Annotated in this window: 51 protein-coding genes (2 of these 51 only partly in view); 31 read left to right on the plus strand and 20 right to left on the minus strand. The window is 64.9% G+C overall.

The genetic code is table 11. The features are described 5' to 3' along the window. The 3 genes from SA190iCDA_RS06390 to SA190iCDA_RS06400 all read right to left on the minus strand — a co-directional run. Positions 1-888: the 5' portion of an ABC transporter substrate-binding protein gene (locus SA190iCDA_RS06390; RefSeq protein WP_070884373.1), read on the minus strand. Its footprint begins 708 nt before the window's first position; 888 of the gene's 1,596 nt are visible here — the first part of the coding sequence; the start codon lies at positions 886-888; the stop codon falls past the left edge of the window. 232 nt (positions 889-1,120) lie between these two features. After that, complete coding sequence (locus SA190iCDA_RS06395) at positions 1,121-2,710, minus strand: ABC transporter substrate-binding protein (RefSeq protein WP_419203899.1); 1,590 nt, start codon at positions 2,708-2,710, stop codon at positions 1,121-1,123. Between the two features lie 176 nt (positions 2,711-2,886). After that, a complete protein-coding gene (locus tag SA190iCDA_RS06400) occupies positions 2,887-3,453 on the minus strand; it encodes a cupin domain-containing protein (RefSeq protein WP_070884371.1) in 567 nt (188 codons plus the stop codon). A gap of 187 nt (positions 3,454-3,640) precedes the next feature. Between SA190iCDA_RS06400 and SA190iCDA_RS06405 the strand changes: the two genes are divergently transcribed. After that, positions 3,641-4,870, plus strand: a complete 1,230-nt coding sequence (locus SA190iCDA_RS06405; protein WP_070884370.1) for a M24 family metallopeptidase — start codon at positions 3,641-3,643, stop codon at positions 4,868-4,870. A 274-nt stretch (positions 4,871-5,144) separates the two neighbouring features. Here the strand turns inward: SA190iCDA_RS06405 and SA190iCDA_RS06410 are convergent, their stop codons facing one another. Beyond that, positions 5,145-6,743: an ABC transporter substrate-binding protein gene (locus tag SA190iCDA_RS06410; RefSeq protein ID WP_070884369.1), complete on the minus strand. Its 1,599-nt coding sequence runs from the start codon at positions 6,741-6,743 to the stop codon at positions 5,145-5,147. Positions 6,744-7,578: 835 nt separating this feature from the next. Continuing rightward, a complete protein-coding gene (locus SA190iCDA_RS06415; protein WP_070884368.1) occupies positions 7,579-8,283 on the minus strand; it encodes an SIMPL domain-containing protein in 705 nt (234 codons plus the stop codon). Between the two features lie 438 nt (positions 8,284-8,721). Between SA190iCDA_RS06415 and SA190iCDA_RS06420 the strand changes: the two genes are divergently transcribed. From SA190iCDA_RS06420 to SA190iCDA_RS06490, 15 genes are all read left to right on the plus strand, one after another. Further along, positions 8,722-9,981 carry an ATP-binding protein gene (locus SA190iCDA_RS06420; protein WP_070884367.1) on the plus strand — a complete coding sequence of 420 codons (1,260 nt, stop codon included), beginning with the start codon at positions 8,722-8,724 and terminating at the stop codon, positions 9,979-9,981. A gap of 72 nt (positions 9,982-10,053) precedes the next feature. Further along, positions 10,054-10,614 carry a response regulator transcription factor gene (locus SA190iCDA_RS06425; protein ID WP_070884366.1) on the plus strand — a complete coding sequence of 187 codons (561 nt, stop codon included), beginning with the start codon at positions 10,054-10,056 and terminating at the stop codon, positions 10,612-10,614. Positions 10,615-10,734: 120 nt separating this feature from the next. Then, positions 10,735-11,676 (plus strand): AEC family transporter, encoded by a 942-nt coding sequence (locus SA190iCDA_RS06430; protein ID WP_070884365.1) that lies wholly within the window; start codon positions 10,735-10,737, stop codon positions 11,674-11,676. A gap of 113 nt (positions 11,677-11,789) precedes the next feature. Next, entirely contained in the window at positions 11,790-12,746 is a 957-nt protein-coding gene (phnD, locus tag SA190iCDA_RS06435; RefSeq protein WP_070884364.1) for a phosphate/phosphite/phosphonate ABC transporter substrate-binding protein, read from the plus strand. A 25-nt stretch (positions 12,747-12,771) separates the two neighbouring features. Beyond that, positions 12,772-13,614: a phosphonate ABC transporter ATP-binding protein gene (gene phnC / locus SA190iCDA_RS06440; RefSeq protein ID WP_205881586.1), complete on the plus strand. Its 843-nt coding sequence runs from the start codon at positions 12,772-12,774 to the stop codon at positions 13,612-13,614. Then, positions 13,614-14,444, plus strand: a complete 831-nt coding sequence (gene phnE / locus SA190iCDA_RS06445; RefSeq protein WP_205881585.1) for a phosphonate ABC transporter, permease protein PhnE — start codon at positions 13,614-13,616, stop codon at positions 14,442-14,444. The genes phnC and phnE (SA190iCDA_RS06445) overlap by 1 nt, the downstream gene beginning before the upstream one ends. A gap of 12 nt (positions 14,445-14,456) precedes the next feature. After that, on the plus strand, positions 14,457-15,272 hold the full coding sequence (phnE, locus tag SA190iCDA_RS06450) for a phosphonate ABC transporter, permease protein PhnE (protein WP_070884363.1): 816 nt from the start codon (positions 14,457-14,459) through the stop codon (positions 15,270-15,272). Between the two features lie 351 nt (positions 15,273-15,623). Next, a complete protein-coding gene (locus tag SA190iCDA_RS06455; RefSeq protein WP_070884673.1) occupies positions 15,624-16,391 on the plus strand; it encodes a YfaP family protein in 768 nt (255 codons plus the stop codon). 15 nt (positions 16,392-16,406) lie between these two features. Then, positions 16,407-18,050, plus strand: coding sequence for a DUF2138 domain-containing protein (locus SA190iCDA_RS06460; protein WP_070884362.1), 1,644 nt, complete (start codon positions 16,407-16,409; stop codon positions 18,048-18,050). 8 nt (positions 18,051-18,058) lie between these two features. After that, positions 18,059-18,697: a DUF1175 domain-containing protein gene (locus SA190iCDA_RS06465; protein WP_139159449.1), complete on the plus strand. Its 639-nt coding sequence runs from the start codon at positions 18,059-18,061 to the stop codon at positions 18,695-18,697. Further along, positions 18,694-23,223: an alpha-2-macroglobulin family protein gene (locus tag SA190iCDA_RS06470; protein WP_083329710.1), complete on the plus strand. Its 4,530-nt coding sequence runs from the start codon at positions 18,694-18,696 to the stop codon at positions 23,221-23,223. Before SA190iCDA_RS06465 ends, SA190iCDA_RS06470 begins: the two co-directional genes overlap by 4 nt. Before the next feature lie 7 nt (positions 23,224-23,230). Continuing rightward, positions 23,231-24,871 (plus strand): DUF2300 domain-containing protein, encoded by a 1,641-nt coding sequence (locus tag SA190iCDA_RS06475; RefSeq protein ID WP_170833916.1) that lies wholly within the window; start codon positions 23,231-23,233, stop codon positions 24,869-24,871. Between the two features lie 4 nt (positions 24,872-24,875). Further along, positions 24,876-25,676, plus strand: a complete 801-nt coding sequence (locus SA190iCDA_RS06480) for a YfaP family protein (RefSeq protein ID WP_070884359.1) — start codon at positions 24,876-24,878, stop codon at positions 25,674-25,676. A 339-nt stretch (positions 25,677-26,015) separates the two neighbouring features. Next, complete coding sequence (locus SA190iCDA_RS06485) at positions 26,016-27,146, plus strand: HPP family protein (protein WP_070884358.1); 1,131 nt, start codon at positions 26,016-26,018, stop codon at positions 27,144-27,146. Positions 27,147-27,233: 87 nt separating this feature from the next. Continuing rightward, positions 27,234-28,094: a LysR family transcriptional regulator gene (locus SA190iCDA_RS06490; RefSeq protein WP_070884357.1), complete on the plus strand. Its 861-nt coding sequence runs from the start codon at positions 27,234-27,236 to the stop codon at positions 28,092-28,094. Between the two features lie 223 nt (positions 28,095-28,317). Here the strand turns inward: SA190iCDA_RS06490 and SA190iCDA_RS06495 are convergent, their stop codons facing one another. From SA190iCDA_RS06495 to gatC, 4 genes are all read right to left on the minus strand, one after another. Next, positions 28,318-28,692: a septal ring lytic transglycosylase RlpA family protein gene (locus SA190iCDA_RS06495; RefSeq protein ID WP_070884356.1), complete on the minus strand. Its 375-nt coding sequence runs from the start codon at positions 28,690-28,692 to the stop codon at positions 28,318-28,320. A gap of 63 nt (positions 28,693-28,755) precedes the next feature. Then, the gene (gene gatB, locus SA190iCDA_RS06500) at positions 28,756-30,204 is read right to left on the minus strand and encodes an Asp-tRNA(Asn)/Glu-tRNA(Gln) amidotransferase subunit GatB (protein ID WP_070884355.1); all 1,449 of its coding nucleotides are present in this window, start codon (positions 30,202-30,204) and stop codon (positions 28,756-28,758) included. 11 nt (positions 30,205-30,215) lie between these two features. Beyond that, positions 30,216-31,667 carry an Asp-tRNA(Asn)/Glu-tRNA(Gln) amidotransferase subunit GatA gene (gene gatA, locus SA190iCDA_RS06505; RefSeq protein WP_070884354.1) on the minus strand — a complete coding sequence of 484 codons (1,452 nt, stop codon included), beginning with the start codon at positions 31,665-31,667 and terminating at the stop codon, positions 30,216-30,218. Positions 31,668-31,682: 15 nt separating this feature from the next. Then, a complete protein-coding gene (gene gatC / locus SA190iCDA_RS06510) occupies positions 31,683-31,970 on the minus strand; it encodes an Asp-tRNA(Asn)/Glu-tRNA(Gln) amidotransferase subunit GatC (protein WP_070884353.1) in 288 nt (95 codons plus the stop codon). Positions 31,971-32,298: 328 nt separating this feature from the next. On the opposite strand from gatC, the gene mreB reads away from it, so the two are divergent. The 8 genes from mreB (at position 32,299) to tldD (ending at position 43,232) form a co-directional block, all read left to right on the plus strand. Then, positions 32,299-33,336 (plus strand): rod shape-determining protein MreB, encoded by a 1,038-nt coding sequence (mreB, locus tag SA190iCDA_RS06515; RefSeq protein WP_070884352.1) that lies wholly within the window; start codon positions 32,299-32,301, stop codon positions 33,334-33,336. Between the two features lie 129 nt (positions 33,337-33,465). Continuing rightward, positions 33,466-34,410 carry a rod shape-determining protein MreC gene (gene mreC, locus SA190iCDA_RS06520; RefSeq protein ID WP_236101074.1) on the plus strand — a complete coding sequence of 315 codons (945 nt, stop codon included), beginning with the start codon at positions 33,466-33,468 and terminating at the stop codon, positions 34,408-34,410. Then, positions 34,407-34,895 carry a rod shape-determining protein MreD gene (gene mreD / locus SA190iCDA_RS06525; RefSeq protein WP_070884351.1) on the plus strand — a complete coding sequence of 163 codons (489 nt, stop codon included), beginning with the start codon at positions 34,407-34,409 and terminating at the stop codon, positions 34,893-34,895. The genes mreC and mreD overlap by 4 nt, the downstream gene beginning before the upstream one ends. 34 nt (positions 34,896-34,929) lie before the next feature. Further along, complete coding sequence (locus SA190iCDA_RS06530; RefSeq protein ID WP_070884350.1) at positions 34,930-35,526, plus strand: Maf family protein; 597 nt, start codon at positions 34,930-34,932, stop codon at positions 35,524-35,526. Positions 35,527-35,608: 82 nt separating this feature from the next. Next, positions 35,609-37,066 carry a ribonuclease G gene (gene rng, locus SA190iCDA_RS06535; protein WP_070884349.1) on the plus strand — a complete coding sequence of 486 codons (1,458 nt, stop codon included), beginning with the start codon at positions 35,609-35,611 and terminating at the stop codon, positions 37,064-37,066. 31 nt (positions 37,067-37,097) lie between these two features. Then, complete coding sequence (locus SA190iCDA_RS06540) at positions 37,098-40,925, plus strand: YhdP family protein (RefSeq protein ID WP_070884348.1); 3,828 nt, start codon at positions 37,098-37,100, stop codon at positions 40,923-40,925. Positions 40,926-40,938: 13 nt separating this feature from the next. Continuing rightward, entirely contained in the window at positions 40,939-41,793 is an 855-nt protein-coding gene (locus SA190iCDA_RS06545; RefSeq protein ID WP_070884347.1) for a carbon-nitrogen hydrolase family protein, read from the plus strand. Then, on the plus strand, positions 41,790-43,232 hold the full coding sequence (gene tldD, locus SA190iCDA_RS06550; RefSeq protein WP_070884346.1) for a metalloprotease TldD: 1,443 nt from the start codon (positions 41,790-41,792) through the stop codon (positions 43,230-43,232). The genes SA190iCDA_RS06545 and tldD overlap by 4 nt, the downstream gene beginning before the upstream one ends. A gap of 38 nt (positions 43,233-43,270) precedes the next feature. Here the strand turns inward: tldD and yjgA are convergent, their stop codons facing one another. Beyond that, positions 43,271-43,789 carry a ribosome biogenesis factor YjgA gene (yjgA, locus tag SA190iCDA_RS06555; protein WP_027903686.1) on the minus strand — a complete coding sequence of 173 codons (519 nt, stop codon included), beginning with the start codon at positions 43,787-43,789 and terminating at the stop codon, positions 43,271-43,273. A 130-nt stretch (positions 43,790-43,919) separates the two neighbouring features. Between yjgA and pmbA the strand changes: the two genes are divergently transcribed. From pmbA to SA190iCDA_RS23140, 6 genes are all read left to right on the plus strand, one after another. Next, entirely contained in the window at positions 43,920-45,266 is a 1,347-nt protein-coding gene (gene pmbA / locus SA190iCDA_RS06560) for a metalloprotease PmbA (RefSeq protein ID WP_070884345.1), read from the plus strand. Between the two features lie 260 nt (positions 45,267-45,526). Then, a complete protein-coding gene (locus tag SA190iCDA_RS06565) occupies positions 45,527-45,922 on the plus strand; it encodes a FagA protein (RefSeq protein WP_170833906.1) in 396 nt (131 codons plus the stop codon). Then, positions 45,915-47,303: a class II fumarate hydratase gene (locus SA190iCDA_RS06570; protein ID WP_070884344.1), complete on the plus strand. Its 1,389-nt coding sequence runs from the start codon at positions 45,915-45,917 to the stop codon at positions 47,301-47,303. Before SA190iCDA_RS06565 ends, SA190iCDA_RS06570 begins: the two co-directional genes overlap by 8 nt. 52 nt (positions 47,304-47,355) lie before the next feature. Further along, positions 47,356-47,805: a hypothetical protein gene (locus SA190iCDA_RS06575; RefSeq protein WP_070884343.1), complete on the plus strand. Its 450-nt coding sequence runs from the start codon at positions 47,356-47,358 to the stop codon at positions 47,803-47,805. A gap of 12 nt (positions 47,806-47,817) precedes the next feature. Then, positions 47,818-48,429 carry a superoxide dismutase gene (locus SA190iCDA_RS06580; protein ID WP_070884342.1) on the plus strand — a complete coding sequence of 204 codons (612 nt, stop codon included), beginning with the start codon at positions 47,818-47,820 and terminating at the stop codon, positions 48,427-48,429. A gap of 21 nt (positions 48,430-48,450) precedes the next feature. Beyond that, complete coding sequence (locus tag SA190iCDA_RS23140) at positions 48,451-48,582, plus strand: hypothetical protein (RefSeq protein ID WP_268963882.1); 132 nt, start codon at positions 48,451-48,453, stop codon at positions 48,580-48,582. A 264-nt stretch (positions 48,583-48,846) separates the two neighbouring features. Here the strand turns inward: SA190iCDA_RS23140 and SA190iCDA_RS06585 are convergent, their stop codons facing one another. The 10 genes from SA190iCDA_RS06585 to SA190iCDA_RS06630 all read right to left on the minus strand — a co-directional run bounded on the left by SA190iCDA_RS06585 (position 48,847) and on the right by SA190iCDA_RS06630 (position 55,900). Then, complete coding sequence (locus SA190iCDA_RS06585; protein ID WP_070884341.1) at positions 48,847-49,119, minus strand: HPr family phosphocarrier protein; 273 nt, start codon at positions 49,117-49,119, stop codon at positions 48,847-48,849. A 12-nt stretch (positions 49,120-49,131) separates the two neighbouring features. Next, entirely contained in the window at positions 49,132-49,989 is an 858-nt protein-coding gene (rapZ, locus tag SA190iCDA_RS06590; RefSeq protein ID WP_070884340.1) for an RNase adapter RapZ, read from the minus strand. Between the two features lie 16 nt (positions 49,990-50,005). Continuing rightward, entirely contained in the window at positions 50,006-50,470 is a 465-nt protein-coding gene (gene ptsN / locus SA190iCDA_RS06595; protein ID WP_070884339.1) for a PTS IIA-like nitrogen regulatory protein PtsN, read from the minus strand. A gap of 15 nt (positions 50,471-50,485) precedes the next feature. Next, complete coding sequence (hpf, locus tag SA190iCDA_RS06600; protein WP_013792760.1) at positions 50,486-50,794, minus strand: ribosome hibernation-promoting factor, HPF/YfiA family; 309 nt, start codon at positions 50,792-50,794, stop codon at positions 50,486-50,488. An 87-nt stretch (positions 50,795-50,881) separates the two neighbouring features. After that, positions 50,882-52,390: an RNA polymerase factor sigma-54 gene (locus SA190iCDA_RS06605; RefSeq protein ID WP_070884338.1), complete on the minus strand. Its 1,509-nt coding sequence runs from the start codon at positions 52,388-52,390 to the stop codon at positions 50,882-50,884. Positions 52,391-52,562: 172 nt separating this feature from the next. Continuing rightward, positions 52,563-53,288: an LPS export ABC transporter ATP-binding protein gene (gene lptB, locus SA190iCDA_RS06610; RefSeq protein ID WP_070884337.1), complete on the minus strand. Its 726-nt coding sequence runs from the start codon at positions 53,286-53,288 to the stop codon at positions 52,563-52,565. Between the two features lie 2 nt (positions 53,289-53,290). Continuing rightward, on the minus strand, positions 53,291-53,839 hold the full coding sequence (lptA, locus tag SA190iCDA_RS06615) for a lipopolysaccharide transport periplasmic protein LptA (RefSeq protein WP_070884336.1): 549 nt from the start codon (positions 53,837-53,839) through the stop codon (positions 53,291-53,293). Further along, positions 53,826-54,395, minus strand: a complete 570-nt coding sequence (gene lptC, locus SA190iCDA_RS06620) for an LPS export ABC transporter periplasmic protein LptC (RefSeq protein ID WP_070884335.1) — start codon at positions 54,393-54,395, stop codon at positions 53,826-53,828. The genes lptA and lptC overlap by 14 nt, the downstream gene beginning before the upstream one ends. Before the next feature lie 9 nt (positions 54,396-54,404). Next, positions 54,405-54,926: a KdsC family phosphatase gene (locus tag SA190iCDA_RS06625; protein ID WP_070884334.1), complete on the minus strand. Its 522-nt coding sequence runs from the start codon at positions 54,924-54,926 to the stop codon at positions 54,405-54,407. Further along, positions 54,926-55,900 (minus strand): KpsF/GutQ family sugar-phosphate isomerase, encoded by a 975-nt coding sequence (locus tag SA190iCDA_RS06630; RefSeq protein ID WP_070884333.1) that lies wholly within the window; start codon positions 55,898-55,900, stop codon positions 54,926-54,928. The genes SA190iCDA_RS06625 and SA190iCDA_RS06630 overlap by 1 nt, the downstream gene beginning before the upstream one ends. A gap of 243 nt (positions 55,901-56,143) precedes the next feature. Here SA190iCDA_RS06630 and SA190iCDA_RS06635 point away from each other — a divergent pair, with 243 nt between their 5' ends. Then, positions 56,144-56,783: the 5' portion of an ABC transporter ATP-binding protein gene (locus SA190iCDA_RS06635; protein ID WP_070884332.1), read on the plus strand. 170 nt of this gene lie beyond the right edge of the window; the window shows 640 of its 810 coding nt (coding positions 1-640); the start codon lies at positions 56,144-56,146; the stop codon falls past the right edge of the window.

The following is a 56,783-nucleotide window of genomic DNA, read 5'->3' on the forward strand; positions in this document are numbered from 1 at the left end:
GTGCTCGGTGTTCATGGCAATGTAGCCGGTGACGATGGCCTCGATCTCGTCGACCTTGAGGGTGGCGTCCGCCTTGATTGCCGACACGTCGTCGGGCTTGGGATACAGCGCCACCTGACACTCGTTGGCGCGCAGTTTCTGCAGGCGCACGTTGTTGTCGGTGGTGATGGCGAAGATCAGCGGGTCGGCCGGTGGCTTGCCACGGAAGTAATCGGGGTTGGCCCTGTAGCGAACCTGGGCGTCCTTGTTGTAGCGCTGGAAGATGAACGGCCCGGTGCCGATCGGCTTGCTGTTGAGCTCGGCGGTCTTGCCGGCCGCGAGCAATTGATCGCCGTATTCGGCGGAGTAGATCGAGGTGAAGGCCATGGCCATGTCACGCAGAAACGGCGCTTCCGGGTGGTTCAGGGTGATGACCACGGTGTGCTCGTCGCTCTTGGTCACCGACTTGAGCAGTTGCCGGAACGCCATGCTCTCGAAGTAGGGGTAGCCGACGTTGACCTTGTCGTGCCACGGGTGCTTGGGGTCGAGCTGGCGATTCAGGCTCCACAGCACGTCATCGGCGTTGAAGTCGCGGGTGGGTGTGAAGTAATCGGTGGTGTGGAATTTCACACCCTGGCGCAGGTGGAAGCTGTAGGTCAGCCCATCGGCGCTGACGTCCCAGCGCTCGGCCAGCGCCGGCTGGATCTCGGTGGTGCCGGGCTTGAAGTCGACCAAACGGTTGAACACCGTCTCGGCCGAGGCGTCGGCGGTCACCGCGGTGGTGTACTGGACGATATCGAAGCCTTCGGGGCTCGCTTCGGTGCAAACCACCAGCGGCTTGGCAGCGAGGTGGCCCGCGGCGCTGAAGATGATGGCGGCCAGGGCGGCGCGCAGCGCTAGTGTTTTCATGGAATGTCCCTGCGGATGACGTCAGCATGGACGCCGGGGCCTGCAAAAAACAGGCCATGAGCCAATGCTCGGAGAATGTCGGGTGCATTGTCGATTACGCGGCGCAGTGCCCACTGAACTGTGCGCGGTGATCGAGGCGAACGGCTTGGCGCCAGTGCCCTTTTGCCCGCTTCGCCTTTACCGACCGGCTGGCCGCCTCGCGGTTTTATCCACGAAACGGCCGGTGCGCCAATCAGTCGTTGCTGACACCGATAAAGCTGTTACGCCCGAACGGGCTGATCTGGAAGCCCTTCACGCTGGCGCGCATCGGCTGGTAGACGGTGGAGTGGGCGATCGGGGTGATCGGTACTTCACGCTTGAGCACCGCCTGGGCCTGCTTGTACAGCTCGCTGCGCTCGTTCTGGTCGGTCACGCGCTTGGCGGCCACCACCAGCTTGTCGTACTCGGCGTTGCACCACTTGGAGAAGTTGTTGCCGTCCACCGAGGCGCAGCCGTACAGGGTGCCGAGCCAGTTGTCGGGGTCACCGTTGTCGCCGGTCCAGCCGATCAGCATGGCGTCGTGCTCGCCGGCGTGGGCACGCTTGATGTACTCGCCCCACTCGTAGCTGACGATGCGTGCCTTGACGCCGACCTTGGCCCAGTCGGCCTGGAGCATCTCGGCCATCAGGCGGGCGTTGGGGTTGTACGGGCGCTGCACGGGCATGGCCCACAGGGTGATCTCGGTGCCTTCCTTGACGCCGGCAGCCTTGAGTAGCTCCTTGGCCTTCTCCGGGTTGTAGGCGGCGTCCTTGATCGACTCGTCGTAGGACCACTGGGTCGGCGGCATGCCGTTGACGGCCAACTGGCCGGCGCCCTGGTACACGGCGTCGATGATCGCCTGCTTGTTCACCGCCATGTCCAGCGCCTGGCGCACTTCGAGCTTGTCGAACGGTGCGCGGGTCACGTTGTAGGCGATGTAGCCCAGGTTGTAGCCCGGGGCGGTCGGCACGTTGAGGTTGTTGTCCGCCTGCAGGCCCTTGAGGTCGGCCGGGCGTGGGTTGAGGGTGATCTGGCACTCGCCGGCGCGCAGCTTCTGGGCACGTACCGAAGCGTCGGTGTTGATCGAGAAGATCAGGTTGTCGATCTTCACGTCACCCGGCTTCCAGTATTCCTTGTTGCCCTTGTAGCGAATCGCCGCGTCCTTCTGGTAGCGGCTGAACACGAACGGGCCGGTACCGATGGGCTGCTGGTTGATCTGCGCGGCCTTGCCGGCCTTGAGCAACTGGTCGGCGTACTCGGCCGAGTGCACGGCGGCGAAGTTCATCGCCAGGTTCTGCACGAACGCCGCGTCGACTTCCTTGAGGGTGAAGACCACGGTGTGGTCGCCGGTCTTCTCGACCTTGGCGATGTTCTTGTCCAGGCCCATGTCGGTGAAGTACGGGAACTCGCTGGGGTAGGCCTTGCGGAACGGATGGTTGCGATCGAGCATGCGCTGGAAGGTGAACAGCACGTCGTCGGCGTTGAATTCGCGGCTCGGCTTGAAGTAGTCGGTGGTGTGGAACTTGACCCCTTCGCGCAGATGGAAGGTGTAGGTCAGGCCGTCTTCGCTGATGTCCCAGGAGGTGGCCAGACCCGGCTGGGCCTTGGTGCCGCCGCGCTCGAATTCGGCCAGGCGGTTGAAGATGGTTTCCGAAGCCGCATCGAAGTCGGTGCCGGTGGTGTACTGGCCCGGATCGAAGCCACCCGGGCTGCCTTCGGAGCAATACACCAGATTGCTGGCCTGGGTGAGCGAAACACTGGAGAGCAGACCTGCAGCGAGCAGAGCCTTGCACAGGAGAGACATGCGCATGCGAACCTCTTTTTCTTTTTGTTCGCGCCTGGGGTTCAGCGCGAGCTCGGAATGCGGTGAAAGCGGATAGCTCACCGGGTCGGGTTCGAAATTAAGTCATGCTGAAATTTCGGTCAACAAAAATTAAGCAGCACTAACATTGCGCATATTTGCCCCGAACTGGGCAGAAATCACTCGGTAGCGGGTTGATCGTCAAACAGCGCCATGGTGGTCATGGTCAGCACCTCGGCTGGTTCAGCGGCAGCGTTGACCAGCCGGTGCAGCTTGCCGGCATCGAAATGCACCGAGTCGCCGGGCCCCAGTGGATAGTCGCGGCCCTCGATGGTGTAGACGATCTGCCCGGCCAGCACATAGGAGAACTCCACGCCTTCGTGGGCGATCAGCTCCGATTCGTAGCCCACCGGAATGTTCATCTTCACGGCGTTGATCGAGTTGCCGGGAAACGAACTGGACAGCCGCTCGTAGGCCAACAACTGGCCACCGACGGTATAGCGCACCCGCTGATCGACATGGGAGTCGGGCTGGGCCTGGGCGGGCTGATCGAACAGGGCGTTGAGCGGCACGTTCAGCGACTTGGCGATGCTCGCCAGGGAGGAGATCGACACGCCGGTGAGGTTGCGCTCGGCCTGGGACAGGAAGCTGGCGGTCAGGCCGGCGTCGGCGGCCACCTGGTTGAGGGTCTTGCCGGCAGCCCGCCGGTAGCGGCGCAGGCGTTCGCCGATGCGATCTGCGGTCATGGGAAAGGTTCGCTGTTCGAGTCGGCAGAGTATACCCAGGCGTTGCAGGGACTTCAGCTGTGATAGCAACGCTTTTTTAAGTCCCACTGAAAAATGCTTTGACCGTAATTTAAGTTGCACTTAAATTTTGCCGCAATCAACGACCCGGCAACGATCTCCGTTGCCGTTGCCAGACGAGGATGTGCAGATGACACTGGGAGTGGGCGGTAGCACGCCGGAGCAGGCCTTGGCGCGCCTGCAGGACATGACGGCCGGCGCGCAGCCGATCGGCGAAGCGGAGTATCTGGCGCGCATCGAGCGAGCCCAGGCACTGATGCGCGAACAGGGCATCGAGGCGCTGTTCGTCGCCGCGGGCAGCAACCTGCAGTATTTCACGGGGGTCAAGTGGAACCCCAGCGAGCGCATGGTCGGCGCCATTCTGCCGGCCAGCGGCGCGCTGGAATACCTGGCGCCGGCCTTCGAGGAAGGCACGGTGCGCGACTTCCAGGTGGTGCCGGGCGCCATCAATACCTGGGAAGAGCACGAGAGCCCCTATGCGCTGCTGCTGCGCTGCCTGCGCCGACTCGGTGTAGTGCCCAATGATGGTCCGCCGCCTCAGGTAGGTCTTTGTTCTTCCTTGCCTTTTTTCATGTTCGAAAGCCTTCGCAAGCTGACCAGCGATTACCGTTTCGTCGATGCCGGAGTGATCACCACGGTCTGCCGGCAGCGTAAATCGGCGGCCGAAATCGCCCTGATGCAACGCGCCAAGGACATGACCCTGGAAGTGCACAAGGCAGCGGCGAGCATTCTCCATGAAGGCATCACCACTTCCGAGGTGGCCGAATTCATCCGCCAGGCGCACCGCAAGGTCGGCGCGCCGGGTTCGATCTTCTGCATCGTGCTGTTCGGCCCGGCCAGCGCCTTCCCCCATGGCGTCAAGCATGCGCAGACCTTGAAGGACGGCGACATGGTGCTGATCGACACCGGCTGCCAGGTGCACAGCTACCTGTCGGACATCACCCGCAGCTACGTCTTCGGCACGCCGAGCGAGCGCCAGCGCGAGTTCTGGAACAGGGAAAAGGCCGCCCAGCAGGCGGCTTTCGAAGCCGCCGTACTCGGCGCGCCATGCGCCAGCGTGGACGCCGCCGCGCGGCGCAGTCTGGAAGCCGCGGGCCTGGGGCCTGCCTACCGATTGCCGGGCCTGCCGCACCGCACCGGCCATGGCATCGGCCTGGACATCCACGAAGGCCCGTACCTGGTCGGCGGCGACGACACGCCGCTGGCCGAGGGCATGTGCTTCAGCAACGAGCCGATGATTTGCGTGCCGGGCGAGTTCGGCATCCGCCTGGAAGATCACTTCTACATGACGGCCGAAGGCCCGCGCTGGTTCACCCAGCCCAGCCACTCGGTGGACGACCCGTTCGGGCTGAACGCCTGAGCCGTCCTTGCCGTCTGCTGACGATTTTTCAGGCGACATAAAAAGACTGCTACAAGGCAAGAGCAGACGCTCCCCGCGTAGGGTGGACAACGCTCTTTTTGTCCACCATTGCGCTCGTAGAGCGGTGGACGGATGAAGCGTCGTCCACCCTACGAAAGGCCGCTCCCGCCTTTTCGCAGGTAAAGCGCTGAGGTCGATCCTGAAGATCGTGAGCAGGCTCTTGAAACGAAAACGCCCGGCCAATTGGCCGGGCGTTTTCATTCAGACTACTACGTTATTCGATACTGACACCGTAGAAGGAGTTGATCCCGAACGGGCTGATCTTGAAGTCCTTCACCCGGGTGCTCATCGGCTGGTACACCGTGGAGTGAGCGATCGGCGTGTTCTGCACGTCGGCCTTGAGCAGCTGCTGGGCCTGCTTGTAGAGCACGGTGCGCTCTTCGCGGTCGTTGATCGCCTTGGCCTTCTTCAGCAGCGCGTCGAACTCCTTGTTGCACAGGCGGCTGTAGTTGTTGCCGCCAATGGCGTCGCAGCCGTACAGCACGCTCAGCCAGTTGTCAGGGTCACCGTTGTCGCCGGTCCAGCCGATCAGCAGGGCATCGTGCTCGCCGGCCTTGGCGCGCTTGTTGTACTCGCCCCATTCGTAGCTGACGATGCGCGCCTTGATGCCGATCTTCGCCCAGTCGGCCTGCAGCATCTCGGCCATCAGCTTGGCATTGGGGTTGTAGGGGCGCTGCACCGGCATGGCCCACAGGGTGATCTCGGTGCCCTCCTTCACCCCGGCGGCCTTGAGCAATTCCTTGGCCTTTTCCGGGTTGTAGGGGGTGTCCTTGATGGTGTCGTCATAGGACCACTGGGTCGGTGGCATGCCGTTCACGGCCACCTGGCCGGCACCCTGATACACGGCGTTGATGATCGCCTGCTTGTTGACCGCCATGTCCATGGCCTGGCGCACCTCGAGCTGGTCGAACGGCTTGTGCTCGGTGTTGTAGGCCAGGTAGCCGACGTTGAAGCCAGCTTGTTCGGGCATCTGCAGCTTGGGATCCTTCTTCAGGGTTTCCAGGTCCGCCGGGCGCGGGAACACGCTGACGTGGCACTCGCCGGCACGCAGCTTCTGCATGCGCACCGAGGGGTCGGTGTTGATGGCGAAGATCAGGTTATCGATCTTCACGTCATCCGGGTTCCAGTATTCCTTGTTGCCCTTGTAGCGGATCTGCGCGTCCTTCTGGTAACGGCTGAACACGAACGGGCCGGTGCCGATGGGCTTCTGGTTGATGTCCGAGGCCTTGCCGGCCTTGAGCAGCTGGGCGGCGTATTCGGCGGAGTGGATCGAGGCGAAGCTCATGGCCATGTTCTGGATAAAGGCGGCATCGACCGTGTTGAGGGTGAAACGCACGGTGTGCTCGTCGACCTTGTCGATCCTGGCGATGTTCTTGTCCATGCCCATGTCGGTGAAGTACGGGAACTCGGTGGGGTAGGCCTTGCGGAATGGGTCGTCCTTGTTGAGCATGCGGTTGAAGGTGAACAGCACGTCGTCGGCGTTGAATTCGCGGCTCGGCTTGAAGTAGTCGGTGGTGTGGAACTTGACCCCTTCGCGCAGGTGGAAGGTGTAGGTCAGGCCGTCGTCGCTGATGTCCCATTTCTCGGCCAGGCCGGGGATTACCGAGGTGCCGCCACGCTCGAATTGCGAGAGGCGGTTGAAGACCGTTTCGGCGCCCGCATCGAAGTCGGTACCGGTGGTGTAGAGCCCGGGGTCGAAGCCCGCCGGGCTGCCTTCGGAGCAGTACACCAGGTTGCCGGCGGCCTGTGCGAAGGGGGCGCTGGCAATCAGGCCGGCGACGACAAAAGCCTGGATAAAGGCGTTCTTGTGCATGGTTACCTCATGTCTATTGTGATTTTTCCTGAGGGGTCTGCTGCGGCAAAGCGGGGCGTGTCGGATGGTGACCAGCCTGCCTTGAGCCTAGACCTTGTTTGAGGCTATGCACGGGCTGTGCCGAAAAGCTCAGGGCAAAAAAAGAGGTTCTTCGCACGGTTTGGGGAAAGTGCGGGTTGACACCGGACTGGTAAGTTTGTGTGCGTATCACTCACTGGCATCGCACTATCCATTACCGCGTTTACTGAGCCTCTTTGTTGCGCCCCCTACGGGCGCCACACCTTTCTTGCTTGCCCAAGAAAGGTGTGCCAAAGAAGTGCACCCCGACATCCGGGTTTCGCCGCGCGAAACTTCCCTCGCTCCGGCGCCGCTCCGGGGGCCGGCTCGGCGGCGTCTGTTTTTGCTTTTGCTCTTGAGCTGCGGTCGTACAGGCGACACCCAAGTCCCCTTCAGGAGGCCGAGTGGAATCACCACGCAAGGGGTTGAGCGACATGGATGTCGCGAGAGCTGCGATGGGCCAGGGATGGCCCTTCGCAGCGTGCCCCTGGAGTGGTGATGGAATGAGGGAACCCCGGCGCAGCCGGGGCCGGATGGTGGGGTGCCCTTCTCTTTGGTTACTTTCTCTTGGGCAAGCAAGAGAAAGTGACTCGCCCGTAAGGGGCGAAACCCATCAGGCCAGACGGCGGGCCAATGGAGAGTGTCAAGTCATCGGCAGCGAACACTTATTTGCCAGTCCGGTGTCAATCAAGCATTCCCCTAAAATGCGAAGAACCAAAGAAAAGGGCAAGCTGCGACGGTGGTCGCAGCTTGCCATGAGCCATTACGAGCCGAGCATTTACAGCTGCACTTCGATCACCCCATCGGCATTCATCGTCACCTGGCTGGTGCCAGCCTCGACTTCTGGCGTTGCGCTGTCGGAGAACGCCGAGGCCTTCATGGCTTCCATGCGCATCGGTGGGCGTACGAAGCCGCCGCTGTTGAGGTTCAGGCTGACCAGCTTGTAGCTCTTGCCGCCCAGGGCTTCGGTGGTCAGTTGGGCGCGCTCCTTGAAGGCGGCGACGGCATCCTTGATCAGCGCGTCTTCTTCTTTCTTGCGCGTGGCGTCGGCGATGCTGAAGCTCATGCCGCCCATCTTCAGGGTTTTCAGCATGCCGCCGGTGAGCTTGGACAGCGCAGCGAAGTCGGCGCTTTCCAGGCGGATCTCGGCGCGCTCGCGCCAGGCGGTGATTTCCTCGCCTTTCTCGCTGTACACCGGGTAGCTGTTGCGGCTGCCCTGGGAAACGGTCACGCCCTTCACGCCGCGGGCCTGGGTCAGGCCGGCATTCAGGATACGGGTGATCTCGGCGGCCAGCGCCGCTGGATCCTTCTGCTGGGCTTCGGTGTACAGGGTGACCTGCATCAGGTCGTGGGCCACCTCGTGGCTGACCTGGGTGCTCAGGGAGATCTGGTTGTAGCGCGGCTCATCGGCGTGCGCGGCGATGCTGAGCAGGCCGGCGGTGCTGAAAGCCAGTGCGGTGGCGAGGCGGGACAGTGGCAGCATGGCGATTCCTTATCGATAGCGGGCACGGATAAAGACCGTGTTCATGAGGTTGGACGAGGCGATCTGGGTATTCGGGTTAAGCGAATCGAAAAAATCTTCACCCCACCTCTGACCACAGTGATAGGCAAGTGACTGCGCTGATCCGGCGCCTGACGGGCAATGGCCGTACGACTGCGGCGCGTTGCCGCATCAGGCCGTCGGCGGCCTTGGTTATACTCGCCGGGCTCGCCAACGAGCAAAGGGCAACTCTAAAAACTACCTGCGTTGCCATCACTGCGTTAAAAACAGGCTCGGATGCGAGTCCAGGCTGGGCGCCCCCATCAAAATGCTTATTTAACACTCGTGAAGTCGAGCGCGACTCCGATCGTTTTTCGCCTGTTTTTTCCTTGTGCTGACTGCCTCGCCAACGTTTTTAGAGCCGCCCATAGAGGAGTATCGATGCTCGCCCCCGTACAACTGCTTTCGGCCAGCCGCCAGAACCTCTGGCGGCTGACCCTGATTCGCTTTCTGGTGCTGGCCGCGCAGGCCGGTTCGGTTGGCCTGGCCTACAAGTCCGAGTTGTTGCCGCTGCCCTGGTTGCAGCTGAGCATCACCCTGGGCGCCTCCCTGGTGCTGTGCCTGCTGACCGCCCTGCGCCTGCGCGGGCCCTGGCCGGTGACCGAGGCCGAGTACGGCATCCACCTGGGCTTCGACCTGATCATCCACAGCGTGCTGCTGTACTACTCGGGCGGCTCCACCAACCCCTTCGTGTCCTATTACCTGGTGCCGTTGACCATCGCCGCGGCGACCCTGCCGTGGCTGTTCACCATGATTCTCGGCGGCATGGCGCTGGCCTCCTACACCCTGCTGCTGGTCTGGTCACACCCGCTGCAACTGCCGGTGGGCCCGCGCGAGAGCCTGCTGGTCTACGGTATGTGGCTGAGCTTCGCCCTGGCGGCGGGGCTGATCACCTTCTTCGTCGCCAAGATGGCCGAGGAGCTGCGCCAGCAGGAAAAGCTGCGCGCCGAACGCCGCGAGGAGGGCATGCGCGACCAGCAGCTGTTGGCCGTGGCCACCCAGGCCGCCGGTGCCGCCCACGAACTGGGTACGCCGCTGGCGACCATGAGCGTGCTGATCAAGGAGCTGCGCCGCGAACACCAGAATCCGTTGCTGCAGGAAGACCTGGCGCTGCTGCAGGAACAGGTCAAACTGTGCAAGGAAACCCTTCAGCACCTGGTGCGCGCCGCCGAAGCGGACCGTCGCCAGGCGGTGGTGGAAATGCCGGCGGTCAGCTGGCTGGAAACCACCCTCAATCGCTGGCACCTGATGCGCCCCGAAGCCAGCTATCGTTACGAATGCCGGGGCGTGGGCAAGTCGCCGCAACTGATGCCGCCAGCCGACCTCACCCAGGCGCTGCTCAACCTGCTCAACAACGCCGCCGATGCCTGCCCGGACAACCTGGAAATCAACCTGGACTGGGATCACCAATGGGTGCGCCTGTGCATCCGCGACTACGGCGCGGGTGTACCCTTGGCCATCGCCGAGCAACTGGGCCGGCCGTTCTTCACCACCAAAGGCAAAGGCAAGGGCTTCGGCCTCGGCCTGTTTCTCAGCCAGGCCAGCGTGACCCGCGCCGGCGGCACGGTGAAGCTGTATAACCATGAAGAGGGCGGCACGCTCACCGAGCTCAAGTTGCCGCGTGCCTACGTCCGGGTGTGAGCCAGACGCAGGCTTGTCGATGCAGCGCACTGCCGAGCCGGCAGGCCGCGAGCATGTATTGAGGAGTGAATCATGAGTGACGAAACGCTGCTGGAAAGCGAAGAACAGCCCCACCTGCTGCTGGTCGACGACGACCCCACCTTCACCCGGGTGATGGCCCGCGCCATGAGCAGCCGCGGGCTGCGCGTGTCCACCGCGGCTTCCGCCGAAGAAGGCCTGGCGCTGGCCACCCAGGACTTGCCGGACTACGCCGTGCTCGACCTGAAGATGGAAGGCGACTCCGGCCTGGTGCTGCTGCCCAAGCTGCTGGAGCTGGACGCCGAGATGCGTGTGGTGATCCTCACCGGTTACTCGAGCATCGCCACCGCCGTGGAGGCCATCAAGCGCGGTGCCTGCAACTACCTGTGCAAGCCGGCCGATGCCGACGACGTGCTCGCCGCCCTGCTGACCCAGCATGCCGACCTCGACACCCTGGTGCCGGAGAACCCCATGTCGGTGGACCGCCTGCAGTGGGAGCACATCCAGCGTGTGCTGGCCGAACACGAGGGCAATATCTCGGCCACCGCCCGCGCCCTGGGCATGCACCGCCGTACCCTGCAGCGCAAGCTGCAGAAGCGCCCGGTTCGTCGCTAACGCGAACCGCCGCCCGTTCCGGAGGGCCAAAGCCTTGCTATCATTAGCAGGCTATCGACGTGCCTGAACCCCGGGCACGTCGGTGTTTCACGACGCCGTTCGCCTGCTTCCGGAATTCCCATGCTCGCTGTGCTTCAGCAAACGCTCGCGATCACCGCGCCCGTCTTCGCCATGCTGTTTCTCGGCGTGCTGCTCAAGCGGCTGCGCTGGATCGACGACCCTTTCATCGATACCGCCTCGTCCCTGGTGTTTCGCGGCACCATGCCCACGCTGCTGTTCATCAGCATCGTCCAGGCGGACCTGAGCGCGGCGCTGCAACCGGCACTGATCGGCTACTTCGTGTTCGCCACCCTGGTGAGCTTCGCCGTCGCCTGGGGCTGGGCGATCTGGCGCTGCCCGATGGTCGACCGCGGCATCTATACCCAGGGCGCGTTTCGCGGCAACAACGGCATCGTCGGCCTGGCGCTGGCCACCAGCATGTATGGCGACTACGGCCTGTCGGTCGGTGCGGTGCTCGGCGGCGTGGTGATCCTCTGTTACAACGTGCTGTCGGCCATCGTGCTGGCCATCTATGCGCCAGGCATGAAGGCCGACCCCTGGACGCTGTGCAAGAGCATCTTCACCAACCCGCTGATTATCGGCGTGTTGTCGGCCATCCCCTTCGCCTACTGGCAGATCCCGCTGCCGCACTGGACGATGGTGTCGGCCGAATACTTCGCGCAGATGACCCTGCCGCTGGCGCTGATCTGCATCGGCGGCACCCTGTCGCTGGCCTCGTTGCGCGAGAGCAGCGGCGTGGCCATCAGCTCCAGCCTGATGAAGATGGTCTGGCTGCCGCTGCTCTCCACCCTCGGCGCCTGGGCCATCGGCTTTCGCGGCGCGGACCTGGCGATCCTGTTCCTGTACTTCGTCAGCCCCACGGCCGCCTCCAGCTTCGTCATGGCCAAGGCGGTCAACGGCAATTACCGGCTCGCCGCGGCGATCATCGTCATCACCACCCTGGCGGCGGTGGTCAGCACCAATGTGGGGCTGTTGCTGTTGCAGTGGGCAGGCTGGGTGTAGCGGCCAATGGCCGGTTCGTTGCAAGGGTTTACGGTGCGACCGATTGCAGCAAAAGTGTCACAGGTGCTCCTTAAGGTGGCTGCAATCCTTTTTCAGCCGCCGAGGACACGACCATGCCGCGCGCCCCTTTCTGCCGACTGCTCTCCGCCCTGTTGCTGCCCCTGCTGGGCAGCGCTCATGCCACGGATCTGTCCTCGCGCTTTACCGACAGCAATGGCGACATGGTCGCCGACGCGCCGGCCAAGTCCAGCGAGTGGCTGGACCCGGCCACGCTGATCTTCGCCTACACCCCGGTGGAAGACCCGGCCGTCTATGCCAAGGTGTGGGACGAGTTCCTGCAGCACATGGAGAAGGTGACCGGCAAGAAGGTCAGGTTCTTCCCGGTGCAGTCCAACGCCGCCCAGCTCGAAGCCATGCGCGCCGGCCGCTTGCACATCGCCGGTTTCAATACCGGTTCCGTGCCGCTGGCGGTCAACTGCGCCGGCTTCGTGCCCTTCACCATGATGGCCGACGAGAACGGTGGTTTCGGCTACCAGATGGAGATCATCACCTATGCCGGCAGCGGTATCGATGATGTGCCTGGCCTGAAGGGGCGCACGCTCGCCTTCACCTCGCCCACCTCCAACTCCGGCTTCAAGGCGCCGTCGGCGCTGCTCAAGTCCGAGTTCAACCTGGAAGCCGACAAGGACTTCAAGACCGCATTTTCCGGCAAGCACGACAACTCGATCATGGGCGTGGTGAACCGCGACTACGACGCCGCCGCCATCGCCAACTCGGTGCTCTCGCAAATGCAGGCGCGCGGCGTGGTCAAGGCCGACCAGTACCAGGTGCTGTACACCTCGCAAACCTTCCCCACCACCGGTTATGGCTACGTCTACAACCTCAAGCCGGAGCTGGCCGACAGGGTACGAGAGGGCTTCGAGACGTTCGACTGGGAAGGCACCGCGCTGCAGGCCGAATTCAAGAACTCCGGCCAGGCGCAGTTCATCCCCATCACCTACCAGGAACACTGGGAAGTGGTGCGCAAGATCGACCAGGCCATGGACGTGAGCTACGCGTGCGACAAGTGAGCCACTCGAACGACGGAGTACCGCCATGAACCTGCTCGAGATAAGAGGGCTGGGCAAGCGCTACGCCACCGGCGACCAGGCCCTCGCCGACATCCACCTGGCGCTGCCGAAAAGTCAGGTAATGGCGCTGATCGGCCCGTCCGGCGCCGGCAAGAGCACGCTGATTCGCTGTATCAACCGCCTGGTGGAACCCACCGAGGGTGAGGTGCTGCTCGGTGGCCTGTCACTGACCGGGCTGCGTGGCGGCGCCCTGCGCAAGGCGCGGCGGCGCATGGGCATGATCTTCCAGGACCACGCCCTGGTCGACCGCCTCACGGTGATGGAGAACGTATTGTCCGGGCGGCTGGGCTACCTCGGCTTCTGGCGCAGCCTATGGCGCCGTTACCCGCGGGCCGACGTACAGGAAGCGTTCCGTTTGCTCGAGCGCGTCGGCCTGGCCCATGCCATCGACAAGCGCGCCGATGCGCTGTCCGGTGGTCAGCGCCAGCGGGTCGGCATTGCCCGCGCGCTGCTGCAGAATCCCGAGCTGATGCTGATCGACGAGCCCACCGCGAGCCTCGACCCGAAAACCTCCCGGCAGATCATGCGGCTGATTCGCGAGCTGTGCGAAGAGCGCGGCCTGACCGCGATCATCAATATCCACGATGTCGAGCTGGCGCGGCGATTCTCCGACCGCATCGTCGGCCTGCACGCCGGCCGGGTGGTCTTCGACGGCCCGCCCGATGCGCTGGATGCCGCGACCCTGACGCGTATCTACGGCGAGGAAGACTGGGGAGCCCATGCCGCCGAAGCGGCGCAGGATGACGACCCTGCCGTGCGGCCCGCACCGCGCACGCCGCGCTCCGGCTGGCCACGGGTGGCCACCTGATGGCCGGGCAGATGAACGTGAACGAGCGCCTGGCCAGAGCACGGGCCGGCGACTGGCAGCCGCCTCCTTTGCTGTCGGGAGCAGGGCAGCGCTGCCTGGTGATCGGCGGCCTGCTGCTCTATCTGCTGCTGGCCGGCTCGAGCATCAACCTGGACTGGAATCGCATCGCCGAGGGCTGGTCGCGCGGCCTGGCCTTCGCTGGCGGTTTCCTGCAGCCGGATTTCACCAGCCGTGGCGGCGATATCCTCGAAGGCCTGCTGGAAAGCCTGAGCATGACCCTGGTCGCCACCGTGCTGGGCATCGCCCTGTCGATTCCGGTGGGCCTGGGCGCCGCGCGCAACCTCTCGCCACTGCCGATCTACCTGTTCTGCCGGTGGGTCATCATGGTGTCGCGGACCTTCCAGGAGGTGATCATCGCCATCCTGTTCGTGGTGATGTTCGGCTTTGGCCCCCTGGCCGGCGTCGCCACGCTGACCTTCGCGACCATCGGCTTTATCGCAAAGTTGCTGGCCGAAGCGATTGAGGACATCGATGCGCGGCCGCTGGAGGCCATTCGCGCCACCGGCGGCAGCTGGTTGCAGGTGCTCAACTATGCCGTGCAGCCGCAGATCCTGCCGCGTCTGATCGGGCTGTCGCTGTACCGCCTGGACATCAACTTCCGCGAGTCGGCGGTCATCGGCATCGTCGGCGCAGGCGGTATCGGCGCGACGCTCGGCACGGCCATGGACCGCTACGAATACAGCACGGCTGCGGCCGTGTTGCTGATCATCATCGCCATCGTGCTGGCCTCGGAATATCTCTCCGGCTACGTACGTCGCTGGCTTCAGTAGGGCTTTATCCCCATGCCGATCATTCATGCCGAGACGGCCGAGCCGCAATGGCGCCGCCGCACCACCGCCCAGCAGTGGGCGCACTGGCTCGCCTGGTTCGCTGGCGCGCTGCTGTTCGTCTGGTGCGCGCGATTCATCTCCGAGAACACCCTATGGGAGTTCGTGGCGGACGCCGGAAGCCAGGGCGCCTCCTTGCTGGCGCGCATGGTGCCGCCCCAGTGGGACTACACGCCCGAGTTGCTCAGGCCGCTCTGGGACACGCTCAACATCGCCACCCTGGGCACTGCCCTCGGGGTCATGCTGGCGTTCCCTCTGGCGTTTCTGGCTGCACGCAACACCACGCCATCGCAGGTGATCAGAAGCGCCGCGCTGCTGATCATCGTCTCGTCGCGCTCGATCAACTCGCTGATCTGGGCGATGCTGCTGGTGGCGATGCTCGGCCCGGGCGTATTGGCCGGCATCATCGCCATTGCGCTGCGTTCGGTCGGTTTCGTCGGCAAGCTGCTCTACGAGGCGATCGAGGAGATCAGCACCTCGCCGGTCGAGGCCATCGGCGCCACCGGGGCAGGGCGCCTGCAGGTACTGCAGTTCGGCGTGGTGCCGCAGATCATGCCAGCGTTCGTCGGCACCTCGTTGTATCGCTGGGATATCAACATCCGCGAGGCCACCGTGCTGGGGCTGGTCGGCGCCGGTGGCATCGGCCTGCAGCTCGATGCGGCGATCAACAATCTCGCCTGGGATCGGGTCAGCGTGATCTTTATGCTGATCTTCGCCACCGTGATCTTCTCCGAATGGGCTTCGGCCACGCTGCGTCAGCGGCTTTCCTGATCTGCACCGTGCCGGACCGGCAGTCGCTGGCCCCGCCGGCACGCCGGTTGATTGTGATCCAGTACCGATTCGCACGTGCCACGATTGTCAGCCTCACGGCAACTCGCTAGCATTCCCGCCCAGCATGTAACTTGATGTGACGGCGCCGCCTGCAAAGGCTGCTGGCCCCGCAGCCAAGGCCAAACCTCTTCCCAGAGCCAACAGTGTGAAGTGCGGGCGCCAGGATCCCTGAGCCAGCACAAGGAGTGCAGTGCGGTGGTTCGTTTCCCTCTGCGATGCCGAGCGTATCGGCTCGCTCCGGCCGGCTCCCGGCTGGCGCGCTGCATGCTGTTGCTCTGCATCGCCCTGGCCATGCAGACCGCATGGGCCGAACCAGGCCAGGCCGAACCATCCGTTTCCCTGCAAGGGCCCAGCGGTGGCTGGCGCTATTACGGCCTCAACGACGGCGATGGCGAGGCGCGGGTGGCCTACCCGACGCCGCCTATCGACCGCGGCGCCCAGCGCGGGCGCAGCCTGATCGAGGGCACCCTGCAGAACATCGGCCACCTGCGAGCGCCCCACCGGCTGGTGGTCAACGGCAACCCGCTGCCGCTGTACACCGACGAGCAGGGCAGCTTCGCCCGGCCCTACGCCTTTGGCGCCGGCTCCAACAGCGTGGAGCTGGCGGCCGGCGAGGGCAAATCGCTCAAGCGCGTGCAGTTCTTTGAAGCCAACAACCTGCGCACGCCGGCGCGTATCCGCATGGTGCTCGGCTGGGACGATCCCAAGGCCGAACTCGACCTGCACGTGGTCACCCCGGACGGCCAGCATGCGTTCTGGAGCCACCCGGTACTCACCAACGGCGGCGGTCTGGATGTCGACAGCGTCGACGGCCCCGGCCCGGAAATGTTCACCATGACCGCGCCGCTGCAGGGCACCTACCTGGTTTACGTGAACTACTGGGGCAACCTGGGCAGCGAGGGCTACAACTTCGAGGCCGGCAGCAACGGGAACGAGATCATCACCGCGCAGATCAACCTGATCTTCAACGAGAACACCGTCAACGAGAAGCGCGAGACCTTCGTGGTGCCGCTGCGCGCCATCGGTGAGCTGCTGTTCGTCAAATCCTTCAATTACTGATATCCCGAGGCTCGGATGAACCGGAATACCACTGCCCACCTGCGCCATGTCGCTCTGCTGCTGACGGCCGGCCTGCTGGCTGCCTGCGGCCAGGATTCGCGCGAACTGGGTGAGCGCAGCGCCCTGGGCCTGGACCTCAAGCACCCCGATGCGCTGATCGAAAGCGCCTCGCTCAGCCGCCTGCCCAGGGACCTGCTGGCGGTGCCCTTGCTGCGCGACACCCTCACCGAAGACTTCGTGTTCTACTACGAGCACAACGCCGACCGCCTGGGTCTGGTCGGCAGCCTGCGGCGGATCATCTACGAGCGCGACCTGAAGCTGCGCGACAACCTGCTCGACGAGTTGCTCGACCAGCCCGCCGACGTGGCCCTGTGGAAGGGCGCCGACGGCAAGCTCAAGCACTTTGTGATGGTCATGCAGCGCGGCGGCCTGGCCAAGGTACTGGAACCCCTGGCCCACGTCGCCCTGGACGACACCCAGCTCAGCAGGGCCGGCGAGCTGCGCGTCGATGGCAGCAGCGTGCCGCTGTACCGCCTCAACTACCTGGGTGATCGCGCCCTGCTGCTGGCCAGCCATGGCGACAAGCTGCTGGTGCTGTCCTCGCCGGGTATGCTGTTCGGCGAGGACGACAAGCTCGCCCGCGAGGCCACGGAATCCGTCGAGGCGCTGCTCGATGGCGATAATCCCTTCGCCAAGCGCTTCGGCCTCAAGGCTCGCGAAACCGAGCAGCAGCGCATTTCCCTGAGCGGCGAATACGTCGCCCTCGGCTACCAGCGCTTCTTCCCGGCGTTTGCCGGCGTGCGCTTCGAGAAGGGTGAGGGCGGCTGGAACAGCTTCCTGGCGCTCAACGAAGTGGACGATCAGCAGGCCATGGATTTCACGCCGATCTGGACAGCCATGCCCATGGGCGCCAGCGCCTGCGTGGCGGTGCCGGTGGCGCCGGGCAGCGCGGACAAACTGCTGGCCAAGGTCGGCGCCAGCGAGCAAGCCAGCGAAGAGCTGCGCAAGCGCCTGGGCAACGTCGCCGGCCTGTGCTGGTACGCCGACTCGCGGCTGCACTCGCCGCTGCTGGTCGCCCACCTCGACGAAGCCGCCACGCCGGAGCTGGATCAGGCCATCGGCGGGTTGTTCGACGGCATGATCGGCGCCTTCGAGCCCAATGCCGAGAGCGGCCGCTTCCCGGTCGAAAGCCAGAGCACGGCCGACGGCCACACCTGGCGCCGCCAGGTGGGCTCCAACTTCGGTCAGTACCCGGCCGAAGCCAGCAACACCCCCGACGCCCTGGCGTCCCGCGCATTCTTCAACGTCAGCCTGGCGCGCCAGGGCCAGACGCTGCTGTTTTCGCTGGATGACACACTGGTGATCAAGGCCCTGGATACCCTCAACAAGCGCTACCCGCCCCTGGCCGAAGTGTTGCCCGCCGACGGCCTGGTGCCTGGATACCTGGCGCCCGAGGGCTTGTCGCGCCTGCTCGAACAGGAAACCCTGGACAGCCTGCCCGCCAACTACGAACCGGTATTCCGCAACGCCGCCGACACCCACCTGCTGCCCAAGCTGCGTGCACTGGGTGGTTATGGGCAGTTCGCGCTGACGCTGCCGAAAGACACCGAAGCCGACGATGACTGGAAATGGATTCCGTTGGAATGGCGCGCGCTTTGATCACTGCCATGCCCAGCTGGCGCGTGCTGCTGGCTGCGGCGCTGCTCGCGTTCGGCCTGTGCGCCCGCGCTGAGCAGGCGCCCGGCCTGAACCCCGAGCAGTCGCAGATCTTTCGCGCCTGGTTCGTGCGTATCGCCCAGGAACAGCTGCGCCAGGGCCCGAGCCCGCGCTGGTATCAGCAGGATTGCGTGGGCCTGGTGCGCTTCGCCGCCAACGAGGCGCTCAAGGTGCACGACGCCAAGTGGCTGCGCGCCAACGGCCTGTCCAACCGCTACCTGCCGCCGGAGCTACAGCTGAGCGACGCCCAACGCGCGCTGGCACAGAGCTGGAACCAGGGCGGCGGCAAGCGCGGCCCCTACGTCAATGCGATCAAGATGATCCAGTTCAACAGCCAGTTGGTCGGCCGCGACCTGAACGGGGCGCGCCCCGGCGACCTGATGTTCTTCGATCAGGGCGATGACCAGCACCTGATGATCTGGATGGGCCGCGACATCGTTTACCACACCGGCACCACCACTCCCACGGATAACGGCATGCGTGCCGTCAGCCTGCAACAACTCATGACATGGAAGGACACCCGATGGATACCCGACGACGCCAACCCCAACTTTATCGGCATCTATCGGCTGAATTTCCTCGCGCGATGAACCGTCTGCTCGCCGTCGCGCTGCTGGCGCTCATGCCCCTGGCCGCTCATGCCGAAGACGAAGTGCCGGGCAGTGGCTACACGCCGCTTTCCGGCGAGTCGTTCTTCCTGCTCGCCGATTCCAGCTTCGCCGCCGATGAAGTGGCCACCGTGCGCCTCGAAGCGCCGGGCCGCGACTACCGCCGCTATCGCATGGAAGGTTATGGCGGCGTGGACATGCGCCTGTACCGCATCGACCAGCCGCTGGAGTTCCTCAAGCGCCAGAAAAACCTGCACCGCGTGGTCGCCGAGGGCCAGTTCAAGGGCGAGGGGCTGTCCAACACCCTGGCGTACCTGTGGGACAACTGGTACCGCAAATCCCGCCGGGTGATGCAGCGCGCCTTCTCCTACGAGTCGCGCAAGCAGGTCACCGAGGAAGCGCCGGAGCTGAAGATGGGCAGCGCCATCGCCGCGCCTACCGAATACACCCCGCAGGTGCAGTTCGCACCGATGAAGGGCCTGCCCCTGGTGGCCGAGTTCCGCTACCCGCTGTGGGAAGCCAAACCCATCGAGCCGCCGGCCGGCGTCGACCTGTCCGGCTCGTCGAGCAACTTCGTCAGCGTCGCCTCGGGCAATGTCTATGTGCCGTTGGGCAAGCTGAAACCGGGCCTGTACCTGGCCGAGGCGATCATCGGCAAGTACCGCGCCACCACCGTGGTATTCGTCTCCAACACCGTGGCGGTCAGCAAGATCGCTGGCGGCGAGCTCCTGGTATGGACGGCCGACAAGCACCAGGGCACGCCGGTGGCCGACGCCAAGCTGTTGTGGAGCGATGGCCTGGGCGTGATGACCAGCGGCAAGACCGATGCCCAGGGCCTGCTGCGCCTGGGCCACGCCAGCCCGGAGCGCTCCTACGTGATCGGCGAGGACGCCGACGGCGGCGTGTTCGTGTCCGAGAACTTCTATTACGACAGCGAAATCTACGACACCAAGCTGTACGCCTTCACCGACCGCCCGCTGTATCGCCCCGGCGACTGGGTGGAGGTGAAGATCGTCGGCCGCGAGTTCAAGAACGCCCGCGACTCGGTGGCGGCCGGCACCGCGCCGATCAGCCTCAGCGTGCTGGATGCCAACGGCACCGTGCTGCAGACCCAGAAGCTCGATTTCGACAGCGCCCGTGGCGGCCAGGGCCGCTTCCAGCTGCCGAACAACGCCGTGGCCGGCGGCTACGAGCTGCGCTTCGCCTACCGCGACGGGCTGTACAGCAGCGCCTTCCGCGTCGCCGAGTACATCAAGCCGCATTTCGAAGTGTCGCTGGACCTGGACAAGCCGGACTTCCGCACCGGCGAGCCGGTCAAGGGTGCCCTGGTGCTGCTCTACCCGGACGGCAAGCCGGTGGCCAATGCCAAGGTGCAGCTGAGCCTGCGCGCCCAGCAGCTGTCGATGGTCGACAACGAGCTGCAGTACCTCGGCCAGTTCCCGGTCGAGCTGGCCAGCAGCGAAGTCAGCACCGACGGCCAGGGCCGCGCGGCCCTCGACCTGCCGGCCGCCGACAAGCCGAGCCGCTACCTGCTCAGCGTGTTCGCCAGCGATGGCGCCGCCTACCGGGTCAAGACCAGCAAGGAAATCCTCATCGAGCGCGGCGCCGCCCGCTATCGCCTGAGTGCGCCGCAGCGCTTCAGCGCGGCTGGGCAGGCGGTGAACTTCGCTTACCAGAGCGAAGGCGCCAGTGAGCGCAAACCGGCCCGCTACGAGTGGGTGCGCCTGGAAGACCAGAGCACCGGCAACGGCGAGTTGGCGGCGGATGCCAAGGGCTTCGAGCTGAATTTCGAACGGCCCGGCACCTACAGCATCACCCTCAAGGACAACAGCGGCCTGATTCTCGGCGCTACCGGCCATTCGGTCAGCGGCGAGGGCGTCAAGTCGGTGGCCGGTACCATCGAGATCGTCCTCGACAAGGCCGAATACCAGGCCGGCGACGAAGCCCTGGCGCTGATCACTTTCCCCGAGTCGGTCGGCGATGCGCTGCTGACCCTGGAGCGCGACAAGGTCGAAGCCACCGCGCTGCTCTCCACGGGCGGCGACTGGCTCAAGCTGGAGCGCCTGTCCGATACCCAGTACCGCGCGCGCATCCCGGTCGGCAACACCTTCTCGCCGAACATCACCTTCTCGGCGCTGTACACCCGCGGTGGTGATTACAGCTTCCAGAACGCCGGCATCAAGGTCGCCACGCCGCAGATCGACATCGCCATGGAGGCCGACAAGGAGGTGGTGCAGCCGGGCGAGCTGGTCACCGTCGAGCTGAGCACCCTGTTCGCAGGCAAGCCGGTGCCGACGCGCCTGACGGTCAGCGTGGTGGACGAGATGATCTACGCCCTGCAGCCGGAGATCGCCCCAGGTATCGACCAGTTCTTCTATCACCCGCGCCGTAACAACGTGCGCACCAGCGCCAGCCTGTCGTTCATCAGCTACGACCTGGCCCTGCCGGGCATGCCCAGTGCGCCTGGCCGCGCCAACCGCAGCGAGCGGGGCGTCAAGGTGCTGGAGCGGCCGCGCCGCGAGGAAGTCGACACCGCCTCCTGGCAGCCGGACCTGGTCACCGATGCCAACGGCAAGGCGAGCTTCAGCTTCCGCATGCCCGACTCGCTGACCCGCTGGCGCATCACCGCCCGTGCCGTGAGCGCCGATGGCGAAGTCGGCCAGAAGCGCCAGTTCGTGCGTTCGGAAAAACCGCTGTACCTGAAATGGAGCGGGCCAAGCCGCTTCCGTGTCGGCGACAAGCCGGCGCTGGGTCTGTTCGCCTTCAATCAGGGTGAGGAGGGCGCCAAGACCGAACTGCTGATCCGCCATGGCGAGCAGGAGCAGCGCCGCGAGGTGACGTTGGCCAAGGGCATCAACTACCTGCCGGTCGAAGACGCGGTGATCGCCGCCGGCGACTTCAGCGCCGAGCTGCGCCAGGCCGATAAAGTCGCCGACGCCCTGGCCGTCAAGCTGAGCACCGTGGCGCCTGGCTGGCAGCAGGTGCGTAGCGAGCCGCTGTCGGTGTTCCCGGGCAACACGCCGCTGCAACTGCCGGCTGATGCCAGCCAGGTGCAACTGCGCGTGGCCGACAGCGGCGCCGGGCTGTTCTACGCCGCGCTGGACGACCTGCTCGACTACCCCTACGGCGGCGTCGAGCAGACCGCCAGCCGCCTGCTGCCGCTGAGCCTGGCCTATCCGGCGCTGGCCGCCGGCGAGCCGCGCATCAAGGATCGCCTGCGCCTGATCATGCAGAACAGCCGCCTGCGCCTGGTACAGATGGCCGGCCCCGAAGCGACCTTCACCTGGTGGGGCGGCGATGCCGACGGCGACGCCTTCCTGACCACCTACGCCTATTACGCCGACTGGCACGCCAGCCGCGCCCTGGCCATCCAGTTGCCGCCGGAGCACTGGCAGCGCGTGCTGGAGCTGTACGCCAAGCGCGCCCCGGAAACGCCGCTGCTGGAGCGTGCGCTGATCCTGGCCTTCGCCCGTGACATGGGCCTGCCGGTGAAAACCCTGCTCGAAGGCCTGGTGTACGACCTGGCCGCTGCGGGCGAAGGCGAGGAAGTGGTGCTCGGCGAGGGCGACAGCCTGGTGATGGCTGCACCGGATGCGGCCCTGGGCCTGGCAATTGCCCGGGAGCTGGGCGTGCGCCTGGCGCAGCACAACAACGTGCCGGTCGCCGAGGCCCTGCTAGGGCAACTCGAAGGCGCCCGTCGTCGCCTGGCGGAGAGCCAGTCGCCTTTCGTGGCCGCCGTCGGCCTGTACCTCAATGGCCCGGATCGCCAGCGCGCCCAGCGCCTGCTCGGCGAACTGGCACCGGCCCAGGCCGGCCTGGAACGCGCCCTGGCGCTGACCTGGCTGCAGCCGTCCCTGGACCTGCGCAGCACCCCGCCGACGCTGGCGCTGGAAGGCCACTGGCAGGCCGTGGAAGGCACCAGCGGCGACAACTACTGGCAGTGGAACGGCGCGCAACCGCCCCAGGCCCTGCAGGTGGCCGGCGATCTGGACCAGGCGAACGATGTGCGTCTCGACTACCAGAGCGCCCAGGCTGCGCCGAGCAACGTGCCGGTCACCCTCAAGCGTCGCCTGTTGCGTCTGGTGCCGGGCGACAAGGCCTTCGAATTCCGCGCCGAGGAAGTCGGCAAGGACGAGATCTCCAGCGCCGACCTGTACCTGGACGAAGTGACCCTGAGCAGCGAAGGCGAGCAGGCCCTGCGCTACGGCATGCTGGAGGTGCCGCTGCCGCCGGGCGCCGATGTGGAGCGCACCACCTGGGGCATCCAGGTCAGCGGCCTGGGCGGCGACGAAGCCGCGCCGCTGGAAAAGGCCCGCAACGAGCCGGGCGAGCTCAGCTACGCGGTGCCGGTGGACGCCCTGCAGGGCGAGCTGGTGCTGCGTCACCTGGTGCGCTTCTCGCAGAAGGGCGAGTTCGTGCTGCCGCCGGCCCGCTACGTACGCCTCTATGCACCGGGCCAGCAGGCGCTCGAGAACGAGCCTGTACTGCAGAAGGTCACCGTTGAGTAAGGGCTGCATTTTCGCTTCGCTGGCCCTGCTGGCCGCCCTTGGCGGTTCGGCACTGGCTGGCGAGGCGCCGCTGTCGCTGGCCTGGCAAACGGCTGGCGGCAGTGAGCTGTTGCGCCTCGACGGGCAACGACTGCTCAGTCGCGAGCCCCTTTCCGAGAACCTGCAGGTACCGTTGGGCAGCCTGTGGAAATTGTTCGTCTACGCCTATCTGGTCGACACCAAACAGCCGGACCACGGCTACCAGTGCCGCGGGCGGGACAAGGAGGAGGTGTATTGCTGCAACCCGGGCGAGCGTATCGACCGGGAGCAGGCGCTGGTCAAGTCCTGCGGCCTGTACTTCGAACAGGAGAACCTGCAGTTGGACCAAGGCGACTGGTCGCGTTACTGGCAGGCCCGAGAGGCGCCAGGCTGGATCAGCGAGCGCCAGCGCCTGGCGCCGGGTACCCGCGTCTCGGTTCAGCAACTGCTCACGCAACTTGCGCAATTGCCCGCTCAGGCCGATGCCCGCAAGGTGCTGCTGGACGTGGTGCTGAACGGCGACGGCTCGACCGTCAGCGCCCTGGGCAGCCGCCTGCGGGTGAAGACCTGGAGCTGGCTCGCCGATGACGATCCCCAGGCGCGCCAGGGTGGTTTCGCCGGCTGGCTGGCCGATGGCACGCCCGTCTGGGCGGGCGGCTCGGGCACCAGCAGCATGGTGCTCAAGGGCCATGCCGAGGCACTCGGCCAGGTGCTGCCAGCGGCGTGGCCAAGGGAGGCCGGCAGCTGCGTGGAGGTGCGTCTGTTCGCCCGCTATCCACTGCGCCAGCTCAAGCGTGAGGGCAGTAGCGCGGCCGTGGAGCCGGGCGCGCTCAATGGCCGTTACGAGGTCGAGTTCACCAACGGCAACCGCCTGCCCATCGAAAGTCACGGCGAGCTGTTTCTCGAGCGAAGCGGCGAAGGGTTGCAGCTCACTGCCCACTTGGATCGTGAGGACTACGTGGCCCGCGTACTGGATCGTGAGGCCTCGGCGCAGCCTGCCGAGGCCGCCAAGGCGCTGGCCATCGCTGCGCGCACCTACCTGCTGCAGAGCGCCGAGCGTCGTGGCGAATGCCTGCGCATCGACGACAGCAGCGCCAGCCAGCGCGTAGCGCCGCGCCCCGCCAGCCAGGGCGCCCGGGATATCGCCGCCTGGACCGCCGACCTGGTGCTGGCCGGCACGCCGGTCACCTATCACAGCACCCAGCCGGGGCCTGATCGGCTGGCCTGGAGCCAAGCGGTCGAGCAGGCCAACAGCGGCTTGCGTTACGACGCCATTCTGGCCCGCGCCTTCCCACGCGCCACCTTGAGCCGCTGGGACAAACCCGCGGCCGCCTGCCAGCCGCTGGTCGCTGCTGAACAGTGGCTGCGCAAGCAGAGGCGCGACTGGCGCGAGCGCCTGGATATGGAGCCGGGCTACGAGGAAATTCAGCAGTTTACCGTTTGCCAATTGGCGTCCGGGCGGCCCTATGTAGATCGCGAGCGGCAGCGCATCTTCGTGCGCGGCTTCTTTTCCCTACAGGACCGTCTGGACCTGACTCACGAATACCTGCACCTGGCGTTCGTCGCCCACCCAAATGGACAGGACGAGGCCTACGTCGAAGGCCTCGCCCGCACCCTGTTACTGGAATGACATCATGGCTCTGATCACCCCCCGTATCGCCCTCTGCCTGACCCTGCTGCCGCTCTGTGCCCTGGCCGAGATAAAGCTCGACACCCCACGCAGCGGCTGGCGCGTCGGTGGCGGCGACGGCGCGCAGTTCATGCAGGAGGTCAATTACCCGGCATCCAGCGTGAACAGCGCCGCCAACCAGGCCGACACCGCGCGCATCAAGGGCGCCATCGGCCAGCTTGGCAAGGACGAGAACAAGGCGCCGGGCCGGCTGGTGGTCAACGGCACCAGCATGCCGCTGAAGATCGACGAGGACGGCGGCTTCGACCGCCCGTTCGTGTTCCCGGCCGGCAGCAACAACGTCGAGGTGCGCAGCCCGGATGGCAGCCAGCGCCGCCGCGTGCAGTTCTACAACAACGGCAGCGGCGAAACCCCGGCGCGCCTGCGCGTGGTGCTGTCGTGGGACAGCGACAACACCGACCTGGATCTGCACCTGGTCACCCCCGATGGTGAGCACGTCTGGTACGGCAATCGCTCGCTGGCCAACGGCGCGGCCCTGGATGTCGACGTGACCACCGGCTACGGTCCGGAAATGATCGCCTCGCCCACCCCGCTCAAGGGTCAGTACCTGGTCTACGTGAACTACTACGGCGGCGGCTACAGCTACGACGAGGAGGGCGAGAGCAGCGCCGGGCAGATTCTCACCACCGGGCAGATCACCCTGATCACCGAAGAGGGCACGGTCAACGAGAAGCAGGAGAGCTTTCTGGTGCCGATGCGCACGCCGGGCGAGCTGACGCTGGTGAAAAGCTTCAGCTATCCGTAAAGGTACAACCGATCATTCGCAGCCTGCGGTTGAGCGCAGCGATACCCAGGATTCGGTTCCCCGGTATCGCTGCGCTCAACCCGGGCTACACGCTATCGCTTCATCCTCTCAGTGGTTTGATATCAAAAAAAGCTTATCAATCCTTCATTATTATTCGTTTGATCGCGTTATCGCCCTTCGTCACACTCTGCTCCATTGCCTGCCACGGTTTCTCTGCCAAGGCGGGCAAGGTTGCACACAGACGAGTACATCATCCAGGGACGGATGCTCCTGCCAGCCGCTTCCAGCGGTACCCAGCGAGCCTCTTATTTGAGAGGCTCGATCTTTTCGACGGTCGTGATGAAGTCCCACGCGCATTTCCCCCAATGGCTCTCCGCCTTTCTGCCTGACGCCCTGCATACCCGCCCCCGAGAATGGAGCCGCGCCGCCTTTGGCGCCGCCGCTGGTTTTCTGTTCAGCACCTGGGTGTGCAGCCAGTTGTTCGGCCTGCCTATGGCGGTGCATTTCTCCGGCCCGCTGGCGGCTTCGGCCGTGCTGCTGTTCGCCGTTTCCTCGGGAGCCCTGGCCCAGCCCTGGTCGATTCTCGGCAGCTACCTGTGTGCCAGCGCCGTTGCGCTGACGATCAGCCATTTTGTCGATCACAGCCTGGTGGGCGCGGCCCTGGCCCTGGGCCTCAGCCTGCTGCTGATGTGCCCGTTGCGCTGCCTGCACCCACCGGGCGGCGCCATCGCCTTCTGCATGGTGTTCGCCACACCGTTGCCGGGCGAGCCGTTCTGGCAGCCGGCGCTGGCGGCGATGACCGCCGGGGTCGGCCTGCTGGCCTGCGCGCTGCTCTACAACAACCTGACCCGCGTACCCTATCCGCGCCCCCATCCCGGTACGCAGGCGGTTCATCACACCCATGACCTGCTACCGAGCGAGCGCGCCGGCATCAATGCCGATGACCTGGACCACGCCCTCGATGAGCTGGGCTCCTTCGTCGACATCACCCGCGAAGACCTCGAACTGATCGTGCGCAGCACCGAGAAACACGCGCTGCGCCGCAGTATGGGCGAGATCCGCGCCGGGCAGATGATGTCCCGCGACCTGATCCATGCCACGCCGCAAACCGCGGTAGCCAAGGGGCTGTACCTGCTCACCCATCATGGGCTCAAGGCCTTGCCGATTCTCGATGGCGGGCGGCTGGTCGGTATCGTCAGCCTGGTCGATCTGGTCAGCGCCACCCGCGCCAACAGCTTCAACCTGCGGGCGATTCTCGGCCTGCAGAAGAGGCTGGTGCTGGGTGAGCTGATGACTTCGCCGGTGCGCACGGTGGATGTCGATACCCATGTCGTCGACCTGATCGCGCTGCTCTCCGACGAAGGCCTGCACTGCCTGCCGGTGCTCGACGAGGGCCGGCTGGTAGGGATGATCACCCAGACCGACCTGGTCGCCGCGCTGCACCGCGATCTGCTCAGGCATCTCGATTGACGCATCGAATGATCCGCCGCGCGCCCGTACACTGGGCGCCGGATCAGGCTTGAGGAATGGCCGGCGGCGCACGCAGGCATAGTGACCATGGATATCGACCTTACCCGCACCTTTCTGGAAATCGTCCGCAGCGGCAGCTTTATCGCCGCCGCCGAGCGCATGCACATCACCCAGACGGCGATCACCGCACGCATCCAGAAGCTGGAAAGCCACCTGGGCAGCACGCTGTTCGTGCGTAACCGCGCCGGCGCGCGGCTGACCCCAGACGGCGAGGCGTTCGTCACCTACGCCAACCAGATCCAGCAGACCTGGGAGGCCGCCCAGCGCGACCTGCCGTTGCCGGACGGTTACCACAACGTGCTGCATATCGGCGGCGAGGTGAGCCTGTGCAACCCGCTGATGCTGCGCTGGGTCAGCGCGATTCGCCAGGGTATCGAGGGCTACGCGGTGCGCGCCCAGGTCGCCGAATGCGCCAGCCTGCTGCGCCAGGTGGAAATGGGCGTGATGGATGCGGCGCTGGTCTACCAGCCCACCTACTGGGCCGGCATGCAGGTCGAGCAGGTGCTCGAGGAGAAGCTGATTCTGGTCCGGGCGGCGAATCCGGAGCCCTACGTGTACATCGACTGGAGCGACAGCTTCCGCGCCCAGCACGACCGCGCCCTGCCGGACAAGGCACGGGCGCCGGTATCCTTCAACCTCGGGCCCCTGGCCCTGCAGTACATCCTGGAGCACGGCGGCTCGGGCTACTTTCGTACCCGGGTGGTACAGAGCTATCTGGACAAGAAGGTGCTGGAGCGGGTGCCGCGGGCGCCGGAATTCAGCTACCCGACCTATCTGGTGTATTCCCGCGAGCGGGATTCGGCGGCCCTGCAGCAGAGCTTCGGGCTGCTACGCGAAATCACCGCGCAGGATACCGACTGGTCGCAGCGCTGGGATCCGGCGCTGTAGAGCCTATTCACGATCTTTTGGCTCGAATTCAGCGCTTTGTCTGCAAAGTGGCGGGAGCGGCCGCAAGCTGCAAGCCCCAAGCTACAAGCTACAAGTTAGAAGCAGTCCGCAGTGCTCTAGCTTCTTCTTGCAGCTTGAGGCTTGCGGCTTGAAGCTCAATGTCCGCTTCTGCCTTGTAGCAGCCTCTCTATGTCGCCTGAAAGATCGTGAACAGCCCTCCGTCTTACTTCAGGCTTTCCACGCGCACCGGCACCACGCCTGAGCGAATCATGTCCAGCGACTCCGCCGCCTTGCGCGACACGTCGATGATCCGCCCGCGGGCGAAGGGGCCGCGGTCGTTGATGCGCACCACCACGCTGCGGTCGTTGTTGAGGTTGGTGACTTTCACCATGGTGCCGAAGGGCAGGGTGCGATGGGCGGCGGTCAGGGCGTTCTGGTTGAAGCGCTCGCCGCTGGCGGTGCGGTTGCCGTGGTGGGCCTTGCCGTAATAGGAGGCCTTGCCTTCGGCGCGGTAATCGCCGGGCACGCCACCGCCAAAGCTGCTACAGCCGGCAAGCAGCAGGCTGAACAGCGCCAGCAGTACCGATAATCGACGCATTGCTTTTCTCCATCCCGGACTTCAGATGCGAAAACGCCGGGCAAACCCGGCGTTTTCATAGGCTCAGCCTTCGAGCTTTTTCTTCAGCAGTTCGTTCACTTGCCCCGGGTTGGCTTTGCCCTTGGAGGCTTTCATGGCCTGGCCGACGAAGAAGCCGAACATCTTGCCGCGCTTGGCTTCGTCGCTGGCGCGGTACTGTTCGACCTGGTCGGCGTTGGCCGCCAGCACCTCGTCGAGCATCGCCTCGATGGCGCCTGAATCGGTGACCTGCTTGAGGCCCTTCTTGTCGATCACTTCGTCGGCCGTCGCACCTTCACCGGCCGCCAGGGCCTCGAAGACCATCTTGGCGATCTTGCCGCTGATGGTGTTGTCCTTGATACGCAGGATCATGCCGCCCAGTTGCTCGGCGGACACCGGCGACTGGTCGATCTCCAGGCCTTCCTTGTTGAGCAGGCTGGACAGCTCGCCCATCACCCAGTTGGCCGCCAGCTTGGCATCGCCACAGGTTTTCTCGACGGCTTCGAAGTAGTCGGCCAGCTCACGGCTGGCGCTGAGCACGCTGGCGTCGTAGGTCGACAGGGCATACTGGCTTTCGAAACGCTCGCGCTTCTGCGGCGGCAGTTCCGGCAGCTTGGCACGCAGGTCATCGAGGAAGCTGCGCTCGATCACCACCGGCAGCAGGTCCGGGCAGGGGAAGTAACGGTAGTCGTTGGCTTCTTCCTTGCTGCGCATGGATCGGGTCTGATCCTTGTTGGGATCGTACAGGCGGGTTTCCTGCACCACCTTGCCGCCGTCTTCGATCAGCTCGATCTGGCGTTGCACTTCGTGGTTGATGGCTTTCTCGATGAAGCGGAACGAGTTGACGTTCTTGATCTCGGCGCGGGTGCCGAACTCGGCCTGGCCCTTCGGGCGTACCGACACGTTGCAGTCACACCGCAACGAACCTTCGGCCATATTGCCGTCGCATATTCCGAGATAGCGGACGAGGGCATGGATGGCCTTTACATAGGCCACCGCTTCCTTGGCCGAACGGATGTCCGGCTCGGAAACGATTTCCAGCAGCGGCGTGCCGGCGCGGTTCAGGTCGATGCCGCTCATGCCCTGGAAGTCTTCGTGCAGGCTCTTGCCGGCGTCTTCTTCCAGGTGCGCACGGGTGATGCCGATACGCTTGACGGTGCCGTCTTCCAGGGTGATATCGAGGAAGCCCTTGCCGACGATGGGATGATCCATCTGGCTGGTCTGGTAGCCCTTCGGCAGGTCCGGGTAGAAGTAGTTCTTGCGCGCGAAGACGTTACGCTCGGCGATCTCGGCATCGATGGCCAGGCCGAACTGGCAGGCCATGCGTACCGCTTCGGCGTTGAGCACCGGCAGGGTGCCAGGCATGCCGAGGTCGACCAGGCTGGCCTGGGTGTTGGGCTCGGCGCCAAAGGTGGTGGCGCTGGCCGAGAAGATCTTCGATTGGGTGCTGAGCTGAGCGTGAATCTCCAGCCCGATGACGGTTTCCCATTGCATAGATGTGTTCCTCAGAATCCGCTCGGTGCTTGTTTGTGCCAGTCGCTGACCTGCTGGTACTGGTGCGCGACGTTGAGCAGACGACCTTCCTGGAAGTAGTTGCCGAGCAACTGCACGCCCACCGGCAGGCCATCGACGAAGCCGGCCGGCATCGACAGACCGGGAATGCCGGCCAGGTTGGCGGTGATGGTGTAGATGTCTTCCAGATAGGCGGAGACCGGATCGGCGTTCTTCTCGCCCAGCTTCCAGGCCAGGTTCGGCGTGGTCGGGCCGAGGATCACGTCGATGTCCTTGAACGCGGCGACGAAATCGTTCTTGATCAGCCGGCGGATCTGCTGGGCCTTGATGTAGTAGGCGTCGTAGTAACCGGCGGACAGCGCGTAGGTGCCGACCATGATGCGCCGCTTCACTTCCTCGCCGAAGCCTTCGCCACGGGAGCGCTTGTACAGGTCCTGCAGGTCTTTTGGGTTCTCGCAGCGGTAGCCGAAGCGCACGCCGTCGAAACGCGACAGGTTGGAGCTGGCTTCCGCCGGGGCGATCACGTAGTAGGCCGGGATGGCGTGCTGCAGGTTGGGCAGGCTGATGTCCTTGACGGTGGCACCGAGCTTTTTCAGCTCTTCGACCACGGCCATGATCTGCTCGCCGATGCGCGCATCGAGGCCGGCGCCGAAGTATTCCTTGGGCAGGCCGATGCGCAGGCCGGCCAGCGGCTGGGCGAGGGCGGCCAGGTAATCATCGACCGGCTGGTCGACGCTGGTCGAATCCTTGGCATCGAAACCGGCCATGGCGCCGAGCAGCAGGGCGCAATCCTCGGCGGTGCGGGCCAGTGGGCCGCCCTGATCGAGGCTGGAGGCGTAGGCGATCATGCCCCAGCGCGAGACGCGGCCGTAGGTCGGCTTGATGCCGGTGAGGTTGGTCAACGCGGCCGGCTGACGGATCGAGCCGCCGGTATCGGTGCCGGTAGCGGCGGGCAGCAGGCGTGCGGCCACCGCTGCGGCCGAGCCGCCCGAGGAGCCACCAGGGACGCGGCTGGTGTCCCAGGGGTTCTTGACCGGGCCGTAGTGGCTGGATTCGTTGGCCGAGCCCATGGCGAACTCGTCCATGTTCAGCTTGCCGAGGGTCACGGTGCCAGCGGCATTCAGTTTCTCGACCACGGTGGCGTCGTAGGGCGCCTTGAAACCGGTGAGGATCTTCGAGCCGCAGCTGGTCAGCACGCCCCTGGTGCAGAACAGGTCCTTGTGGGCGATCGGCGCGCCGAGCAGCGGTCCGTTTTCACCGGCGGCGCGGCGGGCGTCGGCGGCCTTGGCCTGCCCGAGGGCCTGCTCGGCGGTCACGGTGATGAAGCTGTTGAGCTGCGGATCGAGCTTCTCGATGCGAGCCAGCAGGTTCTGAGTCAGCTCGGCGGAGGAGAATTGCTTGTCGGCGAGTGCGCGGGCGATCTCGGCCAGGGTCAATTGATGCATGGCGGAAGGCTTTCCTTACTCGATGACTTTGGGAACCAGGTACAGGCCGCTTTCCACGGCCGGGGCGATGGCCTGGTAGGCGTCGCGCTGGTTCGTTTCGGTAACGGCGTCGGCGCGCAGGCGCTGGGTGGTTTCCAGCGGGTGGGCCAGGGGCTCGATGCCGGTGGTGTCGACCGCCTGCATGTTGTCGATCAGGCCCAGAATGCTGTTGAGGGTTGCGGTGGTCTGTGGCAGTTCACTGTCACCCAGGCCCAGGCGGGCCAGGTGTGCGATCTTTTCCACCTCGGAGCGTTCAAGTGCCATCGGGTTCTCCCTGTAAAAGCTAGCCGCCAGGCGGTCGCCAGCATGGGTCTCGGCAGGTACCCGTGCCGGGGGGGCAGGGAACGGATGCGTTTGGCTGGCGGTCAAAGGCGGCGACGTGCGGCTTGGGGCGGTTACCGGTAGCGCATGACAGCTTTTCAGTGCTGTCGCCACCCGTGTGGAAGATGCCTCAAGGCCGCGGAAAAACAGGCAATCTAACATATTGGTGCCTTGCTCAAAATCCCTGCCGTTGTTAGAGTTTGCCGCACTTTTTTACCTGCGTGTTTTCTTGCGCCGATCTTTACCACGCGTTGCCTAGGGTCCCTATCCCATGTTCAAAAAACTGCGTGGCATGTTTTCCAGCGATCTGTCGATTGACCTGGGCACTGCCAATACCCTTATTTATGTTCGCGAGCGCGGCATCGTCCTGAACGAGCCGTCGGTCGTCGCCATTCGTACCCATGGCAATCAGAAGAGCGTCGTCGCCGTCGGCACCGACGCCAAGCGCATGCTCGGTCGTACTCCAGGCAACATCGCCGCCATTCGCCCGATGAAGGACGGCGTGATCGCCGACTTCAGCGTTTGCGAAAAGATGCTGCAGTACTTCATCAACAAGGTTCACGAGAACAGCTTTCTGCAGCCGTCGCCGCGCGTGCTGATCTGCGTGCCGTGCAAGTCGACCCAGGTCGAGCGCCGCGCCATCCGTGAATCCGCCCTGGGCGCCGGTGCCCGCGAAGTGTTCCTGATCGAAGAGCCGATGGCCGCTGCCATCGGTGCCGGTCTGCCGGTCGAGGAAGCCCGTGGTTCGATGGTCGTCGATATCGGTGGTGGTACCACGGAAATCGCGCTGATCTCCCTGAACGGCGTGGTCTATGCGGAGTCCGTACGGGTCGGTGGCGACCGTTTCGACGAAGCCATCATCACCTATGTGCGCCGCAACTATGGCTCGCTGATCGGCGAATCCACCGCCGAGCGCATCAAGCAGGAAATCGGCACCGCCTACCCGGGTGGCGAAATCCGTGAAGTCGACGTGCGTGGCCGTAACCTGGCCGAAGGCGTACCGCGCAGCTTTACCCTCAATTCCAACGAAGTGCTCGAAGCGCTGCAGGAGTCCCTGGCGACCATCGTTCAGGCAGTCAAGAGCGCCCTGGAGCAGTCGCCGCCCGAGCTGGCCTCGGACATCGCCGAGCGCGGCCTGGTGCTGACCGGTGGTGGCGCGCTGCTGCGTGACCTGGACAAGCTGCTGAGCCAGGAAACCGGTCTGCCGGTGATCGTCGCCGAGGACCCGCTGACCTGCGTCGCCCGTGGCGGCGGCAAGGCGCTGGAAATGATGGATCGTCACACCATGGATCTGCTGTCCACCGAATAAGCCGCACGCCTCACGCTGCAGCAGCTCGGAAGCTACCATCGCGCCGCATGCAGCTTCCGGGCAGGCTACGAGGTAATCGCCATAAAGCCGCTATTCGCCAAAGGTCCTTCGCTCGGTGTACGCCTGCTGGTGTTCGCCGTGCTGTCGGCTGCCCTGATGGTCGTCGACGCCCGCCTTACCGTTCTGCATTCGGTTCGTAGCCAGCTCGGCCTGATCGTCGAGCCCGTCTACTGGCTTGGCCGCCTGCCGGTCACCCTGTGGGAAAGTGCCACCCAGGAGCTCAGCTCGCGCAACGAGCTGGCCGCCGAGAACGAGAAGCTCAAGGCCGAACAGCTGATGATGCAGCGCCGCCTGCAGAAGCTCGCCGCGCTGACCGAGCAGAACGTGCGCCTGCGCGAACTGCTCAACTCCTCGGCCCTGGTCGACGACGAGGTGCTGGCCACCGAGTTGATCGGCATCGATCCCAACCCCTTCACGCACCGTATCCTGATCGACAAGGGCGAGAAGGACGGCGTGGTGCTCGGCCAGCCGGTGCTCGATGCCCGCGGCCTGATGGGCCAGGTGGTCGAGGTGATGCCCTACACCTCCCGCGTGCTGCTGCTCACCGATACCACCCACAGCATTCCCGTGCAGGTCAACCGCAACGGCCTGCGCGCCATCGCCACCGGCACCGGCAACCCGGAGCGTCTCGAGCTGCGTCACGTGGCCGACACCGCCGATATCAAGGAAGGCGACCTGCTGGTCAGCTCCGGCCTCGGCCAACGCTTCCCGGCCGGCTACCCCGTGGCCACGGTGACCGAGGTGGTACACGACTCCGGCCAGCCGTTCGCCATCGTCCGTGCCGTGCCGACCGCCAATCTCAACCGCACCCGCTACATGCTGCTGGTGTTCACCGACCCGCGCACGCCGGAGCAGCGCGCCGCCGAGTCGGCGGAGGCCCAGGAGGAGGTCGATCGCCGCGCCCTCGAGCATCCCGATGCCGAGGCGCCGCTCGAGGACGCGCCACCAGTCGACGCGCAGGCGCCGGAAGCTGCACCTGCCGAACCTGCCAGCGCTGAGGAGGCCCGCCAATGATCGCCACCCGTTCCAGCAACCTCTGGGTGATCTGGGCCAGCCTGGTGCTGGCGCTGTTGCTCAGTGTGTCCGCGCTGCCGCGTTTCATGGAGATCGGCCGGCCACTGTGGCTGGCACTGTTTCTCACCTACTGGGTGCTGGCCGTGCCGCATCGCATCGGCATGACCAGTGCCTTCTGCATCGGCCTGCTGGCCGACGTGCTCAACGGCACGCTGCTGGGGCAGAACGCGCTGATCCTCACCCTGATCACCTTTCTGGTGCTGAGCCTGCACCAGCGCCTGCGCATGTTTCCCATGTGGCAGCAGAGCATGGTGCTGCTGGTGGTGTTCGGCGTCGCCCAGCTGGTGCAGCTGTGGCTCAACGCCCTGACCGGCAACCGCCCGCCGACCCTGGCCTTCGTGCTGCCGGCCCTGGTCAGTGCGCTGCTCTGGCCCTGGGTGTGCAGCCTGCTGCGCGCCGTGCACCGGCGCATGCGCGTCAACTGAACCGCGCTGCGGCGCCTGATTGCGAGACCTGTGCATGACCACGCTCTACCTGGCCTCCGCTTCGCCGCGCCGTCGCGAGCTGCTCGCACAGATCGGCGTCTCCTTTACCACCCACGTGGTGCCCATCGACGAAACCCCGCAGCCCGGCGAGGCGCCTGCCGTCTACGTCGAGCGCCTGGCGCTGGCCAAGGCCCAGGCTGCGCTCGGTACGCTGGCTGATCGCCATGATGCCGTGGTGCTCGGCTCCGACACCGCCGTGGTGCTCGATGGCCGCATACTCGGCAAACCCGTCGACCGTGAGGATGCCCTGGCCACGCTGGCCGCGCTGTCCGGCCGTGAGCACCAGGTCTTGACCGCCGTCGCCCTGGTCAGCGATGCCCGGGCCGAGGCCCGCGTGGTGACCAGCACGGTGCGCTTCAAGCCGCTCGCCCGGACACAGATTGAAGCCTATTGGGCCACTGGCGAGCCGCGCGACAAGGCCGGCAGTTATGGTATTCAGGGCTTGGCTGCGGTATTCGTCAGCCAGATGCAGGGCAGTTATTCAGCGGTGGTCGGCCTGCCGTTGTGCGAGACTGCCGAACTGCTCGCGCAATTCGCGATTCCGTGCTGGCAAACGACCGCCAGCGCATAACCCAGAGGTTGCAGGCCGCGATGGTTCGGGCGCGATGAGCCCGGCGCTGCTTTCAGCTTCATCTCAGCCAAGAGATGGGCGCATGAGTGAAGAGATCCTGATCAACATCACGCCGATGGAGTCGCGCGTGGCGGTGGTGGAAAACGGTGTCCTGCAGGAAGTGCACGTCGAGCGCACCCAGCGCCGCGGCATCGTCGGCAATATCTACAAGGGCAAGGTGGTGCGCGTGCTGCCCGGCATGCAGGCGGCGTTCGTCGACATCGGCCTGGAGCGTGCGGCGTTCATCCACGCCTCGGAAATCTCCAGCCGCGAAGGCAGCGCCGTGGAGAGCATCAGTGCCCTGGTGCACGAAGGCCAGAGCCTGACCGTGCAGGTCACCAAGGACCCGATCGGCAGCAAGGGCGCGCGCCTGACCACCCAGCTGTCGATCCCCTCGCGTTACCTGGTGTACATGCCGCGCACCAGCCATGTCGGCATTTCCCTGAAGATCGAGGATGAGGCCGAGCGCGAGCGTCTCAAGCAGGTGGTCGCCGATTGCGTGGCTGCCGAGGGCATCGCCGAGGCCGGCGGTTTCATCCTGCGCACCGCCGCCGACGGCGCGCGGGCCGAGGAGATTCTCGTCGACATCCGCTACCTGCGCCGCCTGTGGACGCAGATAGGCGAACAGATGAAGAGTGCACCGACGCCCTCGGTGATCTACGAAGACCTCAGCCTGGCCCTGCGCACCTTGCGCGATCTGGTCAGCCCGCGCTCGGAGAAGATCCGCGTCGACTCGCGGGAAACCTTCGGCAAGATCACCAGCTTCGTCGCCGAGCTGATGCCGGAAATCGCCGACCGTCTGGAACACTACCCGGGCGAGCGGCCGATCTTCGACCTGCATGGCATCGAGGACGAGATCCAGAAGGCCCTGGAGCGCAAGGTGCCGCTGAAATCCGGTGGCTACCTGATCATCGACCCGGCCGAGGCGATGACCACCATCGACGTCAATACCGGCGCCTTCGTCGGCCATCGCACGCTCGAGGAAACCATCTTCAAGACCAACCTCGAGGCGGCCACCGCGATTGCCCGGCAACTGCGCCTGCGCAACCTCGGCGGCATCATCATCATCGACTTCATCGACATGGAAGACGAGGAGCACCAGCGCCAGGTGTTGCGCACCCTGGAAAAGCAGCTGGAGCGTGATCACGCCAAGACCAACATTATCGGCATCACCGAGCTCGGCCTGGTGCAGATGACCCGCAAGCGCACCCGCGAAAGCCTCGAGCAGGTGCTGTGCGAGCCGTGCAGCCACTGTCAGGGCCGCGGCAAGCTGAAAACCGCGGAAACCACCTGCTACGAGATCTTCCGCGAGATCCTCCGTGAGGCCCGTGCCTACCAGCCCGAGGGTTATCGGGTGCTGGCCAACCAGAAGGTGGTCGACCGCCTGCTCGACGAGGAGTCCGGCAACGTTGCCGACCTCGAAGCATTCATTGGACGAACCATCAAGTTCCAGGTCGAAACCATGTACTCCCAGGAACAATACGATGTGGTACTGCTTTAAAGACGCCCGGCCGGGCCGGGGCGTGAGCTGAATGGCGCGTTTGGGTCTGGCGTTCGCCACGCTGTTGCGCTGGAGCCTGGGGCTGTGCGCGCTGGGGCTGGTGCTGGCCGCCCTTTATGTGAGCCTGGGCCGTCAACTGGTGCCCCTGGTGGCCGAGTACCGGCAGGAAGCGCAAACCCGCGCCAGCGAGGCCTTGGGCATGCCGGTCGGCATCGGCGCGCTGGAAGGCCATTGGCGTGGTTTCGCGCCGTTACTCACCCTGCGTGATCTGCGCATCGGCGAGGGCGAGCAGGCACTGGCCCTCGAACGGGTGCAGGTGGTGCCCGATCTGCTCGGCAGCCTGCTGGCCTGGCAACCGCGCCTTGCCGACCTGCAGCTCGATGGCCTGAGCCTGAGGCTGCGCGAGGACGAGCAGGGCGTCTGGCACGTGGAGGGCTTGCCGCAGCGCCAGGACCAGCCGCCGCTGGATATCGCCAAGGCGCTGCGCCGGTCCCAGGTGCTTGGCCATCTTTCCCTGCTCGGCAGCCGGGTGAGCGTCCAGCCCCACGGGCAGCAGCCGCTGCAACTCACCGACATCAACCTCAGCGTCGATAACGGCAGCAGCCGTCAGCGCCTGAATGCGCGCCTGCACCTGCCGGACGGCCAGCCCCTGGCCCTGCAGCTGCGCACGCGCCTCCAGCCCGAGCACTGGCAGGACGCCCGCGCCGAGCTGTACCTGAGCGCACCGCAGAGCGACTGGGCCGCCTGGTTGCCGCCCAAGCTGACCCGCGACTGGCAGCTCGAACAGTTGCAGCTGGGCGGCGAGCTGTGGGGCGTGTGGGACGGGCGTCAGTTGCAGCGCGCCGTCACCCGCCTGCATGCACCGGCCTTGAAGGGGCACCATGGCGAGCGCCAGTCCGTCGCCCTCAAGGACCTGGCGCTGAATGCCTACTTCGAGCGCAAGGGCGATGACTTCGATCTGTTGCTCGATGATTTCGCCTTCAGCCGCGGTGAGAACCGCTGGGGCGAGGCGCGCATCGCCCTGGGCCACCAGGCTGCCAAGGACCACCAGTCGCAGCGTTGGACCTTGAGTGCCGATCGCCTCGATATCGGCCCGCTGGTGCCACTGGTCGAGGGCCTGGCGCCGCTGCCTGACAACGCCCTGCAGCTGCTGCAGACCCTCAAGCCCCACGGCGGCCTGCGCAACCTCAATGCCAGTTTTCAACCGGAGCTCGAAGGCCCCGAGCGTCTGCAGTTCTCGGCCAACCTGGAGCGCGTCGGTTTTTCCGCCTGGCACGCCTCGCCCGCCGTGGAAAATGGCAGCGGCAGCATCACCGGTGATCTGGGCGGGGGCGAGTTGAAGGTCGACAGCGAAGATTTCTCCCTGCACCTCACCACCCTGTTCCCGCAGGCCTGGGTCTATCAGCAGGCCAAGGGGCGGTTGACCTGGACCCTGGACGAGGAAGGCTTCACCCTGCGCGCGCCCTACCTGCAGGTGGTGGGCGAAGAAGGCAAGGTGGCCGGCGACTTCCTGATCCGCATGCTCAAGGATCCCGAGCGCGAGGACTATATGGACCTGCGGGTCGGCATGCGCGACGGCGATGCCCGCTTCACCGAGAAGTACCTGCCCAGCCCGGTACTCAGCCCGGCGCTGGATGAGTGGCTGAAGACCGCCATTCACAGCGGCAAGGTCAACGAGGGCTATTTCCAGTACCAGGGCTCGATCAATCGCAACCCGGATCCGGCGGTGCGCAGCATCAGTCTGTTCTTCGACGTGGAGGACGCCGAGCTGGCCTTCCAGCCCGGCTGGCCCGCGCTGCGTGATGCCCGCGGCCAGGTGCTGATCGAAGACAGCGGCGTGCGGGTGCGGGTGTCCGAAGGCAGCATTCTGAACAGTCGGGTGCGCGAGGCGTTCGCCGATATCCCCCGGGTCGACCCTGGCCAGACCCCGCACCTGAAGCTCAAGGGCAAGCTGCAGAGCAGCGTTGGCGATGGCCTGACGATCCTCCAGGAAACCCCGCTGGGCGTCGCCGATACCTTTGCCGGGTGGAAGGGCGAGGGCGCCCTGGAGGGCGCGCTGGATCTGGATATCCCGTTGCAGAAGGGCGAGCAGCCCAGGGTGATCGTCGACTTCAGTGCCGACAAGGCCTCGCTGGTCATCAGCAAGCCCGAGCTGCAGTTGAGCGACGTGACCGGCGATTTCCGCTACGACACGGGCAAGGGCCTGAGCGCGCCGTCGGTAACCGCGCGGGCGCTCGGCCATGCCATTCGCGGCAAGGCGGTGGCCGATGGCCGGCCGGGTCAGGCGCGCAGCCAGATCGAAGCCAATGGCGTGGTGCCCCTGAACAGCCTGACGCAGTGGCTGGGCGTCAAGCAGAAGCTGCCCGCCGAAGGCAGCCTGCCGTACCGCCTGCGGTTGAGCCTGGAGGGCGCGCAAAGCCAGCTGCGCGTCGACTCCAACCTCAAGGGCCTGAGCGTTGCCCTGCCGGCGCCCTTCGGCAAGGCCAGCAATGACGAACGTTACGCCGACTGGCGCATGAGTTTCGGTGGCGCCGAGCAACGCTACTGGCTCGACTACGCGGATGTCGCCAGCTTTACCCTGGCCGCGCCGCCGGGTCAGTTCGACCAGAGCCGCGGCGAGCTGCGCCTCGGCGACGGCCCGGCGATCCTGCCGCCCAGCCGCGGTGTGCGCGTGCGCGGGCGTGTGGCCCAGGTCAACCTGGCCGAGTGGCAGAAGGCGATCGAGCCCTACCAGCAGTCGTCGCGGCAGGACGCCCAGCAGCTGTTCAGCGATGCCCAGCTGCGTATCGGGCGCTTCGAAGGGTTCGGTCAGCAGCTCGATGATCTCGACGTTGGTCTGCGCCCGCTCGAGGGCGGTTGGTCGCTGAACCTGGACAGCACCCTGACCAAGGGACGTATCGATCTGTTCGAAGCAGCCGACCGGCCCATCGTCGCCGACATGGAATACGTACGGCTGCCGGCCGCCAAGCCAAAGACCGAGGATGCGCCGGAGTCCGAAGATCCCGACCCGTTGGCCAACTTCGACCCGCGGCAGATTCCGGCGCTGAACCTGCGCATCGCCCACGTGTTCCAGGGCGCCGACGACATGGGCACCTGGTCGCTCAAGGCGCGCCCGGATGGCCAGGGCGTGCAGTTCAGCGACCTGGATATCAACCTCAAGGGCCTGCACCTGGGCGGCGCGATCGGCTGGCAGGGCGTGCCGGGGCAGACGCGCAGCTGGTACAAGGGGCGCATGCAGGGCGAAAAGCTTTCCGAGGTGCTCAGGGCCTGGGGCTACGCGCCGTCGGCGACCAGCGAGAGCTTCCGCCTGGACGCCGACGGGCATTGGCCGGGCTCGCCCGCCTGGTTCAGCCTCAAGCGCTATTCCGGCAGCCTCGACGCGGCGCTGCGCAAAGGGCAGTTCGTCGAGGTGCAGGGCTCGGCCTCGGCGCTGCGGGTGTTTGGCCTGCTCAACTTCAATTCCATCGGCCGCCGCCTGCGTCTCGATTTTTCCGACCTGCTCGACAAGGGACTGAGCTACGATCGGGTGAAAGGCAACCTGCTGGCCACCGATGGCGTGTTCGTCACCCAGGGGCCGATCACCATGACCGGCCCGTCGAGCAACCTGGAGCTCAACGGCACCCTGAACATGGTCAACGAGGGCATCGACGCCAAGCTGCTGGTCACCCTGCCGGTCACCAACAACCTGCCGATCGCTGCGCTGATCGTCGGCGCGCCCGCCATCGGCGGGGCGCTGTTCATTGCCGACAAGCTGTTGGGGGATCGCGTGGCGCGTTTCGCCAGCGTGCAGTACGACGTCAAGGGCACGTTGCATGATCCCGAGCTGACCTTCGACAAGCCGTTCGAGAAGCCCAACTGAGCCGGAGGTCGTGATGTCATTCGCCGTGATTCAGATGGTCAGCCAGGACGTTATCGCCGCCAACCTGCAGCATGCCCGGCGCCTGCTGGAACAGGCCGCGGCGGGCGGCGCGCGCCTGGCGGTGCTGCCGGAAAACTTTTCTGCCCTGGGGCGCCGCGACGCCGCCGCCCTGGGCCGCCGGGAGGCCCGCGGCGAAGGCCCGGTGCTACCGTGGCTGCGAAGCACCGCCCGCGAGCTTGGTTTGTGGATAGTCGCCGGCACCCTACCGTTGCCCCCGCAAGATGAGCCGGAGGGCAAGCCGCGGGCTTGCTCGCTGCTGATCGATGAGCAGGGCCGGCTCGTCGCCCGCTACGACAAGCTGCACCTGTTCGACGTGGACGTCAGCGACAGCCGCGGCCGTTATCGCGAGTCGGACGACTATGCCCACGGTCAGCAGCTGGTGGTAGCGGATACACCCGTCGGGCGTCTGGGTTTGACCGTCTGCTATGACCTGCGCTTTCCTGAATTCTATGGCGCACTGCGTGAGGCAGGCGCCGAGCTGATCACTGCACCCTCGGCCTTTACCCGGGTCACCGGCGCGGCGCACTGGGAGGTGCTGATCCGCGCCCGCGCGATCGAGACCCAGTGCTATGTACTGGCGGCCGCCCAGGGGGGCGTTCATCCCGGCGGCCGGGAAACCTATGGCCACAGCCTGATCGTCGACCCCTGGGGGCGTAAGCTTGGCGAACAGGTCGAGGGCGAGGCAGCTTTGCTGGCCGAGCGTGATGCTGCCGAGCAGGCGGCGATTCGCGAGCGCATGCCGGTGCTGCGACATAAACGATTTTTCGCTGCGGCCGAGCCGCGGCAACCTGATGTGGAGACCTTATGAGCGACCTGTTATCGACCGTCAGCGAGCAGCTGCTGAGCCCTGGCGGCCTGACCCTGGAGCACCTGCCGGGCGTACTCGGCGAGCTGGCCGGCCCTGGAATCGACGCCGCCGACCTGTACTTCCAGACCCAGGTCTCGGAAACCTGGGTGCTGGAAGATGGCATCGTCAAGGAAGGCAGTTTCAACCTCGACCAGGGCGTCGGCGTACGTGCCCAATCCGGTGAAAAGACCGGCTTCGCCTACAGCAATGCGATCACCGCCGAGGCGCTTAGCCAGGCGGCTCGCGCGGCGCGTTCGATTGCCCGTGCGGGCCAGCAGGGCCGCGTACAGGCCTTCAAGGCTACCGAGGTGATGCCGTTGTACGCCGCCAACAACCCCCTGGACGTGATCGACCGCGCCCAGAAGGTCGAGCTGCTCAAACGCATCGACATCGCCACCCGCGCCCTGGACCCACGCATCAAACAGGTGACGGTGAGCCTGGCCGGGGTCTGGGATCGCGTGCTGGTCGCCGCCACCGACGGCAGCCTGGGCGCCGATATCCGCCCCCTGGTGCGCTTCAACGTCAGCGTCATCGTCGAGCAGAACGGCCGTCGCGAGCGCGGCGGCCACGGCGGCGGCGGACGTACCGACTACCGCTACTTCCTCAACGAGGATCGCGCCATGGGCTATGCCCGCGAAGCGCTGCGCCAGGCACTGGTCAACCTTGAGGCGATCGCCGCGCCGGCCGGCACCCTGCCGGTGGTGATGGGCGCTGGCTGGTCTGGCGTGCTGCTGCACGAGGCGGTCGGCCATGGCCTGGAAGGCGACTTCAACCGCAAGGGCAGCTCCAACTACAGCGGCAAGATCGGCCAGCAGGTGGCGTCCAAGCTGTGCACCATCGTCGACGACGGCACCCTGGCCGAGCGTCGCGGTTCGCTGAGCATGGACGACGAGGGCACGCCCACCCAGTGCACCACGCTGATCGAGAACGGCGTGCTCAAGGGTTACATGCAGGACAAGCTCAATGCCCGCCTGATGGGCGTGGCACGCACCGGCAACGGACGCCGCGAGTCCTACTCGCACCTGCCGATGCCGCGCATGACCAACACCTACATGCTGGCCGGCGAGAGCGACCCCGAGGAAATCATCCGTTCGGTCAAGAAGGGCATCTACTGCGCCAACCTCGGCGGCGGTCAGGTCGACATCACCAGCGGCAAGTTCGTGTTCTCCACCAGCGAGGCCTACCTGATCGAGGATGGCAGGATCACCGCGCCGGTCAAGGGCGCGACCCTGATCGGCAACGGCCCGGAGGCGATGAGCCGGGTGTCGATGGTTGGCAACGACCTGGCGCTGGACAGTGGCGTCGGCACCTGCGGCAAGGATGGGCAGTCGGTGCCGGTCGGCGTCGGTCAGCCGACCCTGAAGATCGACGCGATCACGGTCGGCGGTACCGGCGCATGATGCGTGTGAGGGAAGGCTTCACCCGCGCCCGGCAGCGTTCAGCGCAGGCCGCGTTGGGTGTCGTCGAGCTCGCGGATGTACTTGAAGATCTTGCGTGAGGCGGCCGGTGCCTTGTTCTGGGCCGCTTCGTGCTGGGCGTGGCGAATCAGGCCGCGCAGGTGCTGACGGTCGGCGTCGGGGTACTCGGTGATGAATTTCTCCAGCACCTCGTCGTTGCCCTCGATCAGCCGGTCACGCCAGCGTTCGAGGTTGTGGAAGCGTTCGTTGTACTGGCGCGTGGAGGCGTCGACCTGGTCGAGCAGCGCGACGATGGCGTCGATGTCCTGCTCGCGCATCAGCTTGCCGATGAACTGGACGTGGCGCTTCTTGGCCGAGTTGGCGGTGTGCTTCGGTGCTTCTTCCAGGGCGCGGCGCAGGGCGTCGGTCAGGGGGAGCTTGCGCTGCAGATCGGGCTTGAGGCCGGCCAGGCGCTGGCCAAGCTCCTGGAGTGCGTGCAGTTCGCGCTTGACCTGGGATTTGCTCTTCTCGCCGGAGAAGTCATCGGAGTAATCAGACATGGGGCGGTGATCCAATGGGAAACGCCACCATGATAACAGCAGCTGCAAGCCGCAAGCTGCAAGCGAACAGCGAAGAGCGGGTTCGGCATTTTCTTGTAGCTTGGGCTTGAAGCCGTTTTTAGGAGTCGTTATGAGTGAAGTGGAAGTAGTCGGACCCGCCGCATTGCCCGGTTTGCAGGCGCAGGTCGAAGAGATTCTCGCCGAGGCCAGGAAGCAGGGCGCTACCGCCTGCGAGGTGGCCGTATCGGTGGAGCAGGGGCTGTCCACCACGGTGCGTCAGCGCGAGGTGGAGACCGTCGAGTTCAATCGTGATCAGGGCTTCGGCATCACCCTCTACGTTGGCCAGCGCAAGGGCTCGGCCAGCACCTCCGCCACTGGCGAGTCGGCCATTCGGGAAACCGTGGCCGCCGCCCTGGCGATTGCCAAGCACGCCTCCGAGGACGACAGTGCCGGCCTGGCCGATGCGGCGCTGATGGCCCGCGACCTGCCGGAGCTGGACCTCTATCACGCCTGGGACATTACCCCGGGGCAGGCAATCGAGCGCGCGCTGCTCTGCGAGGCGGCGGCTTTCGACGCCGATGCGCGCATCCGCAACGCCGATGGCAGCAGCCTGGGGAGCCATCAGAGCTGTCGCGTGTATGGCAACAGCCATGGTTTCGTCGGCGGTTACGCCAGTACCCGCCACAGCCTCAGCTGCGTGATGATCGCCGAGAGCGAAGGGCAGATGCAGCGCGATTACTGGTACGACGTGAACCGCCAGGGCCATCTGCTCGCCGACGCTGCGAGCATTGGCCGGCGCGCCGCGCAACGGGCGGTCAGCCGCCTCGGCGCTCGCCCGGTGCCGACCTGCGAGGTGCCGGTGCTGTTTTCTGCGGAATTGGCCACCGGCCTGTTCGGCAGTTTCCTCGGCGCCATTTCCGGTGGCGCCCTGTACCGCAAGTCGTCGTTTCTCGAAGGCACCCTGGGCGAGCAGCTGTTCCCGTCCTGGCTGAACCTCGACGAGCGACCGCACATTCCGCGCGCCATGGGCAGCGCCGCGTTCGATGGCGACGGCCTGGCCACCTATGCCAAGCCGTTCGTCGAGGGCGGCCGGCTGGTGTCCTACATCCTCAGCACCTACTCCGGCCGAAAGCTGGGCATGCCCAGTACCGCCAACGCCGGTGGCGTGCACAATCTGTTCGTCAGCCATGGCGAGGAGGATCAGCAGGCGCTGATCAAGCGCATGGGCCGTGGCCTGCTGGTCACCGAGCTGATGGGCCATGGCCTGAACATGGTGACCGGTGACTATTCCCGCGGCGCCGGTGGTTACTGGGTGGAGAATGGTGAGATCCAGTTCGCCGTGCAGGAGGTGACCATCGCCGGCAACATGCGCGACATGTTCCGGCAGATCGTCGCCGTGGGCAGCGATCTGGAGCTGCGCAGCAATATCCGCACGGGCTCGGTGCTGATCGAGAAGATGACCGTAGCCGGCAGCTGAATTCAGCGGGGCGCCCTTGCAGACCCTGTGAAAACTACCGCTCGCCACGTTTTCACACTGCCTGCTTGGCGCCCCTTTTCTCGCAAACCGTCGCGCAAGGCGGCGGTTTTCAATAGCCGTTTCTCCTTTGAACGGTTCGCCGGGCTGATCTGCCTATCCTGTCCTTCCTGCTGAATCGGCATCTGCGTTTGCATTTACCGCAAAGGATTGATTATTTTTCCTATATAGGAATTAATATCATTATCTTTTGAGGGATTGCCATGAGATTTCGCACGCGCGATACGCCTTGTCTGGATTGCTGGCACTGGCTGGGCTTCAGGATCCGCTGCGCGCTGCTGCCGGATGAGCCGCGGCTGCTGGAGCTGCACTGGGCCCAGGGACGGCAACTGGTCGAGCACGGGTGTCTGTGTCCCTGGCGGATGTCGCTGACCACCCTGACCCTGCTCATGGACACCGCCTGCGACAGGGCGCTGCCCTGGCACTGGCGCAGCCTCTGCCTGGACCACGCCTACCGCTCGCTCTACGCCCTGCAACACCTGGCGGTCGACCGCGAGCAGCAAGGCAGCCTCAATCGCGCGCGCAATCGTCTGGCAACCTTGCGCATGCAGCCCTCGCTTTCGATGTCCGAACTGGCAGAAGGAAACCCCTATGAATAACCACCACAGCGACACCCGTATCGAACGTGACAGCATGGGTGAGCTGGCTGTGCCCGCCGCGGCGCTGTATGGCGCCCAGACCCAGCGTGCGGTAGACAACTTCCCGGTGTCGGGGCTGGCCATGCCCGAGGCGTTCATCCGCGCCCTGGTGCTGGCCAAGGCGGCAGCCGCTCGCGCCAACGTCGACCTGGAGCAGATCCTGCCGGCCCAGGGCGACGCCATCGTCGCGGCGTGCCAGCAATTGCTGGCCGAAGACTTCATGCAGCATTTCCCGGTGGATGTTTTCCAGACCGGGTCGGGCACCAGCTCCAACATGAATGCCAACGAGGTGATCGCCACCCTGGCCACGCGCATTCTGGGCGAGCCGATCAACCCCAACGATCACGTCAACTGCGGGCAGAGCAGCAACGACATCATCCCCACCACCATTCACGTGAGTGCCGCCATCGAGGTCAGCGAAAAGCTGCTGCCGGCGCTGGGGCATCTGCTCGAGGTACTGTGCAACAAGTCCCTGGCGGTGCAGCCCTATGTGAAAACCGGCCGCACCCACCTGATGGATGCCATGCCGGTGCGCATGAGCCAGGTGCTCGATGGCTGGGCCCAACAGATCCAGGCCAACATCCAGTTGCTCACCGGGCTGTTGCCGGCGCTGCAGGCGCTGGCCCAGGGCGGCACCGCGGTGGGCACCGGCATCAATGCCCATCCGCGTTTTGCCGAGCTGTTCTGCCAGGAGCTCAATGCCCTGACCGGCCGGCAGTTCACCCCGGGCAGCAACTTCTTCGCCCTGATCGGCTCCCAGGACACCGCGGTCGCCCTGTCTGGCCAGCTGAAGACCATCGCCGTCTCGCTGATGAAGATCGCCAACGACCTGCGCTGGATGAACTCCGGGCCCCTGGCCGGCCTCAGCGAGATCGAACTGGAAGCCCTGCAGCCCGGCTCCTCGATCATGCCCGGCAAGGTCAACCCGGTAATCCCCGAAGCCACCGCCATGGTCGCCGCGCAGGTGATCGGCAATGACGCCGCCATCGCCGTGGCCGGGCAGTCCGGCAACTTCGAGCTGAACGTGATGCTGCCGGTGATCGCCCACAACCTGCTCGGCAGCATCGAGTTGCTGGCCAACGTCAGCCGCCTGCTGGCCGACCGCGCCATCGCCAGCTTCAAGGTCAATGAGCCCAGGCTCAAGGAAGCGCTGGGTCGCAACCCGATCCTGGTCACCGCGCTCAATCCCCTGATCGGTTATCAGAAGGCCGCGGAAATCGCCAAGAAAGCCTACCGGGAAGGCCGGCCCATCATCGATGTGGCCGAAGAGATGACCGAGCTGGGCCGCGCCGAGCTGGAACAGCTGCTCAACCCCGAGCGCCTTACCGAGGGCGGTCTTTAAGCGGTGCAGCGCTCGCGCACCGGTGTTCTGAACCCAGGCGAGGAGGCCGATCATGGAGCAGTGGAAACGACTCATCGCGGCCGGTAACCGCCACTTCGCCGAAGGCCGCTGGGTCGAGGCGCGCGAGCAGTACCTGCAGGCTCTCGCCCTGGCCCAGGTACTGTTCGAACGCTGGCGTGACGCCGAGGCGGCGGTGGCGGCGTTCGTCGTCTCGCAGCACAACCTGGCCGACCTGCAGTTGACCACGGGCCATCCCGAGGGCGCTGCCGAGCACCTGTGCGCCTGCCACGAACACCTGCTGCGCTGCATGGCGGGTGAGCAGCTGTCGCCCGCGCTGCGCCAGGCCGCCATGAATCACAGCCGGCGCACTTACGCCGGTGTATTGAACTTTGTCGCCGAGCACGGGGCCTACCCCCGTACAGATCGATTGCTGGATGCCCGGGCGTCCGGCGATGCGTCAACGGCAGCGCACATGGTGCCTGCCGCCCGTCAGTACCATTAGAGGAGTGAAACCATGCCGTATAGCCTGCCTGCTCTGCCTTATGCCTACGATGCCCTGGAGCCGCACATCGATGCGCAGACCATGGAGATCCACCACAGCAAGCACCACCAGACCTACGTCAACAACCTCAATGCCGCCCTGGAAGGCAACGCACTGGGCGAGTTGCCGATCGAGGAGCTGCTGACCCGTCTCAAGGAGGTGCCGGAAGACAAGCGCGGCGCCGTGATCAACAACGGTGGCGGTCACGCCAACCACTCGCTGTTCTGGACGGTGATGAGCACCAATGGTGGTGGCGAGCCCCAGGGCGATCTGAAAGCGGCCATCGACAGCCAACTGGGTGGTTTCGAGGCTTTCAAGGAAGCCTTCACCAAGGCTGCACTGACCCGCTTCGGCAGCGGCTGGGCCTGGCTCAGCGTGACGCCGCAGAAGAAGCTGGTGGTCGAGAGCACCGGTAACCAGGACAGCCCGCTGATGAACGGCAACATGCCGATCCTCGGCCTGGACGTCTGGGAGCACGCCTATTACCTGCGTTACCAGAACCGCCGCCCGGAATACATCGGTGCGTTCTACAACGTCGTGGACTGGGCGGAGGTTGCCCGCCGCTATCAAGCCGCGATGGCGTGATCCACGGCTTCAGGAGCATCCATGAGCCCACTGCATGAGCTGATCATGGCCAACCGCCGCTCACTGCGTCATGCGCTGGGTTTCATGGTGGTTTTTGCCGGCGGGTTGATTCTCGTCGGCAAGCTCCTGAATGGTGCGCCGGGCTGGTTTTGACCTAGGGTCTGTGACGTTTCAACGCGAGCCGCGTTGCCGCGAGAAATCTCGCCAGGCCGGGCGGCGATCCGCTAGGCAGAGGACGCAGGGAATGGACTGGCCGTCCGCGTTTTCCCTTGCCCAGTCCTCCAACGACGCATGGCGAGATTTTCCCACGCAACCTAGGCGGCCCCACCCGTAGGGCTCCGGCGCGGCCGTGCGTGAAACGTCAACAGACCCTAACTGGTGGCGCGTGCGGCGCGCCGCTGCGCTGTCCGAATTCCGCTACTCGCCTTCGTCGAAGTAGTTGTTGATCAGGTCGACCAGGGCCTGCAGCGCCTCGTCCTCGCGTTCCCCCTCGGTCAGCAGGTGCACGTTGGTACCTTTGCCTGCTGCCAGCATCATCACCGCCATGATGCTCTTGCCGTCGACCAGGGCTTCGGCGCTACGGCCAATCTTCACCTGACACGGAAAGCGCCCCGCGACGCCGACGAACTTGGCGGCCGCCCGGGCATGCAGGCCGAGCTTGTTGATGATGGTGATTTCACGGGCGGGCATCGCGGCAATTCCTTAACTGAGGTCGCGGTGGCGGATCTGAACGTTCTTCAACAGCGGCTTGAGGGCCTGGCCCAGGCGATTGGCCAGGTAGACGGAGCGGTGGTGGCCGCCTGTGCAGCCGATGGCCACGGTCACATAGGAGCGGTTGCTGGCGGCGAAACGCGGCAGCCATTTGTGCAGATAGGCATGGATATCCTGATACATCTCCTCGACATCCGCCTGCGCCGCCAGGTACCCCTCCACCGGCTGCTCGAGGCCGGTGAAATCACGCAACTCGGGCTTCCAGTAAGGGTTGGGCAGGCAGCGAACGTCAAAGACCAGATCGGCATCCACCGGCATGCCGCGCTTGAAGCCGAACGACTCGATCAGATATGCGGTGCCGGGCTCGGGCTGGTTGAGCAGACGCAACTTGAGGGTGTCACGCAACTGATAAAGGTTCAGGTGGGTGGTATCGATCTTCAGGTCGGCCCGGTCGATGATCGGGCTCAGCAGCTTGACCTCGGCATCCATGGCCTCGGCCAGGGAGCGCTGGTCGTTGGTCAGCGGATGGCGCCGGCGTGTCTCCGAGAAGCGCTTGAGCAGGGTTTCTTCACTGGCATCCAGGTACAGCACATCGCAACGAATGTTGCGTGAGCGCACTTCGTCGAGCAGTTCGGAGAAGCGCCTGAGCTGGCTGGGCAGGTTGCGCGCATCGATGGACACCGCCACCTGCGGATGCAGCAGTTCGCTATTGGGCAGTGCGCGCTCCGCCAGATCGGGCAGCAGGCCGGCCGGCAGGTTGTCGATGCAATAGAACCCGTTGTCTTCGAGGACGTCGAGCGCCGTGCTCTTGCCCGAACCGGAACGACCGCTGACGATGATCAGGCGCATGGGCTAACCCCGCAGGCTATTGGCCGTTCTGGACGTTTACGACGGTCTGGTACAGGGATTCGCTGTCCTGGGCCTGGCGAAGCCGTTCGCGGACATCCTCGCGGTCGAACATGCTGGCGATCTGGCGCAGCAGCTCGAGGTGCTCGTCGGTCGCCGCTTCGGGCACCAGCAGCACGAAGAGCAGGTCGACGGGGGCGCCGTCGATGGCGTCGAAGTCGACGGCAGTGCTCAGCTTGAGCAGGGCGCTGATCGGCGTGTTGCAGCCGGGCAGGCGACAATGGGGAATGGCGATGCCGTTGCCGAAGCCTGTCGAACCGAGCTTCTCGCGGGCGATCAGGCTTTCATAGATGGTCTGGCCATCGAGATCGGGCAGATCGCGCGCGATCACGCTGGCTATCTGTTCGAGGACACGCTTCTTGCTGCCGCCCGGCACGTTCACCAGGGAACGGCCGGGGGTCAGGATGGTTTCAAGTCGGATCATAGGAGAAGGACGAACTCAGCGGGCCATCGCGCCCTGCTGGCGATCGAGCTGTTTTTCCTTGTGCTTGATAAGTTGGCGATCGAGTTTGTCGGTGAGTAGATCGATGGCTGCGTACATGTCGTCGTGTTCGGCATTGGCCACCACTTCGCCTCCTGCGATGTGCAAGGTGGCTTCGACTTTCTGCTTGAGCTTCTCGACCTCCAGGATAACCTGCACATTGGTGATCTTGTCGAAGTGCCGCTCGAGGCGCTCGAGCTTTTCTTCGATGTAGCTGCGTAGTGCGTCTGTCACATCCAGCTGGTGTCCACTGATGTTGACTTGCATACCGCTTCTCCTTGTTGCCGTGTGTGAGTGGCGGGTATTGAACCTGCCGCAGGAACACTGGGGCGCTGCTTTCGCTACAAGGGCACCTTACATCAATCGCTTGCGTTCGCTCGAAGGCGCTATACCGAGCGATTCACGGTACTTGGCGACTGTGCGGCGCGCCACTTGAATGCCCTGTGCTTCCAGTAAACCAGCGATCTTGCTGTCGCTCAATGGCTTTTTCGCATTTTCCGCCGCGACCAGTTTCTTGATGATTGCGCGGATCGCGGTCGACGAACATTCGCCGCCTTCGGCGGTGCTGACGTGGCTGGAGAAGAAGTATTTCAGCTCGTAAATGCCACGCGGGGTGTGCATGTACTTCTGGGTGGTGACGCGGGAAATGGTCGACTCGTGCATGCCCACCGCCTCGGCGATATCGTGCAGCACCAGCGGCTTCATGGCCTCGTCGCCGTAATCCAGGAAGCCGCGCTGGTGCTCGACGATCTGCGTGGCGACCTTCATCAGGGTCTCGTTACGGCTCTGCAGGCTCTTGATGAACCAGCGCGCTTCCTGCAGCTGGTTGCGCATGAAGGTGTTGTCGGCGCTGGAGTCGGCGCGCTTCACGAAGCCGGCGTATTGGGCGTTGACGCGCAGGCGCGGCATGGCTTCCTGGTTGAGCTCCACCAGCCAGCGATCGTTGTGCTTGCGCACGATCACATCCGGCACCACGTATTCCGGCTCGCTGGACTCGATCTGCGAGCCAGGGCGCGGGTTGAGGCTCTGAATCAGTTCGATGACCGGGCGCAGCTCGTCCTCCTTGAGCTTCATGCGGCGCATCAGCTGGCTGTAGTCACGGTTGCCGAGCAGGTCCAGATATTCAGCCGTCAGGCGCTGTGCCTCCTTGAGCCACGGAGTGGAGGCGGGCAACTGGCGCAGTTGCAGGAGCAGGCATTCGCGCAGGTCGCGAGCGCCGATTCCAGACGGCTCGAACTGCTGGATACGGCGCAGCACGGCTTCGACTTCATCCAGCTCGACATCCAGCTCAGGGTCGAAGGACTCGACGATTTCGTCGAGGGTTTCCTCCAGGTAGCCCTGATCGTTGATGCAGTCGATGAGCGTCACGGCGATCAGACGGTCCTTGTCGGACATGGGCGCCAGGTTCAGTTGCCAGAGCATGTGGCTATGCAGGCTTTCACCCGAGGACGTGCGGGTGGTGAAGTCCCATTCGTCATCGTCATTGCTGGGCAGGCTGCTGGCACTGGTCTGGTAGATATCTTCCCAGGCCGTATCCACGGGCAGCTCATTGGGAATGCGCTCGCCCCATTCGCCGTCTTCCAGGTTGTCGACGGTTTGCGGGCTTTCCTGAAAGCTCGACTCCTGAAAGGTCTCTTCCTGGACCGCGGTCGCGGCCGCGCTTTCGGCGCCATCGGCCATCGGGTCGGAATTGTCGAAGTCTTCGCCTTCTTCCTGACGCTCCAGCATCGGGTTGGATTCCAAGGCCTCCTGGATTTCCTGTTGCAGATCCAGGGTCGACAGTTGGAGCAGGCGAATGGCTTGTTGCAGCTGCGGCGTCATCGTCAGCTGCTGGCCCATTTTCAGGACTAGCGATGGTTTCATTGCAGACCTTATCCGGCGTCTGTACGTAATCCACGACAGGGCGACGAAGCGCCACTAGGAAGCAAATTATATGCCTGAATCCGAGCACTTTGCCTAGGGCCTGTTACCATTTCGTTGCGATACGGCTCGAACGGTAATGGGCGCTGGCAAGGATTCATGGGGAGGGGATCCGCTAGAGGCGGAATTCGTGGCCTAGATAGACTTCCTTGACCACCTGGTTGGCCAGGATCGCCGCTGAATCACCTTCGGCGATCAGCTGGCCATCGCTGACGATGTAAGCGGTTTCGCAGATGTCCAGGGTTTCGCGGACGTTGTGATCGGTGATCAGCACGCCGATGCCCTTGGCCTTGAGGTGATGAATGATCTGCTTGATGTCGCCCACGGAGATGGGGTCGACGCCGGCGAAGGGTTCATCGAGCAGGATGAATTTCGGCGAGGTGGCCAGGGCGCGGGCGATCTCGACGCGTCGGCGTTCACCGCCGGACAGGCTCATGCCCAGATTGTCGCGGATGTGGGTGATGTGGAATTCCTGCAGCAGGCTCTCGAGCTCCTGCAGCCGCTGTTCGCGGTTGAGGTCCTTGCGGGTTTCCAGGATCGCCATGATGTTGTCGGCGACGCTGAGCTTGCGAAAGATCGAGGCTTCCTGGGGCAGGTAGCCAATCCCGGCACGGGCACGGCCGTGCATCGGCTGGTGGCTGACGTCCAGGTCGTCGATCAGTACGCGGCCCTGGTCGGCCTGCACCAGGCCCACGATCATGTAGAAGCAGGTGGTCTTGCCGGCACCGTTGGGGCCGAGCAGGCCGACGATCTGCCCGCTCTCGATGTTCAGGCTGACGTCGCGCACGACCTGGCGTCCCTTGTAGCTCTTGGCCAGGTGCTGGGCTTTCAGAATCGCCATGGTTATTGACCCTGCTCGGCAGCGGGGGCTGCTTTCTTCTGCGGCTGGATCACCATGTCGATACGCGGGCGCGGGCTCGACACGTTGGTACCGGTGGCGCGGCCAGCGTTGACGATCTGGCGGCGCGTGTCGTAGACGATCTTCTCGCCTTCGAAGGTATTGCCTTCCTGCACCACCTTGGCCTGGTCGATCAGTACGATGCGTTCGTTGGCGGCAAAGTACTGGATGGTCAGGCCGTACGCCTTGACGATCTGCTTGTCGGCTGCCGGCTTCTGCTCGTAGTAGGCCGGCTTGCCCACCGAGGTGAACACGTCGATGTCGCCCTGTGCGTTCTGGGTGATGGTGACGGTGTCGCCGGTGATCTTCATGGTGCCCTGGGTGATGACGACGTCGCCGCGGTACACGGCTACGCCTTGCTTGTCGTCCAGTTCAGCGCTGTCGGCCTGCACGCGGATCGGCTGATCGCGGTCACTCGGCAGAGCCCAGGCGCTTACGCTTCCGAGCGTGGCGCCAAGGCTGAGAAGTAGGGGGAGGGTTTTAACGAACCTCATGCTGGCCTCTTACATTGGACTGCAGGATCATCCTGCCGTCATTCAAGTACGCTTTCATTCCTTGCGCCGTGGTCACCCCATTGGCCGCGTCGATTCTAACGGCTTGCTGGGTCTGCGCATATTCCTTCTGCGGGAATACGGTCAGGCGGCTGGTGGTGAGTATAGTGGGGCGGCCCTTTTCGTCCGTGCGCTCGACGCGCACCTGGTCGATCAGTTCGACTTCGTTGCCATCGGGGCCGACTTCGCCACGGGCGCTGCGTACCTTCCAGGGCAGTTCGGTGCCGCGGAACAGGTTCATGCGCGGTTCGGTGAGCAGGGTGGTGTCGCTACTCTGCACGTGTTCGAGGCGTTCGCTGGTCATGTCGTTCTGTACCCGGCCGTCGGGCAGGTACTGCACGCTGCGCGCATTGATCGCATAGAAATCGATGGGGTTTTCCGGCCCGCTGTGCTGGGGCGCGCTGGAGAAACTGTCCGGATTGATGTTCCAGTAACCGGCCGCCACGATCAGCAATGCGCCGAAGGTCAGCAGGACGGGGGTGAGGAATTTGCGCAGCATCGGCAGGCCCTAGAGGTAGGCGGATTGGGCGGCGTCGAGCGTACCCTGTCCGCGCATGATCAGTTCACAGAATTCTCGGGCGGCACCTTCGCCGCCCCGTGCCCGGGTCACGCCGTGAGCATGCTCGCGCACGAATTCGTTGGCGCTGGCCACGGCCATGCCCAGGCCGACCCGGCGGATTACCGGCAGGTCCGGCAGGTCGTCGCCCAGGTAGGCGACCTGCGCGTAGCTCAGGCCCAGTTCGGCGAGCAGTTCGTCGAGCACGTCGAGTTTGTCCTCGCGGCCCTGGTACAGGTGCTGGATGCCGAGGTTCTGGGCGCGGCGCTCGACCACCGGGGTCTTGCGGCCGCTGATGATGGCGGTGCGTACGCCCGAGTTGATGAGCATCTTGATGCCCTGGCCGTCGAGGGTGTTGAAGGTCTTGAACTCGCTGCCGTCGACCAGGAAGTACAGCTTGCCATCGGTCAGCACGCCGTCGACATCGAAGATCGCCAGCTTGATCGCCTGGGTGCGTTGCAGCAGGTCATTCATCACATGACCCCCGCGCGCAGCAGGTCGCCCAGGTTGAAGGCGCCCACCGGGCGCCCATTGGCGTCGATCACCACCAGGGCGCTGATCTTGTTGTCTTCCATGATCTTCAGGGCCTCGGCTGCGAGCATGTCGGCCCGGGCGGTCTTGCCGTGGGGGGTCATGACCTCGTCGATACGCGCATCACGCACATCGACGCCTTTGTCCAGGGCACGGCGCAGATCGCCGTCAGTGAACACGCCGGCCAGGCGGCCATCGGCTTCCAGTACCGCGGTCATGCCCAGGCCCTTCTGGGTCATTTCCAGCAGGGCGTCACGCAGGCTGGTGCCGCGCTTGACCTGGGGCAGGCGGTCGCCGGCGTGCATGACGTTCTCGACCTTGAGCAGCAGGCGGCGACCCAGGGCGCCACCCGGGTGGGAAAAGGCGAAGTCCTCGGCCGTGAAGCCACGTGCTTCGAGCAGGGCGATGGCCAGGGCGTCGCCCAGCACCAGCGAGGCGGTGGTGGAGGAGGTCGGCGCTAGGTTGAGCGGGCAGGCTTCCTTGGCCACACGGGTGTCCAGGTTGACTTCCGCAGCCTTGGACAGCGGCGACTCGGGGTTGCCAGTCATGCTGATCAGGGTGATGCCCAGGCGCTTGATCAGCGGCAGCAGGGTGACGATTTCCGCGGTGGAGCCCGAGTTGGAGAGGGCCAGCACCACGTCATCGCGGGTGATCATGCCCATGTCACCGTGGCTGGCTTCGGCCGGATGGACGAAAAATGCGGTGGTGCCGGTGCTTGCCAGGGTCGCGGCGATCTTGTTGCCGATATGCCCGGACTTGCCCATGCCCACCACCACCACGCGGCCCCTGCTGGCCAGGATCAGCTCGCAGGCCTTGACGAAATTGGCGTCGATACGAGGCAGCAGCTCTTGCACCGCCTCGATCTCGAGGCGAATGGTGCGCTGTGCGGAATCAATCAGGTCGCGGGTCTGGTTCATGCTCGGCTTGGACTGCTCGACGAAAAAGACGGGGATTATAGCGGGAAAGCCCTCTGGACTCATCATCCATGCTGCGGCCGCATAAATGGCAAAGCTGTCACAACCCTGAACGCTGGTGCTGCCCGGCTTTGGCGGGCAAATATGCAAATGCTATAGTCCGCAGCCGTTTCGAAAGGGCGAACGGAGTGCCCTTGTCCCGATCCCGGGCGTCTGATTAGGAAGGCAGTACGCAATGGAGTTCCAATGAACGCGGAAAATCAGTACGCGGTCGAGCTTAAGAACGTAAGTTTTCAGCGCGGCGAGCGAGATATCTTCAAGAACGTCGACATCTGCATCCCGCGTGGCAAGGTTACCGGGATCATGGGGCCGTCCGGCTGTGGCAAGACCACGCTGCTGCGCCTGATCGCCGCCGAGCTGCGTCCGAGCGCTGGCGAGATTCGAGTCAACGGCCTGAACCTGCCCGACCTGTCGCGCAGCGAACTGTTCGACATGCGCAAGCAGATGGGCGTGCTGTTCCAGAGCGGCGCGCTGTTTACCGACCTCGACGTGTTCGAGAACGTGGCCTTTCCCCTGCGCGTGCATACCCAGCTGCCCGAAGAAATGATTCGTGACATTGTACTGATGAAGCTGCAGGCCGTCGGCTTGCGCGGCGCCATCGATCTGATGCCTGATGAACTCTCCGGTGGCATGAAGCGTCGCGTGGCGTTGGCACGGGCCATCGCCCTGGATCCGCAGATTCTCATGTACGACGAGCCGTTCGTCGGTCAGGACCCGATCGCCATGGGCGTGCTGGTGCGGCTGATCCGCCTGCTCAACGATGCCCTGGGCATTACCAGTATCGTGGTTTCTCATGACCTGGCCGAGACGGCCAGCATCGCCGACT

Source organism: Pseudomonas argentinensis, from assembly GCF_001839655.2.
In the GTDB taxonomy this organism is placed as follows: Bacteria; Pseudomonadota; Gammaproteobacteria; order Pseudomonadales; family Pseudomonadaceae; genus Aquipseudomonas; species Aquipseudomonas argentinensis_B.

Coding starts and splice junctions, on each gene's coding strand:
- SA190iCDA_RS06470 (WP_083329710.1), top strand. CDS start 18,694: ATGAACCGTCTGCTCGCCGTCGCGCTGCTGGCGCTCATGCCCCTGGCC.
- phnE (WP_205881585.1), top strand. CDS start 13,614: ATGGCCGGGCAGATGAACGTGAACGAGCGCCTGGCCAGAGCACGGGCC.
- gatA (WP_070884354.1), bottom strand. CDS start 31,667: ATGCATCAATTGACCCTGGCCGAGATCGCCCGCGCACTCGCCGACAAG.
- mreD (WP_070884351.1), top strand. CDS start 34,407: ATGATCGCCACCCGTTCCAGCAACCTCTGGGTGATCTGGGCCAGCCTG.
- SA190iCDA_RS06490 (WP_070884357.1), top strand. CDS start 27,234: ATGGATATCGACCTTACCCGCACCTTTCTGGAAATCGTCCGCAGCGGC.
- SA190iCDA_RS06410 (WP_070884369.1), bottom strand. CDS start 6,743: ATGCACAAGAACGCCTTTATCCAGGCTTTTGTCGTCGCCGGCCTGATT.
- rng (WP_070884349.1), top strand. CDS start 35,609: ATGAGTGAAGAGATCCTGATCAACATCACGCCGATGGAGTCGCGCGTG.
- SA190iCDA_RS06585 (WP_070884341.1), bottom strand. CDS start 49,119: ATGCCCGCCCGTGAAATCACCATCATCAACAAGCTCGGCCTGCATGCC.
- SA190iCDA_RS06495 (WP_070884356.1), bottom strand. CDS start 28,692: ATGCGTCGATTATCGGTACTGCTGGCGCTGTTCAGCCTGCTGCTTGCC.
- lptB (WP_070884337.1), bottom strand. CDS start 53,288: ATGGCGATTCTGAAAGCCCAGCACCTGGCCAAGAGCTACAAGGGACGC.
- SA190iCDA_RS06425 (WP_070884366.1), top strand. CDS start 10,054: ATGAGTGACGAAACGCTGCTGGAAAGCGAAGAACAGCCCCACCTGCTG.
- SA190iCDA_RS06460 (WP_070884362.1), top strand. CDS start 16,407: ATGAACCGGAATACCACTGCCCACCTGCGCCATGTCGCTCTGCTGCTG.
- SA190iCDA_RS06430 (WP_070884365.1), top strand. CDS start 10,735: ATGCTCGCTGTGCTTCAGCAAACGCTCGCGATCACCGCGCCCGTCTTC.
- SA190iCDA_RS06395 (WP_419203899.1), bottom strand. CDS start 2,710: ATGTCTCTCCTGTGCAAGGCTCTGCTCGCTGCAGGTCTGCTCTCCAGT.
- SA190iCDA_RS06455 (WP_070884673.1), top strand. CDS start 15,624: ATGCAGACCGCATGGGCCGAACCAGGCCAGGCCGAACCATCCGTTTCC.
- SA190iCDA_RS06625 (WP_070884334.1), bottom strand. CDS start 54,926: ATGAATGACCTGCTGCAACGCACCCAGGCGATCAAGCTGGCGATCTTC.
- ptsN (WP_070884339.1), bottom strand. CDS start 50,470: ATGATCCGACTTGAAACCATCCTGACCCCCGGCCGTTCCCTGGTGAAC.
- pmbA (WP_070884345.1), top strand. CDS start 43,920: ATGAGTGAAGTGGAAGTAGTCGGACCCGCCGCATTGCCCGGTTTGCAG.
- SA190iCDA_RS06570 (WP_070884344.1), top strand. CDS start 45,915: ATGAATAACCACCACAGCGACACCCGTATCGAACGTGACAGCATGGGT.
- SA190iCDA_RS06480 (WP_070884359.1), top strand. CDS start 24,876: ATGGCTCTGATCACCCCCCGTATCGCCCTCTGCCTGACCCTGCTGCCG.
- hpf (WP_013792760.1), bottom strand. CDS start 50,794: ATGCAAGTCAACATCAGTGGACACCAGCTGGATGTGACAGACGCACTA.
- SA190iCDA_RS06415 (WP_070884368.1), bottom strand. CDS start 8,283: ATGCTGCCACTGTCCCGCCTCGCCACCGCACTGGCTTTCAGCACCGCC.
- SA190iCDA_RS06565 (WP_170833906.1), top strand. CDS start 45,527: ATGAGATTTCGCACGCGCGATACGCCTTGTCTGGATTGCTGGCACTGG.
- tldD (WP_070884346.1), top strand. CDS start 41,790: ATGAGCGACCTGTTATCGACCGTCAGCGAGCAGCTGCTGAGCCCTGGC.
- gatC (WP_070884353.1), bottom strand. CDS start 31,970: ATGGCACTTGAACGCTCCGAGGTGGAAAAGATCGCACACCTGGCCCGC.
- SA190iCDA_RS06630 (WP_070884333.1), bottom strand. CDS start 55,900: ATGAACCAGACCCGCGACCTGATTGATTCCGCACAGCGCACCATTCGC.
- yjgA (WP_027903686.1), bottom strand. CDS start 43,789: ATGTCTGATTACTCCGATGACTTCTCCGGCGAGAAGAGCAAATCCCAG.
- phnE (WP_070884363.1), top strand. CDS start 14,457: ATGCCGATCATTCATGCCGAGACGGCCGAGCCGCAATGGCGCCGCCGC.
- phnC (WP_205881586.1), top strand. CDS start 12,772: ATGAACCTGCTCGAGATAAGAGGGCTGGGCAAGCGCTACGCCACCGGC.
- phnD (WP_070884364.1), top strand. CDS start 11,790: ATGCCGCGCGCCCCTTTCTGCCGACTGCTCTCCGCCCTGTTGCTGCCC.
- SA190iCDA_RS06580 (WP_070884342.1), top strand. CDS start 47,818: ATGCCGTATAGCCTGCCTGCTCTGCCTTATGCCTACGATGCCCTGGAG.
- lptA (WP_070884336.1), bottom strand. CDS start 53,839: ATGAGGTTCGTTAAAACCCTCCCCCTACTTCTCAGCCTTGGCGCCACG.
- SA190iCDA_RS06575 (WP_070884343.1), top strand. CDS start 47,356: ATGGAGCAGTGGAAACGACTCATCGCGGCCGGTAACCGCCACTTCGCC.
- SA190iCDA_RS06545 (WP_070884347.1), top strand. CDS start 40,939: ATGTCATTCGCCGTGATTCAGATGGTCAGCCAGGACGTTATCGCCGCC.
- lptC (WP_070884335.1), bottom strand. CDS start 54,395: ATGCTGCGCAAATTCCTCACCCCCGTCCTGCTGACCTTCGGCGCATTG.
- SA190iCDA_RS06485 (WP_070884358.1), top strand. CDS start 26,016: ATGAAGTCCCACGCGCATTTCCCCCAATGGCTCTCCGCCTTTCTGCCT.
- SA190iCDA_RS06540 (WP_070884348.1), top strand. CDS start 37,098: ATGGCGCGTTTGGGTCTGGCGTTCGCCACGCTGTTGCGCTGGAGCCTG.
- SA190iCDA_RS06400 (WP_070884371.1), bottom strand. CDS start 3,453: ATGACCGCAGATCGCATCGGCGAACGCCTGCGCCGCTACCGGCGGGCT.
- SA190iCDA_RS06605 (WP_070884338.1), bottom strand. CDS start 52,390: ATGAAACCATCGCTAGTCCTGAAAATGGGCCAGCAGCTGACGATGACG.
- SA190iCDA_RS06420 (WP_070884367.1), top strand. CDS start 8,722: ATGCTCGCCCCCGTACAACTGCTTTCGGCCAGCCGCCAGAACCTCTGG.
- SA190iCDA_RS23140 (WP_268963882.1), top strand. CDS start 48,451: ATGAGCCCACTGCATGAGCTGATCATGGCCAACCGCCGCTCACTGCGT.
- mreB (WP_070884352.1), top strand. CDS start 32,299: ATGTTCAAAAAACTGCGTGGCATGTTTTCCAGCGATCTGTCGATTGAC.
- SA190iCDA_RS06465 (WP_139159449.1), top strand. CDS start 18,059: ATGCCCAGCTGGCGCGTGCTGCTGGCTGCGGCGCTGCTCGCGTTCGGC.
- SA190iCDA_RS06405 (WP_070884370.1), top strand. CDS start 3,641: ATGACACTGGGAGTGGGCGGTAGCACGCCGGAGCAGGCCTTGGCGCGC.
- rapZ (WP_070884340.1), bottom strand. CDS start 49,989: ATGCGCCTGATCATCGTCAGCGGTCGTTCCGGTTCGGGCAAGAGCACG.
- gatB (WP_070884355.1), bottom strand. CDS start 30,204: ATGCAATGGGAAACCGTCATCGGGCTGGAGATTCACGCTCAGCTCAGC.
- SA190iCDA_RS06530 (WP_070884350.1), top strand. CDS start 34,930: ATGACCACGCTCTACCTGGCCTCCGCTTCGCCGCGCCGTCGCGAGCTG.